Source organism: Nocardioides pyridinolyticus, from assembly GCF_054653575.1.
On the sequence record NZ_BAAIFY010000001.1, the window covers coordinates 332,535 to 386,468 of the forward strand.

Annotated in this window: 58 protein-coding genes and 2 tRNA genes (2 of these 60 running past the window's edge); 38 read left to right on the forward strand and 22 right to left on the reverse strand. The window is 71.8% G+C overall.

From position 1 onward, the window contains the following. Together ACYQ0U_RS01705 and ACYQ0U_RS01710 are read left to right on the forward strand one after the other, a co-directional pair. Positions 1 to 618, forward strand: partial view of a branched-chain amino acid aminotransferase gene (locus ACYQ0U_RS01705; protein WP_459968703.1) — the 3' portion only. The gene continues 456 nt to the left of window position 1, outside the view; the window shows 618 of its 1,074 coding nt (coding positions 457–1,074); its start codon lies off the left edge, out of view; it ends in the stop codon at positions 616 to 618. A gap of 127 nt (positions 619 to 745) precedes the next feature. Further along, positions 746 to 1,804 (forward strand): ABC transporter substrate-binding protein, encoded by a 1,059-nt coding sequence (locus ACYQ0U_RS01710; protein ID WP_459968705.1) that lies wholly within the window; start codon positions 746 to 748, stop codon positions 1,802 to 1,804. Between the two features lie 53 nt (positions 1,805 to 1,857). Here ACYQ0U_RS01710 and ACYQ0U_RS01715 read toward each other — a convergent pair whose 3' ends face one another. From ACYQ0U_RS01715 to ACYQ0U_RS01730, 4 genes are read right to left on the reverse strand one after another with little or no spacing between them, the layout of a single operon-like run. Beyond that, positions 1,858 to 2,850, reverse strand: coding sequence for an ABC transporter substrate-binding protein (locus ACYQ0U_RS01715; RefSeq protein ID WP_459968707.1), 993 nt, complete (start codon positions 2,848 to 2,850; stop codon positions 1,858 to 1,860). Further along, complete coding sequence (locus ACYQ0U_RS01720; protein WP_459968709.1) at positions 2,834 to 3,724, reverse strand: ABC transporter ATP-binding protein; 891 nt, start codon at positions 3,722 to 3,724, stop codon at positions 2,834 to 2,836. Before ACYQ0U_RS01720 ends, ACYQ0U_RS01715 begins: the two co-directional genes overlap by 17 nt. Further along, positions 3,721 to 4,827: a FecCD family ABC transporter permease gene (locus ACYQ0U_RS01725; RefSeq protein ID WP_459968711.1), complete on the reverse strand. Its 1,107-nt coding sequence runs from the start codon at positions 4,825 to 4,827 to the stop codon at positions 3,721 to 3,723. The genes ACYQ0U_RS01720 and ACYQ0U_RS01725 overlap by 4 nt, the downstream gene beginning before the upstream one ends. Next, the gene (locus ACYQ0U_RS01730; protein ID WP_459968713.1) at positions 4,824 to 5,867 is read right to left on the reverse strand and encodes a FecCD family ABC transporter permease; all 1,044 of its coding nucleotides are present in this window, start codon (positions 5,865 to 5,867) and stop codon (positions 4,824 to 4,826) included. The genes ACYQ0U_RS01725 and ACYQ0U_RS01730 overlap by 4 nt, the downstream gene beginning before the upstream one ends. 100 nt (positions 5,868 to 5,967) lie before the next feature. Between ACYQ0U_RS01730 and ACYQ0U_RS01735 the strand changes: the two genes are divergently transcribed. Both ACYQ0U_RS01735 and cimA read left to right on the forward strand, forming a co-directional pair. Next, entirely contained in the window at positions 5,968 to 7,512 is a 1,545-nt protein-coding gene (locus ACYQ0U_RS01735) for a serine/threonine-protein kinase (protein ID WP_459968715.1), read from the forward strand. A 165-nt stretch (positions 7,513 to 7,677) separates the two neighbouring features. Beyond that, a complete protein-coding gene (cimA, locus tag ACYQ0U_RS01740) occupies positions 7,678 to 9,258 on the forward strand; it encodes a citramalate synthase (RefSeq protein ID WP_459968717.1) in 1,581 nt (526 codons plus the stop codon). Positions 9,259 to 9,267: 9 nt separating this feature from the next. Here the strand turns inward: cimA and ACYQ0U_RS01745 are convergent, their stop codons facing one another. Continuing rightward, positions 9,268 to 9,867 carry a TetR/AcrR family transcriptional regulator gene (locus ACYQ0U_RS01745; protein ID WP_459968719.1) on the reverse strand — a complete coding sequence of 200 codons (600 nt, stop codon included), beginning with the start codon at positions 9,865 to 9,867 and terminating at the stop codon, positions 9,268 to 9,270. A 74-nt stretch (positions 9,868 to 9,941) separates the two neighbouring features. Between ACYQ0U_RS01745 and ACYQ0U_RS01750 the strand changes: the two genes are divergently transcribed. Genes ACYQ0U_RS01750 through ACYQ0U_RS01760 form a run of 3 tightly spaced genes read left to right on the forward strand, consistent with a single transcriptional unit; the run spans position 9,942 to position 12,619 of the window. Further along, the gene (locus ACYQ0U_RS01750; RefSeq protein WP_459968720.1) at positions 9,942 to 10,493 is read left to right on the forward strand and encodes an NAD(P)H-dependent oxidoreductase; all 552 of its coding nucleotides are present in this window, start codon (positions 9,942 to 9,944) and stop codon (positions 10,491 to 10,493) included. A gap of 32 nt (positions 10,494 to 10,525) precedes the next feature. After that, positions 10,526 to 11,938, forward strand: coding sequence for an amidase (locus ACYQ0U_RS01755; protein WP_459968722.1), 1,413 nt, complete (start codon positions 10,526 to 10,528; stop codon positions 11,936 to 11,938). 24 nt (positions 11,939 to 11,962) lie between these two features. Then, positions 11,963 to 12,619, forward strand: coding sequence for an SDR family oxidoreductase (locus ACYQ0U_RS01760; protein ID WP_459968724.1), 657 nt, complete (start codon positions 11,963 to 11,965; stop codon positions 12,617 to 12,619). A 31-nt stretch (positions 12,620 to 12,650) separates the two neighbouring features. Here ACYQ0U_RS01760 and ACYQ0U_RS01765 read toward each other — a convergent pair whose 3' ends face one another. The 3 genes from ACYQ0U_RS01765 to ACYQ0U_RS01775 are packed head-to-tail and all read right to left on the reverse strand — an operon-like array spanning position 12,651 to position 14,584. Continuing rightward, positions 12,651 to 13,265 carry an energy-coupling factor transporter transmembrane component T family protein gene (locus ACYQ0U_RS01765; RefSeq protein WP_459968725.1) on the reverse strand — a complete coding sequence of 205 codons (615 nt, stop codon included), beginning with the start codon at positions 13,263 to 13,265 and terminating at the stop codon, positions 12,651 to 12,653. Further along, on the reverse strand, positions 13,262 to 13,957 hold the full coding sequence (locus tag ACYQ0U_RS01770) for an energy-coupling factor ABC transporter ATP-binding protein (protein ID WP_459968726.1): 696 nt from the start codon (positions 13,955 to 13,957) through the stop codon (positions 13,262 to 13,264). Before ACYQ0U_RS01770 ends, ACYQ0U_RS01765 begins: the two co-directional genes overlap by 4 nt. Positions 13,958 to 13,969: 12 nt before the next feature. Continuing rightward, positions 13,970 to 14,584 carry a biotin transporter BioY gene (locus ACYQ0U_RS01775; protein ID WP_459968728.1) on the reverse strand — a complete coding sequence of 205 codons (615 nt, stop codon included), beginning with the start codon at positions 14,582 to 14,584 and terminating at the stop codon, positions 13,970 to 13,972. 114 nt (positions 14,585 to 14,698) lie between these two features. Between ACYQ0U_RS01775 and ACYQ0U_RS01780 the strand changes: the two genes are divergently transcribed. Continuing rightward, entirely contained in the window at positions 14,699 to 15,265 is a 567-nt protein-coding gene (locus ACYQ0U_RS01780) for a TetR/AcrR family transcriptional regulator C-terminal domain-containing protein (RefSeq protein ID WP_459968730.1), read from the forward strand. A 36-nt stretch (positions 15,266 to 15,301) separates the two neighbouring features. Here the strand turns inward: ACYQ0U_RS01780 and ACYQ0U_RS01785 are convergent, their stop codons facing one another. The 6 genes from ACYQ0U_RS01785 to ACYQ0U_RS01810 form a co-directional block, all read right to left on the reverse strand. Continuing rightward, positions 15,302 to 15,862, reverse strand: a complete 561-nt coding sequence (locus ACYQ0U_RS01785) for a M23 family metallopeptidase (protein WP_459968732.1) — start codon at positions 15,860 to 15,862, stop codon at positions 15,302 to 15,304. A gap of 59 nt (positions 15,863 to 15,921) precedes the next feature. After that, positions 15,922 to 16,338, reverse strand: coding sequence for a VOC family protein (locus tag ACYQ0U_RS01790; protein ID WP_459968734.1), 417 nt, complete (start codon positions 16,336 to 16,338; stop codon positions 15,922 to 15,924). After that, positions 16,335 to 18,542 (reverse strand): GNAT family N-acetyltransferase, encoded by a 2,208-nt coding sequence (locus ACYQ0U_RS01795; protein WP_459968736.1) that lies wholly within the window; start codon positions 18,540 to 18,542, stop codon positions 16,335 to 16,337. Before ACYQ0U_RS01795 ends, ACYQ0U_RS01790 begins: the two co-directional genes overlap by 4 nt. Beyond that, on the reverse strand, positions 18,539 to 19,783 hold the full coding sequence (locus ACYQ0U_RS01800; RefSeq protein WP_459968738.1) for a lysine N(6)-hydroxylase/L-ornithine N(5)-oxygenase family protein: 1,245 nt from the start codon (positions 19,781 to 19,783) through the stop codon (positions 18,539 to 18,541). The genes ACYQ0U_RS01795 and ACYQ0U_RS01800 overlap by 4 nt, the downstream gene beginning before the upstream one ends. Further along, positions 19,780 to 21,201: a pyridoxal phosphate-dependent decarboxylase family protein gene (locus ACYQ0U_RS01805; RefSeq protein WP_459968741.1), complete on the reverse strand. Its 1,422-nt coding sequence runs from the start codon at positions 21,199 to 21,201 to the stop codon at positions 19,780 to 19,782. Before ACYQ0U_RS01805 ends, ACYQ0U_RS01800 begins: the two co-directional genes overlap by 4 nt. Before the next feature lie 111 nt (positions 21,202 to 21,312). Next, the gene (locus ACYQ0U_RS01810; protein ID WP_459968743.1) at positions 21,313 to 22,077 is read right to left on the reverse strand and encodes a 3-methyladenine DNA glycosylase; all 765 of its coding nucleotides are present in this window, start codon (positions 22,075 to 22,077) and stop codon (positions 21,313 to 21,315) included. Positions 22,078 to 22,157: 80 nt separating this feature from the next. Here ACYQ0U_RS01810 and ACYQ0U_RS01815 point away from each other — a divergent pair, with 80 nt between their 5' ends. The 13 genes from ACYQ0U_RS01815 to ACYQ0U_RS01875 all read left to right on the forward strand — a co-directional run bounded on the left by ACYQ0U_RS01815 (position 22,158) and on the right by ACYQ0U_RS01875 (position 31,595). Continuing rightward, positions 22,158 to 22,967 (forward strand): fumarylacetoacetate hydrolase family protein, encoded by an 810-nt coding sequence (locus ACYQ0U_RS01815; protein WP_459968745.1) that lies wholly within the window; start codon positions 22,158 to 22,160, stop codon positions 22,965 to 22,967. Next, the gene (gene gltX, locus ACYQ0U_RS01820; RefSeq protein ID WP_459968747.1) at positions 22,964 to 24,424 is read left to right on the forward strand and encodes a glutamate--tRNA ligase; all 1,461 of its coding nucleotides are present in this window, start codon (positions 22,964 to 22,966) and stop codon (positions 24,422 to 24,424) included. The genes ACYQ0U_RS01815 and gltX overlap by 4 nt, the downstream gene beginning before the upstream one ends. A gap of 13 nt (positions 24,425 to 24,437) precedes the next feature. Beyond that, positions 24,438 to 25,394, forward strand: coding sequence for a CPBP family intramembrane glutamic endopeptidase (locus ACYQ0U_RS01825; RefSeq protein WP_459968749.1), 957 nt, complete (start codon positions 24,438 to 24,440; stop codon positions 25,392 to 25,394). 42 nt (positions 25,395 to 25,436) lie between these two features. Continuing rightward, positions 25,437 to 25,508: transfer RNA gene (locus ACYQ0U_RS01830), tRNA-Gln, on the forward strand. A gap of 128 nt (positions 25,509 to 25,636) precedes the next feature. After that, positions 25,637 to 25,709 (forward strand) — tRNA-Glu (locus ACYQ0U_RS01835). Between the two features lie 303 nt (positions 25,710 to 26,012). Further along, positions 26,013 to 27,569, forward strand: a complete 1,557-nt coding sequence (locus tag ACYQ0U_RS01840) for a YHS domain-containing protein (RefSeq protein WP_459968751.1) — start codon at positions 26,013 to 26,015, stop codon at positions 27,567 to 27,569. Positions 27,570 to 27,615: 46 nt separating this feature from the next. Further along, complete coding sequence (locus ACYQ0U_RS01845; protein ID WP_459968753.1) at positions 27,616 to 27,864, forward strand: toluene-4-monooxygenase system B family protein; 249 nt, start codon at positions 27,616 to 27,618, stop codon at positions 27,862 to 27,864. Positions 27,865 to 27,870: 6 nt separating this feature from the next. After that, a complete protein-coding gene (locus ACYQ0U_RS01850) occupies positions 27,871 to 28,233 on the forward strand; it encodes a monooxygenase system ferredoxin subunit (protein WP_459968755.1) in 363 nt (120 codons plus the stop codon). A 10-nt stretch (positions 28,234 to 28,243) separates the two neighbouring features. Beyond that, a complete protein-coding gene (locus ACYQ0U_RS01855; protein WP_459968757.1) occupies positions 28,244 to 28,564 on the forward strand; it encodes an MmoB/DmpM family protein in 321 nt (106 codons plus the stop codon). A 2-nt stretch (positions 28,565 to 28,566) separates the two neighbouring features. After that, positions 28,567 to 29,574: an aromatic/alkene monooxygenase hydroxylase subunit beta gene (locus ACYQ0U_RS01860; protein ID WP_459968759.1), complete on the forward strand. Its 1,008-nt coding sequence runs from the start codon at positions 28,567 to 28,569 to the stop codon at positions 29,572 to 29,574. Between the two features lie 2 nt (positions 29,575 to 29,576). Continuing rightward, positions 29,577 to 30,575 carry a 2Fe-2S iron-sulfur cluster-binding protein gene (locus tag ACYQ0U_RS01865; RefSeq protein ID WP_459968761.1) on the forward strand — a complete coding sequence of 333 codons (999 nt, stop codon included), beginning with the start codon at positions 29,577 to 29,579 and terminating at the stop codon, positions 30,573 to 30,575. A gap of 148 nt (positions 30,576 to 30,723) precedes the next feature. Then, positions 30,724 to 31,134 carry a hypothetical protein gene (locus ACYQ0U_RS01870; RefSeq protein WP_459968763.1) on the forward strand — a complete coding sequence of 137 codons (411 nt, stop codon included), beginning with the start codon at positions 30,724 to 30,726 and terminating at the stop codon, positions 31,132 to 31,134. Positions 31,135 to 31,142: 8 nt separating this feature from the next. Then, positions 31,143 to 31,595, forward strand: a complete 453-nt coding sequence (locus tag ACYQ0U_RS01875; RefSeq protein ID WP_459968765.1) for a hypothetical protein — start codon at positions 31,143 to 31,145, stop codon at positions 31,593 to 31,595. A 39-nt stretch (positions 31,596 to 31,634) separates the two neighbouring features. On the opposite strand, the gene ACYQ0U_RS01880 is transcribed toward ACYQ0U_RS01875, so the two are convergent. Beyond that, positions 31,635 to 32,435 (reverse strand): IclR family transcriptional regulator, encoded by an 801-nt coding sequence (locus ACYQ0U_RS01880; RefSeq protein ID WP_459968767.1) that lies wholly within the window; start codon positions 32,433 to 32,435, stop codon positions 31,635 to 31,637. Between the two features lie 245 nt (positions 32,436 to 32,680). On the opposite strand from ACYQ0U_RS01880, the gene ACYQ0U_RS01885 reads away from it, so the two are divergent. Continuing rightward, positions 32,681 to 33,736, forward strand: coding sequence for a hypothetical protein (locus tag ACYQ0U_RS01885; RefSeq protein ID WP_459968769.1), 1,056 nt, complete (start codon positions 32,681 to 32,683; stop codon positions 33,734 to 33,736). Positions 33,737 to 33,779: 43 nt separating this feature from the next. Here ACYQ0U_RS01885 and ACYQ0U_RS01890 read toward each other — a convergent pair whose 3' ends face one another. Continuing rightward, positions 33,780 to 34,865 carry an LCP family protein gene (locus ACYQ0U_RS01890; RefSeq protein ID WP_459968771.1) on the reverse strand — a complete coding sequence of 362 codons (1,086 nt, stop codon included), beginning with the start codon at positions 34,863 to 34,865 and terminating at the stop codon, positions 33,780 to 33,782. A 149-nt stretch (positions 34,866 to 35,014) separates the two neighbouring features. Between ACYQ0U_RS01890 and ACYQ0U_RS01895 the strand changes: the two genes are divergently transcribed. Together ACYQ0U_RS01895 and ACYQ0U_RS01900 are read left to right on the forward strand one after the other, a co-directional pair. Further along, entirely contained in the window at positions 35,015 to 36,487 is a 1,473-nt protein-coding gene (locus tag ACYQ0U_RS01895; protein WP_459968773.1) for an AlkA N-terminal domain-containing protein, read from the forward strand. 1 nt (position 36,488) lies between these two features. Further along, entirely contained in the window at positions 36,489 to 36,980 is a 492-nt protein-coding gene (locus ACYQ0U_RS01900) for a methylated-DNA--[protein]-cysteine S-methyltransferase (protein ID WP_459968775.1), read from the forward strand. 3 nt (positions 36,981 to 36,983) lie between these two features. On the opposite strand, the gene ACYQ0U_RS01905 is transcribed toward ACYQ0U_RS01900, so the two are convergent. Further along, complete coding sequence (locus tag ACYQ0U_RS01905) at positions 36,984 to 37,706, reverse strand: IclR family transcriptional regulator (protein WP_459968777.1); 723 nt, start codon at positions 37,704 to 37,706, stop codon at positions 36,984 to 36,986. A 103-nt stretch (positions 37,707 to 37,809) separates the two neighbouring features. Here ACYQ0U_RS01905 and leuC point away from each other — a divergent pair, with 103 nt between their 5' ends. The 3 genes from leuC (at position 37,810) to ACYQ0U_RS01920 (ending at position 40,736) form a co-directional block, all read left to right on the forward strand. Continuing rightward, the gene (leuC, locus tag ACYQ0U_RS01910; protein ID WP_459968868.1) at positions 37,810 to 39,225 is read left to right on the forward strand and encodes a 3-isopropylmalate dehydratase large subunit; all 1,416 of its coding nucleotides are present in this window, start codon (positions 37,810 to 37,812) and stop codon (positions 39,223 to 39,225) included. A gap of 1 nt (position 39,226) precedes the next feature. Further along, positions 39,227 to 39,835 (forward strand): 3-isopropylmalate dehydratase small subunit, encoded by a 609-nt coding sequence (gene leuD / locus ACYQ0U_RS01915; protein WP_459968778.1) that lies wholly within the window; start codon positions 39,227 to 39,229, stop codon positions 39,833 to 39,835. 265 nt (positions 39,836 to 40,100) lie between these two features. Beyond that, on the forward strand, positions 40,101 to 40,736 hold the full coding sequence (locus ACYQ0U_RS01920; RefSeq protein WP_459968780.1) for an HU family DNA-binding protein: 636 nt from the start codon (positions 40,101 to 40,103) through the stop codon (positions 40,734 to 40,736). A gap of 68 nt (positions 40,737 to 40,804) precedes the next feature. Here the strand turns inward: ACYQ0U_RS01920 and cofC are convergent, their stop codons facing one another. Beyond that, on the reverse strand, positions 40,805 to 41,410 hold the full coding sequence (gene cofC / locus ACYQ0U_RS01925; RefSeq protein WP_459968782.1) for a 2-phospho-L-lactate guanylyltransferase: 606 nt from the start codon (positions 41,408 to 41,410) through the stop codon (positions 40,805 to 40,807). A 43-nt stretch (positions 41,411 to 41,453) separates the two neighbouring features. Between cofC and ACYQ0U_RS01930 the strand changes: the two genes are divergently transcribed. Together ACYQ0U_RS01930 and ACYQ0U_RS01935 are read left to right on the forward strand one after the other, a co-directional pair. Beyond that, complete coding sequence (locus ACYQ0U_RS01930) at positions 41,454 to 42,212, forward strand: lysophospholipid acyltransferase family protein (RefSeq protein ID WP_459968784.1); 759 nt, start codon at positions 41,454 to 41,456, stop codon at positions 42,210 to 42,212. Then, a complete protein-coding gene (locus ACYQ0U_RS01935) occupies positions 42,209 to 43,210 on the forward strand; it encodes an NAD(P)H-dependent glycerol-3-phosphate dehydrogenase (protein WP_459968786.1) in 1,002 nt (333 codons plus the stop codon). Before ACYQ0U_RS01930 ends, ACYQ0U_RS01935 begins: the two co-directional genes overlap by 4 nt. Here the strand turns inward: ACYQ0U_RS01935 and ACYQ0U_RS01940 are convergent. Then, positions 43,207 to 44,262 (reverse strand): trans-sulfuration enzyme family protein, encoded by a 1,056-nt coding sequence (locus ACYQ0U_RS01940; RefSeq protein WP_459968788.1) that lies wholly within the window; start codon positions 44,260 to 44,262, stop codon positions 43,207 to 43,209. The genes ACYQ0U_RS01935 and ACYQ0U_RS01940 overlap by 4 nt on opposite strands. 33 nt (positions 44,263 to 44,295) lie before the next feature. Between ACYQ0U_RS01940 and ACYQ0U_RS01945 the strand changes: the two genes are divergently transcribed. Continuing rightward, entirely contained in the window at positions 44,296 to 45,411 is a 1,116-nt protein-coding gene (locus ACYQ0U_RS01945; RefSeq protein ID WP_459968790.1) for a D-alanine--D-alanine ligase family protein, read from the forward strand. A 1-nt stretch (position 45,412) separates the two neighbouring features. Here the strand turns inward: ACYQ0U_RS01945 and ACYQ0U_RS01950 are convergent, their stop codons facing one another. Together ACYQ0U_RS01950 and ACYQ0U_RS01955 are read right to left on the reverse strand one after the other, a co-directional pair. Further along, a complete protein-coding gene (locus ACYQ0U_RS01950) occupies positions 45,413 to 45,835 on the reverse strand; it encodes a DUF3515 domain-containing protein (protein ID WP_459968793.1) in 423 nt (140 codons plus the stop codon). A gap of 59 nt (positions 45,836 to 45,894) precedes the next feature. Next, positions 45,895 to 46,131 carry an Lrp/AsnC ligand binding domain-containing protein gene (locus tag ACYQ0U_RS01955; RefSeq protein ID WP_028636164.1) on the reverse strand — a complete coding sequence of 79 codons (237 nt, stop codon included), beginning with the start codon at positions 46,129 to 46,131 and terminating at the stop codon, positions 45,895 to 45,897. 85 nt (positions 46,132 to 46,216) lie between these two features. Between ACYQ0U_RS01955 and ACYQ0U_RS01960 the strand changes: the two genes are divergently transcribed. After that, entirely contained in the window at positions 46,217 to 47,167 is a 951-nt protein-coding gene (locus tag ACYQ0U_RS01960) for a thiamine-phosphate kinase (RefSeq protein ID WP_459968796.1), read from the forward strand. 100 nt (positions 47,168 to 47,267) lie between these two features. On the opposite strand, the gene rpmB is transcribed toward ACYQ0U_RS01960, so the two are convergent. Then, positions 47,268 to 47,453 (reverse strand): 50S ribosomal protein L28, encoded by a 186-nt coding sequence (gene rpmB, locus ACYQ0U_RS01965; RefSeq protein WP_011756723.1) that lies wholly within the window; start codon positions 47,451 to 47,453, stop codon positions 47,268 to 47,270. 124 nt (positions 47,454 to 47,577) lie between these two features. Here rpmB and ACYQ0U_RS01970 point away from each other — a divergent pair, with 124 nt between their 5' ends. The 7 genes from ACYQ0U_RS01970 to rnc all read left to right on the forward strand — a co-directional run. Continuing rightward, the gene (locus ACYQ0U_RS01970; RefSeq protein WP_459968800.1) at positions 47,578 to 49,221 is read left to right on the forward strand and encodes a DAK2 domain-containing protein; all 1,644 of its coding nucleotides are present in this window, start codon (positions 47,578 to 47,580) and stop codon (positions 49,219 to 49,221) included. A 10-nt stretch (positions 49,222 to 49,231) separates the two neighbouring features. Further along, positions 49,232 to 51,472, forward strand: coding sequence for an ATP-dependent DNA helicase RecG (locus ACYQ0U_RS01975; RefSeq protein ID WP_459968802.1), 2,241 nt, complete (start codon positions 49,232 to 49,234; stop codon positions 51,470 to 51,472). A 7-nt stretch (positions 51,473 to 51,479) separates the two neighbouring features. After that, positions 51,480 to 52,052 carry a 16S rRNA (guanine(966)-N(2))-methyltransferase RsmD gene (rsmD, locus tag ACYQ0U_RS01980; protein WP_459968804.1) on the forward strand — a complete coding sequence of 191 codons (573 nt, stop codon included), beginning with the start codon at positions 51,480 to 51,482 and terminating at the stop codon, positions 52,050 to 52,052. After that, positions 52,049 to 52,534, forward strand: coding sequence for a pantetheine-phosphate adenylyltransferase (coaD, locus tag ACYQ0U_RS01985; protein ID WP_459968806.1), 486 nt, complete (start codon positions 52,049 to 52,051; stop codon positions 52,532 to 52,534). Before rsmD ends, coaD begins: the two co-directional genes overlap by 4 nt. Before the next feature lie 75 nt (positions 52,535 to 52,609). Further along, a complete protein-coding gene (locus tag ACYQ0U_RS01990) occupies positions 52,610 to 53,185 on the forward strand; it encodes a YceD family protein (protein WP_459968870.1) in 576 nt (191 codons plus the stop codon). A 9-nt stretch (positions 53,186 to 53,194) separates the two neighbouring features. Continuing rightward, positions 53,195 to 53,380, forward strand: a complete 186-nt coding sequence (gene rpmF, locus ACYQ0U_RS01995) for a 50S ribosomal protein L32 (protein ID WP_181644900.1) — start codon at positions 53,195 to 53,197, stop codon at positions 53,378 to 53,380. Continuing rightward, positions 53,322 to 53,934 carry the 5' portion of a ribonuclease III gene (gene rnc / locus ACYQ0U_RS02000; protein WP_459968810.1) on the forward strand. Its footprint extends 197 nt past the window's final position, so only the first 613 of its 810 coding nucleotides appear in the window; its start codon is at positions 53,322 to 53,324; its stop codon lies beyond the right edge, outside the window. The genes rpmF and rnc overlap by 59 nt, the downstream gene beginning before the upstream one ends.

The window sequence follows — 53,934 nt, forward strand, 5'->3', positions numbered from 1 at the left end:
GTGCGCCCGTCCCAGCACGTCACGTTCATGGTGATCGCCAGCCCGGCCGGCGCCTACTTCAAGGGCGGCGTCAAGCCGGTCACGCTGTGGCTCACCGAGGAGTACACCCGCGCCGGCCGCGGCGGCATGGGCGCGGCCAAGACCGGCGGCAACTACGCCAGCTCGCTGGTCGCGCAGCAGGAGGCCATCCAGCACGGCTGCGACCAGGTCGTGTTCCTCGACGGCCAGGAGGGCAGGTACGTCGAGGAGCTCGGCGGGATGAACATGTACTTCGTCCACGACGACGGCCACATCGTCACGCCCGCGACCGGCACGATCCTCGAGGGCATCACCCGCTCGAGCATCATCGAGCTCGCCGGCAAGCTCGGCCACCAGGTCGAGGAGCGGAGGTTCTCGATCGACGAGTGGCGCGAGGGCGTCACCAGCGGCCGGATCACCGAGGTCTTCGCCTGCGGCACGGCCGCGGTCGTCACCCCGGTCGGCGAGCTCAAGTGGGACGGCGGCTCGGTGCCCGCGCCGGCCTCGACCGAGCTCACCACGAAGGTCCGCCAGGCCCTGGTCGACCTCCAGTTCGGCCGCGCCGAGGACACCTTCGGCTGGATGCACCGCATCGTCTGACGCGTCGAACCGAAGCCGTGCCCGGGTCGACGGGGTGAGCGGCTCGACATCCGGACGTCCGGTCGCGCGCCGCCGGGAGAGATCGATAAGGTTAGGCTCACCTAACCGAATTCTCTCGAGGAGCACGATGAACCCGACCCGACGCCGCTTTCTCGCCGGCCTCTCCGTGCTGGCGGTCGCGCCCGTCCTCGCCGCCTGTGGCGAGGGCGGCGACGGCTCGACCAGCGGCTCGACCTCCGGTGCCGACGCGGCCCCGGCCGAGGAGTCCGCCTTCCCCGTCACCATCTCGCACAAGTACGGCGAGACCACCGTCGAGTCGGCGCCGAAGCGCGTCGTCTGCATCGGCCTCTCCGAGCAGGACATGCTGATGGCGCTGGGCATCGTGCCGGTCGGCATCACCTACTGGTTCGGCGACGAGGAGCTCCAGGGCGTCTACCCGTGGGCCCAGGACCTGCTCGGCGACGCCGAGCTCCCCACGGTGCTCAAGGACACCAACGGCGTCGACATCGAGGCGGTCGCCGCCCTGGCGCCGGACCTGATCATCGGCCAGTACACCGGGCTCACCGAGGCCGACTACAAGAAGCTCTCCGCCATGGGCGTCCCGGTCGTCGCGCAGTCCGGCGAGTACGCCGACTACGGCACCCCGTGGGAGGAGATGGCGCTGACCATTGGCACCGCCGTCGGCCAGCCGAAGAAGGCGCAGGAGATCATCGACAGCACCAAGCAGCGGATCAGCGACGAGGCCGCCGCGCACCCGGAGTTCCAGGGGCAGACCGCCGCGGTCATCACGCCCTACGAGGGCCTGTTCATCTACGGCCCGGAGGACCCGCGCTCGCGGATGCTCGTCGACCTGGGCTTCGACCTGCACGAGGTCATCACCAGCGCCGACGACAGCGAGTTCGGCATCTCGCTGAGCGCCGAGCGGACCTCCGACCTCGGCGACATCGGCACCGCGGTGTGGCTCGACCTCGGGGCCGACAAGCAGGTCCAGCAGCTCTTCGAGGGCACCCCGGCGTACGAGCAGGGCCGCTGGTTCGACATCAGCGACGCGGCCGGCAGCTACTACGTGGCGCACTCGTTCGTGACCCCGCTGAGCATCCCCTACGTCCTCGACCGCTACGTGCCGCAGCTCGCGGCCGCCGTGGACGGCGACGTGGCGACCGTCCCGCCGGAGTCGGCGGAGTAGCGGAATGCGAAGGCCCGGCACCCTCAGGGTGCCGGGCCTTCGTGCTGCGTGGGTCAGGCGACGTCGTCGTCGGTCGAGAGCCAGCCGGCGAGCTCCTCCATGTAGGAGGTGAGCGACGGGTAGTCCATCGACTTGAACTTCCACGGGTGGACCTGGCCCGCCTGCACGGCCGCGAGCGAGCCGAACACCGGCTGCTGCTCGAGCTGCTCGGTGGAGTAGGAGCCGCGCTGGGAGTTCAGCACCAGGTCGGGCTCGTACTTGTCGGCGTTCTCCCAGCTGAGGATCTCCCAGTAGTAGTCGTCCTTGCCGCCGGTCTCCTCGAACTGCACGCCGAGGTCCTGGAAGTAGGCCATCGCCGGGTCGTCCTGCGGGATCACGACGTAGAGGCCGGAGTCCTCGGCGTACATCGGGAGCACGGTGCGCCCGCTCGCGGCCGCCGCGGTCAGCTCCGCGGAGGCCTCCTCGAACTCGGCCTGGTCCTCGGCGACGTCGCTGCCGTCGCCGGTGTCGACCCCGAGCGAGGCCACCAGCTCCTCGTTCGCCTGGATCACGTCGAGGGCCGAGCCGCTCTGCTCGATGCCGATCACCGGCGCGATGTCGTTGATCTTGTCGAGCTGGGCCTCGTCCTTGAAGCCGAACATCGACTGGGGAGTGTCGCCGTCGTACGTCGTGGTGACGATCAGGTCCGGCTGCGCCGCGGCGAGCTCCTCGAGGTTGATCTCGCCGTACTCCGTGCCGATCACCTCGGTCTCGGACAGGTCGAGGTCCTCGAACGTCGGGTCCTCGGCCGGGTCCATGTAGTGGAAGAGCGCGACCGGCGTGATGCCGAAGTTCCAGAGCGCGGCGCCCGCGTCGCCGTACGCCGCGATGCGGACCGGCGTCTCCTCGAGCTCGACGGTCTGCCCGAGGTCGTCGGTGAACGACCAGGGGCCGGCGGGCGCCTGGGCCTCGGCGTCGTCGGTGGCGCCGCCGCTGTCGCCGCCGCACGCGGCGAGCGAGGCGGTGAGGAGGGCCGCTGCGGCGAGGGGCTTAAGCAGTCGGGGCATGGGTGAGCTCTCTCGTGTCGGGGACGGGGGCGGAGCAGATCGGGACCACGATGGGCAGCCCGGTCCGGGGGTCGGTGAGCACGTCCGCGGCCAGGCCGAAGGTGTCGGCCAGGAGCTCGGGCGTGAACACCTCGCGCGGCGCACCCTGGGCGGCGATCACGCCGTCCTTCATCACGACGACGAGGTCGCTGTAGCGGGCCGCGAGGTTCAGGTCGTGCAGCACCATGACGACGGTGCGCTCCCGCTCGCGGTTGAGGCGGGTGACGAGGTCGAGGACCTCCACCTGGTGGGCGAGGTCGAGGTACGTCGTCGGCTCGTCGAGCAGCAGCAGGTCGGTGTCCTGGGCGAGCGTCATCGCGATCCAGGCGCGCTGGCGCTGGCCGCCGGAGAGCTGGTCGAGCGCACGCTCGCGCAGGTGTGCGGTGTCGGTCATCTCCAGGGCGGCCTCGACGATGCGCTCGTCCTCGGGCGACCACTGGCTGAACCACCGCTGGTGCGGGTGCCGGCCGCGGCCGACGAGGTCGCGGACCACGAGGCCCTCGGGTGCGACCGGGCTCTGCGGCAGCAGCGCCATCCGCTTCGCGACCTCCCGGGTCGCCAGCTCGTGGACGGGTTCGCCGTCGAGCACGACCGAGCCGCTGGCCGGCTTCAGCAGGCGCGCCATCGTGCGCAGCAGCGTGGACTTGCCACAGCCGTTGGGGCCGATGATCGTCGTGACCTGGCCGTCGGGGACGGTGAGGGAGAGGTCGCGGACGACCGGCTCCTCGCCGTAGCCGACGGTGACCGACTCGGTGCGCAGACGGCTCGAGATCACGCCCGGGGGGATCATGCCGGGTTGGATCATGCCGGGTTGGATCATGCCGGGCTGGATCATGCGGAGACCTTTCGGTTCGTGCGGAGCAGCAGCCAGATGAGGTACGGCGCACCGATCGCCGAGGTCACCAGGCCGGCCGGGAGGGCGAAGGGGAGCACCACGCGGGTGATCAGGTCGGCGCCGACGACGAGCACACCGCCGTACACCATCGAGGCGAGCATCGGCGGCCGCGAGCCGCCGGTGAGGAGCAGGGCGATCTGTGGCACGACGAACGCCACGAAGCCCAGCGGGCCGACCGCGGCGACCGCGACCGCGGCGAGGCCGCAGGCGGCGACCAGCGTGAGGAGCTGGGTGACCTGGAGGCGGACGCCGAGGATCCGGGCGGAGTCGTCGCCGAGCTGCATGGCGTTGAGCGTGCGGGCGAGCAGCAGGGCGATCGGGACGAGCACGAGCAACGCCAGGGCGAGCGGCCTGCCCTGCTCCCAGCCGCGCGCGTTGAGCGAGCCGTTGAGCCAGACGTGGGCGGACGCGGCGTCCTGGATCCGGGCCTTGACCAGCAGCCAGTTCGTCAGCGCGATCATGACCGCGGTCAGGCCGACGCCGACCAGGACCAGGCGCTGGCCGTCGATGCCACGGCGCCAGGAGAGCAGGTAGAGCAGCGCCGCCGCGAGCAGCGACCCGGCGAACGCCGCGAGGGGGACGCCGACCTGCTGGAGCGTGCCGGACACCAGGCCGCCGCCGTACCCGCTGGCGCCGGTCAGCACGATCACCGCGACCGCGCCGAACGCCGCGCCGTGGTTGAGGCCGAGGGTGTCCGGGCTCGCGAGGGGGTTGCGCGCGAAGGTCTGGGTGAGCGCGCCCGACAGCCCGAGCGCGGCGCCGGCGAGCAGCGCGACGGTGGTCTGCGGCAGGCGGAGCTCCATGACGATGAAGCGCTGGCCGGGGTCGCCGCCGCCGAGGAGCGTCTCGATGACCGCGGAGACCGGGACGTCGAAGTCGCCGAGCGCGAGGTCGAGCGCGACGAGCACGCCGAGGACGACCAGGCCCGCGACGGCCACCAGGCCGGCGCGCATCGGCACGAGCCACGAGGCCGGCCCGACGCGGAGCGGCCGGGTGAGGGTGCTGGTCCGGGTGCTGGTCCGGGTGCTGAGGAGGGTGCTCATATGCGGACCATCCGGAAGCGGCGGACGAGGAGGATGAAGACGGGGCCGCCCACGAGCGCCATCACGATGCCGACCTGGAGCTCGGCGGGGCGGACGACGACGCGCCCGACGACGTCGGCGAGCAGCATCAGCAGCGCGCCGATGAAGGCGGAGTAGGGGATCACCCAGCGGTAGTCGACGCCGGAGAAGAACCGGGCGACGTGCGGGACCACCAGCCCGACGAAGGCGATCGGGCCGCAGGCGGCGGTGGCGGCGCCGGTCAGCAGCATCACGCCGAGGATGCCGACGACCTTGGCGCGCATCGGGTGGAGGCCGAGCGAGGAGGCGACGTCGTCGCCGAGCTGGAGCAGGTTGAGCGTGGAGGCGCTGACTCCGGCCAGGAACAGCCCGACCACCAGGAACGGCAGCACCTGCCAGAAGACGTCCATGCCCCGGCCGGCGACCGAGCCGACGGCCCAGAACCGGTAGGCGTCGAGGGTGTCGGCGTCGCGCAGCACCAGCGCCTGGGTCAGCGACAGCAGGATCGCGCTGACCGCCATGCCGGCGAGGATCAGCGAGACCGGGTCGGGGCCGCCCCTGGTCGAGCCGATCGCGAAGACCGCCGCGGCCGCGAGACCGGCGCCGGCGAGGGAGAACCAGGCGTACTGGCTGAGCTCGCTCACGTCGAAGGCGTAGATGCCGAGCACCACCGCGAAGGTCGCGCCCGCCTGGACGCCGAGCAGGCCGGGGTCGGCGAGCGGGTTGCGGGTGTGGCCCTGCATCAGGGCGCCGGCGATGCCGAGCGCGGCGCCGACCGCGATCGCGAGCACGGTCCGCGGGATGCGCAGGCCGTGCACGATCGTCGAGGCGTCGGAGCCGTCGGGCCGGAAGAGGACGTCGACGACCGTGCCGACCGGGATCAGCCGGCTGCCGATGACGAGGCTGAGCAGGGCCGCGACCACGACGACGATCGTGAGGACGAGGAGGCCGCGCGCCGAGCCGCGCCGGGTGGGTCGCGGTCGCGGGGGAGCGCTGACCGGCGCGTCCGCCGTCGTGGTCATGCCGTGGCCTCCTAGATAGGTTAGGCTCACCTTAGTTGACGACCGGCCGGCCTGTCAGCCGATGCCCGGGAATCGGACCGGCGCCGGGTAGCCTCGCCCCGTGACGACGGTCGGCGGGTACACGCTGCTCAGCCGGCTCGGGGAGGGCGGCATGGGCGTCGTCCACCTCGCCCGGCGCGGCGAGGCCGGCCCGCGGGTGGCCCTCAAGGTGCTGCGCCCGCACATCGTCGGCGACGAGGAGGCCCGCCGCCGGCTCGAGCGCGAGGTCGGCTCGCTCCGCCGGATCCGCAGCCAATGGGTGGCCGAGATCGTCGACGCCGACCCGTGGGCCGAGATCCCCTATGTCGCCACCCGCTACGTCCCCGGCCTCTCGCTGCACGACCTCGTGGTCGACGAGGGCGCGATCGAGGGCGACGACCTCTACTGGCTGGCCGCGTGCCTCGCCGAGGGCGTGGCGTCCGTGCACTCCGTCGGCGTGCTGCACCGCGACGTGAAGCCGTCGAACGTGCTCATGGAGGGCCGCACCCCGATCCTCATCGACTTCGGGCTGGCCCGCGTCGCCGACGACCCCAAGCTCACCCACACCGGCTGGCTGCTCGGCACCCCGGGCTACCTGGCGCCCGAGATCCTGTACGGCGACGACGCGACCACCGCCTCCGACGTGCACTCGTGGGCCGCGACCGTCGCCTACGCCGGCACCGGCCACTCGCCGTTCGGCCGCGGCCCGTCGATGGCGATCATGGACCGGGTCCGGCGCGGGCAGTTCGACCTCGACGGGCTGCCCCACGACCTGCGTGAGGTGGTCGCCGCCTGCCTCGACCCCGAGCCGCAGCACCGGCCCACGCTCGACCAGGTCCTCGCCTGGCTGCGCCCGACGACGACCCGACGCGGGCACCAGCGGCCGAACGCGCCACCGACCGGACCGCCGACCGCGCCGCCGCACGACCCGTACACGGTGCCGCTCGCGCTCGCCGCCCAGGCGGCCGCCGACGACGAGACCGACGTGTGGCCCGGGCACCAGGCCGCGGAGCCGCACACGCTCGCGCTGACGTCGTACGAACCGGCGCCGGAGCCGAAGCCGCCGTTCGCCGAGCGGCTGCGCCGCTTCGCGCTGCTGGTCGGGCTCGCCCTGGCCTGCGGCGCCGGGTGCGCGGCGTTCCCGTGGCTCGCCTCGGGCCTGATGCTGCTCGTCGTGTGGCTGCTGCGCAGCGGGTCGATGGCCGGGTCGGCCCGCGACCAGCGGCGGGAGTACCGTGGCCGCCGGTGGTACGACAGCGTGCAGGTCCTGGTCGCCGCACCGTGGCACCTCGTGCAGTCGATCCCCAGCACCGTCCTGCTGTGGCTGTGGAGCCTGGGGCTCGCGGTCGCGGCAGCGCTGGTCTGCTACGCGATCGCCACCGGGCTCGAGCTCGCGCTGTTCGTGTGCGGGGTCGTGCTCGCGGTCGCGCTGTGGTCGGGGCCGGGCGGCTCGCGGGTGCGCGGGCCGGTCGCCCGTGTGGTCCACCCGCTGGCCGCCGACCCCGCGCGGTGGGTGGTCGGGATGCTCGTCGTGCTCGCGGTCGCCGGTGCGCTCGGCCTCCGCGCCGACCTGTCCGGGGCGACGTGGACGCCGGCGAGCGGCCGCCCGGATGCCGAGATCGGCTGACCGTCGTGTGGTCGCCGTGGCACGATGGGTCCGTGCAGTACCCGGAGATCATCATTTCCTAGCGCGTCGCCGCTCCCGCCAGGGACGCCCGACGCGCTGCCTCTCGTACCCCGAGAGGCTTTTTTGTTGCCCGAGCCACTAGCCAGATCAGCGAGAGAGAACCCGATGGACCTCCATGGCGCGTTCCACGTCTACGACACCACCCTGCGCGACGGCGCGCAGCAGGAGGGCCTCAACCTCTCCGTCGCCGACAAGCTGTCGATCGCGCGCCAGCTCGACGGGCTCGGCGTGGGCTACATCGAGGGTGGCTGGCCGGGCGCCAACCCCAAGGACACCGAGTTCTTCCGCCGCGCCGCGCACGAGCTCACGCTCGAGCACGCCAAGCTGGCCGCGTTCGGCGCCACCCGGCGCCCGGGCGTCAGGGCCGCGGACGACCCGCTCGTCGCGGCGCTGCGCGACAGCGGCGCCCCGGTCGTCACGCTGGTGGCGAAGTCGCACGACCGCCACGTCGAGCTCGCGCTGCGCACCACCCTCGAGGAGAACCTCGAGATGATCCGCGACACCGTGTCCCACCTGCGCGCGGAGGGCCAGGAGGTGTTCCTCGACGCCGAGCACTTCTTCAACGGCTACCGCGACAACCGCGACTACGCGCTCGAGGTGCTGCGGACGGCGTACGACGCGGGCGCCTCGGTGATCGCGCTCTGCGACACCAACGGCGGCATGCTGCCGGGCTGGGTCTCCGACACCGTGCACGACGTCATCGAGTCCACCGGTGTCCGGGTCGGCATCCACGCGCACAACGACACCGGCTGCGCGGTCGCGAACTCGCTGGCCGCCGTCGACGCCGGCGCCACGCACGTGCAGGGCTGTATCAACGGCTACGGCGAGCGGACCGGCAACGCCGACCTGGTGGCGGTGGTCGCGAACCTCGAGCTGAAGCTCGAGCAGCGGGTGCTCCCGCAGGGCCTGCTCGGCGAGGCCACCCGGATCGCCCACGCGGTCGCCGAGGTCACGAACTTCCCGCCGGCCTCGCGCCAGCCCTACGTCGGCAGCTCGGCCTTCGCCCATAAGGCCGGCCTCCACGCGAGCGCGATCAAGGTCGACCCGAACCTCTACCAGCACCTCGACCCCGAGCTGGTCGGCAACGACATGCGGCTGCTCGTCTCCGACATGGCGGGACGGGCGAGCATCGAGCTCAAGGGCCGGGAGCTGGGCTTCGACCTCTCCGGCGACCGGGAGCTCGTCACCCGGATCACCGACCGCGTCAAGGTGCTCGAGAGCAGGGGCTTCACGTTCGAGGCGGCCGACGCCTCGTTCGAGCTGCTGCTGTGCGAGGAGGTCGAGGGGCAGCGCCCGTCGTACTTCGAGGTCGAGTCGTGGCGCGTCATCACCGAGACCATGCCGTCGGCCGAGGCGGTGTCGGAGGCGACCGTGAAGTTGCGCGCCGACGGCGTCCGCTACGTCGTCACCGGCGAGGGCAACGGCCCGGTCAACGCGCTCGACCACGCGCTGCGCGAGGCGATCGAGCAGGCGTACCCGGAGGTCGCGAAGTTCGAGCTGATCGACTACAAGGTGCGCATCCTCGACCAGGGGCACGGCACCGACGCGATCACCCGGGTGCTGATCGAGACCAGCGACGGCGAGTCCTCCTGGGTGACGGTCGGCGTCGGCGCCAACGTGATCGAGGCGTCCTGGGGCGCGCTCGTCGACGGGGTCACGTTCGGGCTCCGCCGGCACGAGGTCTGAGCCCCCGGGTCAGTCGCTCCGCCCCACGATCCGGCGGGCCAGGTCGACCCAGCCGGCGTAGACCCGCTCGGTCGGGAAGTCGTCGAGCACGTGGGGCTCGGTGATCGGCAGCTCCAGCGGCGCCATCAGGGCGGTGGCGAGGAGCGCGATGTTGCCGGTCACCCCGAGGTGCCCCAGCAGGTAGCGGACGTGGGTGAGCGTGAAGGCGTACGCGCCGCCGGACCGCGCGGCGGTCCGGCCCGCCTCGCGGATCAGCTCGGCGTGGACGAGCGTCGTCTCGAGGCGGGTCCGGCCGAAGGCGAGCAGCCGGTCCCAGGGGTCGGCTCCCGGTCCCAGCGGCGGCGGTCCCGACATCACCAGCGCCTGCCACTCGGTCTCGGAGTGGTCGAGCACCTCCGCCATCAGCCCCTCGCGGGACTGGAAGCGCCGGAAGACCGTGCCCTTGCCGACGCCGGCCGCGGCGGCGACCGCGTCCATCGTCACGGCCCGGGCGCCGCAGTGCTCCACCAGGTCGGTGGCGGCGTCCAGGAGCAGTCCCCGGTTGCGCGCGGCGTCCCGGCGCTCGGCCGGGGGAGCGCCGACGAGGGGCAGCAGATAGGGCTCGGACATGTCGCGCTCACCCTAGTGAGCGGCACCACGAGACGACCAGGAATAGAAAACGGACCAGGGTCCGTTTAGTGGGCATGACCGACACCACCATCGCCGTCCTCGTCGGGAGCCTGCGCTCCGACTCCGTGAACCGCAAGCTCGCCGAGCTCCTGGCGGCGCGCGCCCCCGAGGGCGTCCGCGTCGACATCGTCGACGGCCTGGCCGACGTCCCGTTCTACAACGAGGACATCGACAACCCGAGCGACGTCCCCGCGTCCGCCGTGGCACTGCGCGACCGCGTGGCCGCCGCCGACCGCGTCCTGGCCGTCACCCCCGAGTACAACGGGACGATGCCGGCCGTGCTCAACAACGCGATCGACTGGCTCTCCCGTCCCTACGGCGCGGGTGCGATCGTCGGCAAGCCGTTCGGCGTCGTCGGCGCGACCCCCACGCCCTACGGCGGCAAGTGGGCCCACGCGGACGCCGCCCGGTCGGCCCGGGTCGCCGGCGCCGTCGTCGTCGAGGACGTGACCGTCTCGCAGTCCTCGATCGAGGTCGACGTGCTCCACGACCCCGAGGTGCTCGACCGCCTGGTGGACGCGGTGCGCACCCTCGTCGAGTACGACGCGGAGTCCGCCGCCGCCTGACCCCCGGTCCTGGCTCCGGCTACGGTCGGGTCGTGGCGGAACTCCATGACCTGACCGCGCTGGCGCAGGGCGACCTGGTGCGCCGGGGCGACGTGTCGCCCCTCGAGCTCACCGACCACTACCTCGAACGCGCCGACCGTCTCGACACGGTCGGCGCGTTCGTCACGCTCACGCCCGACCGGGCGCGCGACCGTGCGTCGGCACTCACCGAGGAGGCCTACCTCTCCGGGCCGGGCGAGTCCCCGCTGTGGGGCGTGCCCACCGCGATCAAGGACCTCAACCTGACGGCGGGCGTGCGCACCACCTTCGGCTCGGCGGCGTTCGCCGACCACGTGCCCGACGTGTCCGACGGCGTGACGCTCGCACTCGAGGACGCGGGGATGGTGAGCCTGGGGAAGACGAACACCCCGGAGTTCGGCTCGCCCTGCTACACCGAGCCGGACGTCGCGCCGCCGGCGGTCACGCCCTGGGACCGCACCCGCACGGCGGGTGGCTCCTCCGGCGGCGCGGCCGCCGCGGTCGCCGCCGGTCTGGTGCCGCTCGCCCAGGGCTCGGACGGCGGCGGCTCGATCCGGATCCCGGCCTCGTGCTGCGGGCTGGTCGGCCTCAAGCCCACGCGCGGGCGGATCAGCGGTCACCCCATGTACGGCGACCCGGTGGGTTTGGCGACGGCCGGGCCGATCGCCCGGACCGTGCGCGACGCGGCGGCGATGCTCGATGCCCTCGCCGGTCGTCGGGTGGGTGATCCTGCCTGGGCGCCACCTCCCTCCGAGACGTTCCTGTCGTCCTGCGACCGCGACCCGGGGCGGCTCCGGGTCGCTCGCTTCATCGCACCACTGATCACCGACACCCCGGTCGACCCGGCGTGCACGCGGGCCTGGGAGGACGCCTCCCGGCTGCTCGAGTCGCTCGGCCACGAGATCGTCGACGTCGCGCCGCCGCTGCCCCCGGAGGCCGTGCCGGTGTTCGAGACCTGCTGGGCGGTGCTGACCGCGATGTCCGCCGTACCTCCCGAGCAGGAGCACCTGCTCCGGCCGCTGACCCGGTGGCTCTCGGCGCGGGGGCGGGCGGTGAGCGGACCCGAGTTCGGCCTCGCGATCGGGGCGATGCGGCGGTTCGCCGCGGGCGCCCTGACCGCGCTGGCGCCCTACGACGCCGTGCTGACCCCGACGCTGGCGACCCCGCCGGTCGCGGTCGGCGCGCTGCGCGACGACGAGCACCCCGAGCGGGACTTCGAGGCCCAGAAGGCCTTCACGCCCTGGACGTCGGCGTGGAACGTCACCGGCATGCCGGCGGTCTCGCTGCCGCTGCACTGGACCGACGACGGCCTGCCCGTCGGCGTGATGCTGGCGGCGCGACCGGCGGAGGAGGGCCCGCTGCTCGCGCTCGCCGCGCAGGTCGAGGCCGCGGCGCCGTGGCACGACCGGAGGCCGCCGGGATGGTGAGCGAGCTGGCGCTACCGTGAGCGCATGAGCCGTCCCGTGATCCTGGTCGTCGGAGCCGGCCCCGGCGTGAGCGGGTCGGTCGCCCGCCGCTTCGCGCGGGAGGGGTACGACGTCGCGCTGCTCGGCACCGCCGAGGACCAGCTGCGGGCGCTGGCCGTGGAGATCGCCGCGCTCGGCGTGGACGTCGGCCACGCGGTCGCCGACGTGACCGACGCCGAGGAGACGACCGCCGCCATCCGGCGCTTCGGCGACCACACGGGCCGGATCGACGTCGTGCACTTCAACCCGAGCGCCTACCGCGAGAAGGACCCGCTCGGCCTGACCGTCCCCGAGCTGCTCGAGGACGTGACGCTCGGGGTGGGCGCCCTGCTGACCGCCGTGCAGGCGGCCCGGCCGTACCTCTCGGCCGGCGGGCGGGTGACCGCCACCGGCAGCATGGCCGCCGACCGGCCGGCGAAGGCGGCGGCCTCCCTGGGCGTGCAGAAGGCCGGGCTGCGCAACCTCGTGCAGAGCCTCGACGCGACGCTCGAGCCCGACGGCATCCGGGCCGTGTCGGTGACCGTGCGCGGGGTGCTCGGCAAGGAGGGTCCGTTCACGCCCGACCGCGTCGCCGACGCGATCTGGGACGCCGCCCACCAGGACGAGAGCGCGTGGCGGGCCGAGGTGCCGTACTCCGGCTGACCCCGGCGCAGCCGGGCACCCGCCCGCCGGGTCAGTCGTCGCCGATCCCGCGCGCGTGCAGCGCGTCGCCGGTCTCGTGGGCGCGGGCGACGACCCGGATCACGAAGGGCGTGAGGAAGGCGCGCGGGTGCCGGACGCCGCGCGCCCGGGCGGCGTCGCGGGTCTCGAGTGCCAGCGCGATGGTGCCGGGCAGCGCCTGGATGGCCAGGCCGAAGGCGAGCGCGACCCGCTCGGGCTTGACGCCGACCCGGCGCAGCGGCGAGATCCAGCGGATGAACGCGTCGAGCATCGCGTTGACCGGCGTGGTCGCCGTGACGACGACCGCGGCCAGGGACAGGGTCACCAGGTCGACGAACGTCTCGATCGCCTTGTCGCGGCCGTACCACCACCACTGCATCGCGCCGACGAACGCCGCGATGAGCAGGACGCCGCGCGCGGCGCGCGCGAGCGTGCCGAGACGGACCCGGGCGACGAGCGCGAGCAGCAGCGCGACCGCCAGGAACACCCACGACGCGGGCATGCTCCGCACGAGCACGATCGAGAGGCTCAGCGCCGCGAGGCCGGCGAGCTTCACGCCGACCGGCAGCCGGTGCAGCAGGGTCGTCCCCGGCTGGTAGACGCCGACCAGGCCGGCGGTGCTGCTCACGGGGCCACCGACGCGAGGTAGGCGTCGACGGCGGCGTCCGCGGGGCCGTCGAACCGCACCCGCGCGTCCTCGATCACCACCACCCGGTCGCAGCGACGCGCGAGGTCGAGGTCGTGGGTCACCAGCACCAGCTGCTGGTCGAGGCCCAGGAGCAGGTCGCCGACCCGGCGCGTGTTCGCCAGGTCGAGCAGCGTGGTCGGCTCGTCGGCGACGAGCACCGCCGGCTCGACGGCCAGGACGCCGGCGAGGGCGAGCAGCTGCTTCTGGCCCCCGGACAGCGCGTGCACGCTGACATCGGCGTGCTCGCCCAGCCCGTACCTCTCGAGCACGGCGAGCGCCCGCTCGTGCCGGCGGCGGGCGTCCTTCTCGTGCCGCCGCAGTGAGAGTTCGACGTCCTCGACGCAGGTCGGCATGACCAGCTGGGCCGCGGGGTCGGTGAACGCGAAGCCCACCCGGCGGCGTACCGCCGCGCCGTCGCGGGCCACGTCGACGCCGTCGACGAGGACCCGGCCGGTGGTGGGCTCGACCAGGCCGTTGACCATCCGGGCCAGCGTGGACTTGCCGGAGCCGTTGGCGCCGATGATGCCGACGCGCTGCTCGGTGAGCTCGAGCGTGGTCGGCTCCAGCACCACCCGGGTGCCGCCGGGGACCGGGACGCGGACCCCGGCGGCGTCGAAGGTGATCGTGGTCAAGGCGGTCAGGCGTCAGTCGCGGGCCAGCAGCCGCGGGAACGCCCGGTGCACCTCGGCCGCGACGAGCGCGACGAGCGTCGTCTTGAGGAGGTCGCCGATCCAGAACGGCGTGTCGTAGAGGAACGCCTGGTGCCAGCTGACGTCGAGGTAGAGCTTCATGCCGAGGATGCCCAGCGGGTGGATGACCAGGACGCTGCCGGCCAGCGAGCAGAAGAAGACCCAGATGGCGCGGGTGCGGTGCTCCTTCGCGACATACTTGACCAGGAAGCCGCCGAGGGCGGCCGCGATCGGGAACGCGAGCAGGTAGCCGGCGCTGACGCCGGTGAACACCGCGAGGCCGGAGGAGTGCTCGGCGAAGACCGGCAGGCCGATCGCGCCGAGGAGCAGGTAGAGCGAGACGGCCAGGAACCCGCGGACCGGGCCGAGCACGCAGCCGGCGAGCATCACGCCGAAGGTCTGGAGGGTGATCGGCACGCCGGCGCCGCCGGTGGGGATCGCGCCGATGTAGGCGCAGGCGGAGATCAGCGCGGCGAAGCCGGCGATCAGCGCGAGATCGGTGGTCACGGAGCGGCGCCGCTTCGGCGTCGTCCCGGTCGTCGTGGGGTCGGTGGTCTCGGCCATGGCCATGCTCAGTCCTCGCTGGTGTGGGAACCACCTGAACGGTGGTCAGGTGAACGGCGTTCAGGTTAGGGTTCGGGCTCCGAGCCGGTCAACGGTGACCATCGGGTAGGGAGATGTGACATGCGCTACCGCCGGGACGACGTGGTCGAGCAGGCGCTCGGCGTGCTCGACACCTGGGGGCTCGCCGATCTGACCATGCGCCGCCTCGGCACCGAGCTCGGCGTCCAGCCCAGCGCGCTCTACCACCACTTCGCGAACAAGCAGACGCTGTTGGCCGCCGTCGCCGACGAGATCCTCGCGCGCGGGCCGCACCACGACGCCGCGGGCCCGTGGGACGAGCGGGTCGCCGCGATCTGCACCGACCTGCGCGACGCGCTGCTGGCCTACCGCGACGGGGCCGAGCTGGTCGCGACGGCGTACTCCTTCGGGCTCGGCGCCGCCGCGCCGTACGACGCCCTGGTGGGTGCGCTCGGCGACGCCGGCCTCGACGCGGAGCTGGTGCCGACGTCGGCGCGGACGCTGCTGCACTTCGTCTTCGGCCACGTGACCGACGAGCAGACCCACCTCCAGGCCGGGAGTGCCGGCGCCATCGAGGACGGTCCCCGCACGGAGTCCGACTTCAGCGTCGGTCTGGGGATCGTCCTCGACGGCATCCGCGTCCGCGCCCGGGACCGGTCGGTCGGCTAGCAGGGACGGGTCACGGCTCCTCGCCGCGGACCTCGGTCAACGTCTCTTCTTCACCGTGAGGGCCAGCAGCTCGCGCGGCTTGACGGCGGTCGAGAGGCCGCCGCCGACGGCGCGCTTCTCGAAGTGGAGGTGGCAGCCGTCGGGTGCGGCCCGGTCGTTGGCGCGCGCGAACATCTGGCCCTTGCGGACCTTGTCGCCGCGCTCGACGTAGACCTTCTGGGTGTGGCCGATGACCAGGTCCCAGCCGAGGCGGTTGCTGCGCAGCAGGACCGGGTTGTCGCCGTACGCCGGCCCGAGTGAGGCGTTCGAGACGACCCGGGCGTGGAAGCGGGCGTAGAGCGGAGTCCCGCACGGCATCGCGATGTCGAGGCCGTGGTGGAAGCCGTTGTCGTCCGCGCAGCGCGGGTCGGGGGAGTAGTACGGCGCGGTGGTGCAGCCGAACGGGATCATGATCCGGTGCGCGCCCTTGAACCACGGGGACGTGTAGTGCCGCTTGTCCTTGGTGTAGAACACCCAGCGCGGATCGCCCGCGCCGGCCGGGCCGGCGAGGGTGAGCAGCAGGGCACAGGCGATGAGCAGCACTCCGAGACGTCGCATGCCCTCAACCTAACGGCCACGACGCGACGACCGGGGAGGCGTGCGGCCGTTACCTGCCGTCACAGGCTGAACTCGCCCGCCGCGAGGCTGCGCAGCACGCAGAACTCGTTGCCCTCCGGGTCGGCCAGGACCACCCAGCTGTCGTCCGGGGACTGGCCGACGTCGGTGTGGGTGGCCCCCAGCGCGAGCAGCCGCTCGACCTCCTCGGCCTGGGTGCCGTCGATCGGGGACAGGTCGAGGTGCAGCCGGTTCTTCACCGTCTTGCCCTCCGGCACCGCGGCGAAGAACAGCGACGGGGCGAGCGGTCCCTCGCGCACCGCGTCGAGCAGCTCGGCGTCCGACCCCCGCTCCGGCCCGATCTCGACCAGGTCGTCGGTGGAGTCGACGACGGCGTACCCGAGCGCGGCGCACCAGAACTCGGCCAGCCGCGCGGGGTCCGCGCAGTCGACGTTGATCTCGGTCAGCCGGGAGGTCACGCGATGGGATTATCCAACGCCCCGGCGTAGATGAGCGACTGACTCTGGTCGGCGAGGTCCACCATCTCCAAGGTGTTGCGGAGCTGGAGGCGGTTGAGACAGCTGTGCCGGAACTCCGCCCGCCGGAGGTCGTACGCCGCCGCGGCGCTCGCGAGCTCCGGGTGCTCGTCCGCGTGCCGCTGCACGCAGTCGCGCGCCTCGGCCCAGAAGACCCGCTCGTCGAGCACCCCGTCGGTGTGCAGGATCGCGGCGAGGTGGCGCAGGACGCCGTCGAAGACGTCGGTGTGCAGGGCCAGCGACCTGGTGTCCTGGTCGATGTCGACGCGGACCCGCTCGACCTCCTCCGGCAGCGGCCGAGAGGTGCTCATCACCGCGACCTCCTCGCCGATGTCCTTCATGATCGCCCGCACCGGCACCTGGTCGCGCAGCACCAGCACGAGGTTCTCGCCGTGCGGCATGAACGCGAGGTCGTGCGCGAGCAGGCAGTGCACGATCGGGCGGAGGTAGGCGTCGAGGTAGCGGCGTACCCACCCGGCGGCGTCGAGCCCCGACGCGCCGATCAGGGCGGCAGCGAAGGACCGGCCGGCGCCGTCGCGGTGCAGCAGCGCGGCCATCGTCATCAGCCGCTCGCCCTCCGCCAACGAGGGCACCGGGCTCTCGCGCCACAGCGCCGCGATCATCTTGGTGTAGGGCGAGCGGATCCCGAGCCGGTGGTAGGCGTCGCCGGTGTACCCGACCGACGCGATCTCGCGCAGCACCGAGAAGCCGCACGCCTGCAGCGTCGGGTCGGCCGACACGACGCCGTGCACCCAGTCGTTGATCGCCGGGGTCGCGGCCATGTAGCGCGGGGACAGCCCGCGCATGAAGCCCATGTTCTGGATCGACAGCGCGGTCTTGACGTAGGGCTGCGCGGGGTCGGTGGTGTTGAAGAAGGTGCGGATCGACTGCTGCGCCCGGTAGCCGTCCGGCCCCTCGCCGAGGTGCACGAGGTCGCGCCGCGCGAGGTCGGGGGCGAAGGTGATCGCGATCTTGTGGCGCCACTGCCAGGGATGCACCGGCACCAGGTGGTAGCCCGCGGGGTCGAGGCCGGCGGCGACCAGCACCTCGACGTCCTGCACCGCGGCATCGCCCGCGAGCAGCGTGTGCTCGCGCCGGGCGGCCAGCCAGTGCAGGCGGACCGTGCTGCCGGTCTCGGGCGCGTACGCCGCGAAGTCGTCCGCCCCGAACCCGACCCGCCCGTTGTTGGCGACGAAGCCCGGGTGGCCCTCGGTCATCGCGGCCTCGATCTCCTGGTAGCCGGCCGTCAGCAGGTCGTCGACGGTCGCCGTGGAGTGCGTCAGCTTCCAGCACGCGGAGGCCAACGTCGCCGCGAGCTCCTCGAGGTAGGTCGGCAGCAGCGCGTCGGGGATGCCGAGCACCTCCGCGAACTCCACGACGAAGTCCTGCACGTCCGGCGCCGCCGGCTCGTCCTTGACCACGCGCGTCAGCGTCGACGCGTCGATCGCCCAGTGGTCGAGCGCGAGCAGCTCCGCGGCGAAGGAGTACGTCGTGTCGCCGGCCGGCGTGGTGAGCAGCCACCGGTCGCCGTCCGCCACGGGTGCGAGCAGCCGCTCGTGCGCGAACTCCGCGATCGCCTTGGTGACCAGGTGCCGCTGCGCCACGGCGAGGTTCTCCGGGAGGAGATGGTCGCGCTCGCGGACCGAGAACATCGCCACCTTGGTCGGCAGCGTGATCGTGCGGAGCTCCCGGAAGCCGAACGCCCGGTTCAGCGCCCGGATCCGCTCGTTGCGGGCGTCGGGCTCGACCACGACCCGGCGCACCGCGGGCTCGGCGAAGCAGTGGTCGAGCACGGCACCGAAGACCGCGCGCGTGAAGCCGTGCACCGGGGTGGCCGGGTCGGCAGGCGGCGCCACCAGCACGTGCATGCCGAGGTCGCCGTCCCGCAGCTCCGGCAGGTCGGCGAGCTCGGAGTGCGCCGGGTCATAGGTCTCGGCGAGGAAGGACGGCACGCCGTCGGCGCGGCCCAACCATGCCTGGTGGTGCGGGCTCTGCTCGATCCGGCGGTACTCGCGCTCGACGTCGGCCAGGCTCGAGCCCTGCATCTGCCAGAAGACGCTGCGCGGGTGCGTCACCCACTCGTGCAGGAGCGCGGCGTCGCGGTCGAGGTCGAGCGGTTCCAGGGTGAGTCTCGGTTGCTGGGTCATCGCGGTGCTCCGAACGTCTGGACGGCGATCTGCTTGTCGATCGGGTAGACCTCGCGGCCGGTCATCGCCGCGATGATCACCGAGTTGCGGTAGGCGCCCATCCCGAGGTCGGGCGCGGCCAGGCCGTGGGTGTGCTCCTCGGCGTTCTGCACGAAGATCTCCCGGCCGGCGTGGTCGACCGTGTAGTGCCGCGCGACGTCGAACCGGCCCTGCTCGTCCCACCGGATGCGGTCGCGGACCGGGTCGAGGAACGACGGCACCTCGGCGGCGTACCCGGTCGCGAGGACGAGGCCCTCGGTGCGCAGCGTGAAGTCCTCGCCCGTCTCGTCGTGGTGGCAGGCGAGCTCGTAGGCCCCGTCGCGGGTCGCCCCCGTGACGGTCGTGTTGGTGACGAGCGTGGTGTGCGGCCCGTCGCCCTGGACGCGCAGCCGGTAGTGCAGGTCGAAGATCTCGTCGACCAGGTCGCCGCTGATCCCCTTGTAGAGCGAGCGCTGCTCGCGACCGAGCCGCTCGCGGGTGGCGGCCGGCAGGTCGTGGAAGTACGACGTGTACTCCGGCGACGTCATCTCCAGCGTCAGCTTGGTGTACTCCATCGGGAAGAACCGCGGGCTGCGCGTCAGCCACGTGAGGCGGTAGCCGTGGTCCGGGCTCTCGGCGAGCAGGTCGCGGTAGATCTCGGCCGCGCTCTGGCCGCTGCCGACGATCGCGATCGAGCCGAGTCGCTGGAGCTCGGCCTTGTGGTCCAGGTACGCCGAGGAGTGGATCCCCATGCCCTGCAGGGGTTCGGGCACCTTCGGCCTCGTGCCGACGCCGAGCACCAGGCGCCTCCCGCGGTGGACGTCACCGGTCGAGGTCGTCACCACGTACGCCGTGCCGTCGTGCTCGACGCTCGTCACCGCCTGCCCGAACCGCACGCTCGCGAGCCGCTCGGCGGCCCAGCGGCAGTAGTCGTCGTACTCGCGGCGCAGCGGGTAGAACGACTCGCGGATGTAGAACGGGTAGAGGTTGCCGGTCTCCTTGAGGTAGCTGAGGAACGACCAGCGCGAGGCGGGGTCGGCCATCGTGACGAGGTCGGCCAGGAACGGCACCTGGAGCGTGGCGTCGTCGAGCATCATCCCGGGGTGCCAGGCGAGGTGGTCGCGAGCCTCGAGGAAGACGCCGTCGAGCTCGTCGAGCGGCTCGGTCAGGCAGGCGAGGCCGAGGTTGAACGGACCGACGCCGATGCCGATGAAGTCCCTCATCGTGCGGCCCCCTGGCGCAGCTCGGCCGCCATCGCGACGACGCGGCCGACGACGGCGAGCACGTCGTCGCGCGTCGCCATCGGGTTCAGGAGCGTGAGCTTGAGCCAGCGTCGGCCGCCCACCCGCGTCGACGCCACCATCGCCTCACCACGCTCGTAGAGCGCGGCGCGGATCCGGGGGAGCACGGCGTCGTCGACTCCGGTCGGGCGGAACACGAGGGTGCTCAGCTGCGGGGCGGCCGCGAGCTCGACGTCGGGATCGGCGTCCAGCAGCAGCCCGACCTCGGCCGCGAGGTCGGCGACCGTGTCGACGTACTGCCCGATCGTGTCGGCACCCATCACCCGCAGCGTCAGCCACAGCTTGAGCGCGTCGAACCGGCGCGTGGTCTGCAGGCTCTTGTCGACCTGGTTGGGGTGGGCGGCGTCCTGGGGGTTGAGGTAGTCGGCGTGCCAGGTCACGTGGCCCAGGTGCGCGCCGTCGCGGACGAGCAGCGCGCTCGCGGAGACCGGCTGGAACCACGTCTTGTGGAAGTCGATCGTCACCGAGTCGGCCCGGTCGATGCCGTGGAGGAGGTGCCGGCGGGTGGGGGAGACGAGCAGGCCACCGCCGTACGCCGCGTCGACGTGCAGCCACGCGCCGTACCCCGCGCAGAGCGCGGCGACCTCGGGCAGCGGGTCGATCGCGCCGAAGTCGGTCGTGCCCGCGGTCGCGACGACGGCCATCGGCACCAGCCCCGCGTCGGCGACCCGGGCGAGCGTGCGGCCGAGCGCGCCGACGTCCATCCGCCGGTCGCCGTCGGTGGGCACGGTGACGACGGCGCCGTCGCCGAGGCCGAGGAGGCGCGCGGACTTCTGGACGCTGAAGTGGCTGTCCTCGCTGGCGACGATCCGCAGCGTGCGCGCGTCGTGGCCCTCGGCGAGCGCACGGTCGCGGGCGAGGTGGAGGCCCTGGAGGTTGGACTGGGTGCCGCCGCTGGTGAAGACCCCGTCCGCGGCCGGGCCGAAGCCGATCCGCCCGGCCGTCCAGTCGACGAGGTGCCGCTCGACGAACGTCCCCCCGACGCTCTGGTCGAAGGTGTCCATGCTGGAGTTCACCGCGCTCACGAACACCTCCGCGAGCAGCGCCGGGATCACCACGGGGCAGTTCAGGTGGGCGGCGTACGACGGCTCGTGGAACCACACCGCGTCGTCGAGGTAGACCCGGCTGAGTTCCTCGAGCGCGGCGCCGGCGTCGCCCAGGGGCCGGTCGAGGTCGACGTCGGCGACCGCCTTCGCGGCCGGCTCGGGGAGCACCCCGGTCGCCGGTCCGCGGACGGTGCTCAGCGTGCGGGCGAGGTGGTCGACCCCGAGCCGCATCGCCGCGACGTACTGCTCGACGTGGGCGGGGTGGAACAGGTGCTGGGCAGGGGGAGTCGCCACCGGCCATCCTTCCGAGTGCGGATTTAGGTAAGCCTCACCTAACTCGGATGTCCGGGCGCGGCGCAACCCCCGGGCCGCCATCTGGGACGTTCCTCACAGGCAGGGCCGGGGTCACCCGACGACCAGCAGCCGTTCGCACTCCTCGACGAGACGCGCGCGGATCGGGGCGGCGCGGTCGGCGAACCGGCGCTGGAGCTCGGCGTACTCCCGCTTGCCCTCGGCGGTCTCGATCCTGATCGGCGTCCACTCGACGCCGGAGGGATCGATCGTGATGCCGCTCAGGTCGTAGGGCGCCGCCCGCATGTCCATGATCCGCACGTCCCAGGCGAGCTCGAAGGCGTCGGCGACGAGGTCGGAGCCGACCGCGTCCGCCAGCCGGTAGGCGTGCTTGTAGAGATCCATGTTGCCGTGGAGACAGCCGGGCTGCTCGAAGTCCGGCCGGTCGCGCGGCCCGGGGCTCAGGCTGTTGCGGGGCAGCGCCTCCGGCGTGAAGAACCGGACGGCATCCCAGTGGCTGCACCGCACGCGATGGCGCTCGACGACCCGGTCGGTCTCCGCGGCGCCGAGGCGGAGCGGCTGCGGATGCCGGGTCGCGGGATCCCCGTAGACCATCGCCCACTCATGGAGTCCGAAGCAGCCGAAGTCGCCCTCACGTGCGGCGGTCGCCCGGAGCAGGCGGCGGGTCGCCTCGGCGACCGGCCTCGTCCTGGCGTCGAGCTGTCCCGGTGCCCGCCACCGCATCAGCTGCGCCGGCCGGAACGAGTAGTACTGGAAGAGGAAGTCGTGGATCGGGTGCTTCTCGCCGGCTCGGCGCCGGGCGAGGTGCGGCTCGACGTAGGGCGACAGACGCGCCCGGTGCGTTGCCTCCGCGCTCACGGCCACACCCTAGGTGACACGTCGCGGAGCCCCTCCACCTCGGCGACGGGTGACCGCGGGTCGCTCGCTAGGCTCGTCGGGTGCGTATCGCGAGATTCACGACCGGCGAGGACCCGATGTACGGCGTGGTCACAGGTGACCTCGACCAGTTCGGCCAGCCCGACCCCGACAGCGTCGTGGTCGCGCTCGCCGGCGACCCGCTGTACGTCGGGGTGAAGCTGCTCGACCAGGAGTTCCGGCTCGAGGACGTGCGGCTGCTCGCCCCGGTGCTGCCGCGCAGCAAGGTGGTCGGCATCGGCCGCAACTACGCCGCGCACGCCAAGGAGCTGGGCAACGACGTCCCGACCGAGCCGCTGATGTTCCTCAAGCCGAACACCAGTGTGGTCGGGCCGGGCGACCCGATCTTCTACCCGCAGGAGACGCAGAACCTCCAGTTCGAGGGCGAGCTCGCCGTGGTCATCGGGCGGATCTGCCGCGACGTGCCGCCGGAGCAGGCGACCGACGTCATCCACGGCTACACGATCGCCAACGACGTCACCGCCCGCGACCTCCAGAGGAGCGACGTGCAGTTCACGCGGGCCAAGGGCTTCGACTCCTTCTGCCCGCTCGGACCGTGGATCGAGACCGACCTCGACCCGAACGACTTCGCCGAGGGCCGCCGCGTGCAGACCTTCCTCAACGGCGAGGTGAAGCAGGACGGCAGCACCGACGACATGATCTTCGACATCCCGACGCTGATCTCCCACGTCAGCAGCGTGATGACCCTCCTGCCGGGCGACGTGATCCTCACCGGCACCCCCGAGGGCGTCGGTCCGATGAACGTCGGCGACGAGGTCGAGATCTCGATCGCCGGTCTCGGCACCCTCACGAACAAGGTGGCCTCCCGATGACCGTCCGCGTCCGGTTCTGCCCGTCCCCGACGGGCTCGCCGCACGTCGGGTTCGCCCGGACGGCGCTCTACAACTGGGCGTTCGCGCGGCACCACGGCGGCACCATGGTCTTCCGCATCGAGGACACCGACAAGGAGCGGTCGACCCAGGAGTCCTACGACGCCATGCTCGGCGCGATGCAGTGGCTCGGCCTGGACTGGGACGAGGGCCCGGTCGTGGGCGGGCCGCACGGGCCGTACCGGCAGTCCGAGCGCGGCGACCTCTACCGCGACGTGCTCGAGAGGCTCGCGGCCTCGTCCTACACCTACGACTGCTTCTGCACCACCGAGGAGGTCGAGGCGCGGCGCAAGGCCTCCGGCTCCAAGGTGATGGGCTACGACGGCTTCTGCCGCGACCTGTCCGTCGAGCAGCGCGCCGCGTTCGAGGCCGAGGGCCGCAGGCCGGTCGTCCGCTTCCGCATGCCCGACGGGTCGGTCACGTGGAACGACCTGGTGCGCGGCGAGATCACCTTCGAGACGCAGTACGTCCCCGACTTCGCGCTGTGCCGGGCCAACGGCGACCCGCTCTACACGCTGGTGAACCCCGTCGACGACGCGCTGATGGAGATCACGCACGTGCTCCGCGGCGAGGACCTGCTCTCGAGCACCCCGCGCCAGATCCCGCTCCACCGGGCGCTGGTCGACCTCGGCATCGGCAAGGTCGTCCCGGAGTTCGGTCACCTGCCGTTCGTGATGGGGGAGGGCAACAAGAAGCTCTCCAAGCGCGACCCGGAGTCGCACCTCTTCCTCTACCGCGACCAGGGCTTCCTCCCCGAGGGCCTGCTCAACTATCTGGCGCTGCTCGGCTGGGCGATCGCCGCGGACCGCGACGTCTTCACGCTGGAGGAGATGGTCGAGGCGTTCGACATCTTGGACGTGAACCCGAACCCGGCGCGGTTCGACGCCAAGAAGGCCGACGCGATCAACGCCGCGCACATGCGGATGCTGTCGGTCGAGGAGATCACCGACCGGGCACTTCCGTTCCTGAAGGACGCCGGGGTCGTGTCCGACCCGGTCAGCGACGCCGACGCCCAGCTGCTCGAGCTGGCGATGCCGCTGGTCGCCGAGCGGATCAACAAGCTCGTCGAGGCCGTCGACATGCTCGGCTTCCTCTTCGTCGACGAGGCCGAGTTCACCCGCGACCCGGCCGACGCCGAGAAGCTGCTCACCGACGACGGCAAGGCGGTCGTGCAGGCGTCGTACGACGCGCTGGCAGGCCTGTCGGAGTGGTCGACCGCCGCGATCCAGGAGGCGCTCCAGGCCAAGCTCGTCGAGGAGCTCGGCCTCAAGCCGCGCAACGCGTACGGCCCGGTCCGGGTTGCCGTGACCGGCCGCCGGGTCTCGCCGCCGCTGTTCGAGTCGATGGAGCTGCTCGGCCGCGAGCGGAGCCTCGGGCGGCTGCAGGGCGCCCTGGCCTGATGGAGCTCAGCTGATGGAGGAGGCGCCGGGCTACCCGTACCACCTCGTCCAGCGGGGTGGCCGGCCCGGCGTGTGGCGCCCGCTGGTCGGCGTCCTGGCGCTGATCGCCGGGTTCGTCGTCGCGGTGCCGGTGCTCGTGCAGATCCCGTTCGCGGTCGGGCTGGCCGTGACCGGGCACGACGTGACCGCCGGCGTCGAGCGGATGGTCGACCTCGACGACCCGACCCCGCTGGGCCTGGCCTACCTCAACGTCGCCCTGGCCTGCGCGATCCTGCTCACCTGGATGCTGACCCGGACGCTGCACGGCCTGCGGCCGCGGTGGCTCGCGTCGGTGACGCCGCGGATCCGCTGGGGCTGGCTCGTCGTCTGCTTCGGCCTGTCCTTCGTCGCGCTGTTCGCCACGCTGGTCGTGTCGGTGTTCGTGCCCGCGCAGGGCGAGAGCGTCGAGATCGGCGGCGGCCTCAACGACTTCACCTCGACCACGCGCGACTTCCTGCTCGTGGTGCTCCTCCTCACGCCGCTCCAGGCCGCGGGGGAGGAGTACGCCTTCCGCGGCTACCTCACCCAGGCCTTCGGCAACCTGTTCGGCCGCACCTGGGCGGCGATCCTCCTGCCCGCCGTGCTGTTCGCGCTCGCGCACGGGTCGCAGAGCCCGCCGGTCTTCTTCGACCGGCTGGCGTTCGGGCTGGTCGCCGGTGCCCTCGTCGTCCTGACCGGCGGCCTCGAGGCCGGCATCGCCATGCACGTGCTCAACAACTGGCTCGCCTTCGGGCTGGCCCTCACCTTCGGCGACATGGCATCGACGCTGAACCCGGTCGGCGGCAGCTGGTGGACGATCCCGGTGACGCTCACGCAGTCGCTCGTCTACCTCGGCGTGGTGCTGCTCGTCTTCCGCCGGATGAGGCTCCGGAGCACCACCAGGACGCCGCAGCGGCAGGGCGTTTTGGTGGGCTCCGAACCTCGCGTGTAAGGTTTGTCCTCGGCTCGGCAACGAGCCGGAGAGCGTCACCATTGGGATATGGTGTAATTGGCAACACGACTGATTCTGGTTCAGTTATTCTAGGTTCGAGTCCTAGTATCCCAGCTGAGATCGCGGTTCCTCCCGCAGCACGGAGGCCCGCGATTTTGTGCGAGAACCCAGCAAACGCTAGGCTTTCGCAGGTTGCTCGGGAGACCGGGCGCCACGCAATAAGCAGCAACAACTCAACACATGCCCCGTTCGTCTAGCGGCCCAGGACGCTGGCCTCTCACGCCGGAAGCACGGGTTCGAATCCCGTACGGGGTACACATCACGAAGGCCCCGAGCGCAAGCTCGGGGCCTTCGTCGTTCGGTCGTGCTCCTAGCCGCCCCCACCCGCCGAAACGGTCGGTCCGGGCGGCCGCGTCGGGCCGTCGGCCCGATTGATCGCCCGGGCCGATGAGGAATTCGTTCCTGTATGAGGAACGGGGCGGGACAGGTCGCGCGGAGTCCGGCAGATTCACCCGAACGGGAGCACGTCCTCCACTTCGCGCTCTGACAGGCCGGCGTCCATGGGGTGCTCACCCGTCCAACGGCGTACCACGCGCCTGGGAAGTTAGGGAGAAGCCCATGCCTCGCCTCGCTCGTTCAGACTGGTACGACCTGACCCGAGACATGAACTGGACGCTGTCCTACGCCACCGAGGACCAGGTGTGGCCCGACGACCTGTCCCACGCCTACGGCGTCCCTGCCGAGCAGTGGTGGACCTGGGACGAGCCGTACAAGATCACCTACCCGGAGTACGTGCACAACCAGGCCGGCAAGGACGCGAGCGTGTACTCCATCAACGCTGTCGTGAACCGGTCCCGGCTCTTCGAGCAGCTCGACCCCGGCTGGAAGTCGGCGATCCTGGCCCACTACGGGGCCATCGCCCTGCCGGAGTACGTCGCGGGGATCGCCGAGGCTCGGATGGGTCGGTTCGGCCGGGCGGCCGCGTGGCGCAACATGGCGATGTACGGCACGCTCGACGAGACCCGGCACGGTCAGATCCAGTCGTACTTCCCGTACACGCTGCTCGACAAGGAGCCGCGGATGGACTGGGCCCACAAGGCGTTCCACACGAACGAGTGGGGAGCCATCGCGGCTCGTTCGCTGTTCGACGACATGTTCACCGCGAACGATGCCGTCTCGACCGCGCTCCAGCTCACGTTCACCTTCGAGACCGGGTTCACCAACCTGCAGTTCCTCGGGATGGCCGCCGACGCCATGGGCGTGGGGGACCTGGAGTTCAGCGCGCTGATCTCCTCCATCCAGACCGATGAGGCTCGGCACTCGCAGCAGGGGGAGCCGACGATGAAGATCCTGGTGGAGAATGGGAAGGCCGATGTCGCCCAGAAGCTCATCGACCACATGTTCTGGCGCTCGTGGAAGGTCTTCTCACTCCTCACCGGCCTGTCGATGGACTACTACACGCCTCTGGAGCACCGTCGGCACTCCTTCCGGGAGTTCATGGACGAGCTCATCAACAAGCAGTTCCTGGACCAGTTCCGTGACCTGGGTCTCGAGAAGCCCTGGTACTGGGACGACCAGTACCAGAAGGAGCAGAACTGGCTGCACCACGCCTACCACCTCGGGGTCTGGTTCTGGCGCCCCACCGTGTGGTGGAACCCCGACGCCGGCGTGTCGCCGCGGGAGCGTGACTGGCTGGAGGAGAAGTACCCCGGCTGGAACGACAGCTTCGGCAAGTACTGGGACGTCATCTCCGAGAACGTGCGGGCCGACGCGACAGAGAACACGCTGCCCGAGACGCTCCCGATCGTGTGCAACATGTGCCACATCCCGGTGTGCACCCCGGCCGGCTACAACGCCGGCTTCCTCGACACTCCCGACCCCTACATCCTCGACTACCGGGGTCGTCGCTACACGTTCTGCTCCGAGCCGTGCCAGTGGATCTTCGAGCAGAGCCCGGCCCGCTTCCAGGGTCACCAGAGCATCGTCGACCGCTTCCTGAGCGGACAGATCGCGCCGAGTCTCAGCCCGGACTTCGAAGGCGGAACGATCACGACGACGCACCTCGCCGGTGTCCTCGACTACATGGGCGTGAGCATGGAGGAGGCCGGCCAGGACGCCACGGACTACGCCTGGGCCTTCGAGGAGCGCGACCCGGCGGTCGTCGAGGCCTCGTGATCGAGGAAGACCTCTCGGTCGTGGCCGACAGAAGGGAGATCCGATCATGGCGCTGATCGCGATACAGGCATGTGTGGACGGTGACTTCGTCCTCAACATGGTGCCGGTCTTCACCGAGGACACCATGGACGCGGTGGCCCAGAAGATCGCTCTCCACTCCGTGAACCGCCGGGTGGCACCGCAGGACAAGCCTCTGGGAGTGCGGTTCAAGGGCGTGACGATGCCGGCTGACGCGACGGTGGACAGCGCCGGCATCGTGGCCATGGATGTCGTCTACGCCTTCTACGAGGCTTGAGCACGCATGAGCGCGGAACTTCACTGGGTCGACGTCGTGGACGTGTCCGAGGTGTGGGAGGGCGACCTCCTCGACTTCGACGTCGATGGTGAGGAGGTGATGATCGCCCACCTCGAAGGGGGCGACCTCAAGGCCTACCAGGGGATCTGTCCCCACCAGGAGGTCGCGCTGGCGGACGGGGACTGGGACGCCGCCACCTCGGTCCTGCTGTGCAAGGGGCACCACTGGGAGTTCGACCTGCGGACCGGCCAGGGCCTCAACCCGAGCGGCTGCCGCCTGTTCGAGTATCCGGTCAGGGTGACCGACGACAAGATCCAGGTAGGGGTCCCGCAAGACGGGGAGCGCCGCTACCACGGCCTTCCCGGATGAGGAGTGCTTGATGGCAAGCGTCAGTGACGGTACCGAAGAACCCAAGAAGATGGTGGGCCCGATCCTGCGGGGCGTGGACACAGAGTTCTGCAACGCGATGATCAACGCCATCGAGACCGACAACCCGGGCACCGAGGTCGTCGTGGACGACCAGGGTGGCTACATCCGGATCAGCACCGAGCGTCGCTGCCGGCTGACGCGGACGACGCTCGAGGACGAGCTCGGCCATCCCTTCCGACTGTCCGGCATCGAACCGAACCTGGCCGGCTTCTCGGGACGGATCAACGTCGGCGACGACGAGATCATCTGGCACCTGGACCGAGAGGGATGACAGTGGCGACGAAGCTTCGCAAGGCCCCGAAGACGTGGAGCTTGTTCGGGGATGTCCAGAGGAGGCCGAGCCCCTACGAGGTGGTCACGGGCAAGTTTCACTACCACTTCCGTCGCGACCCGGTGCCCTTCGAGCTGGACCCCGATGTGCCGATCAACCGCTGGTACCTGAAGCACCGCGAGGGATCGCAGTTCCAGGTTGACGACTGGGAGCAGTTCCGAGACCCCCACAAGCTCACCTACAAGGAGTACGTCGCCCTCCAGAAGGTCCACGAGACCTACGTCGACGGCCTGGTCGACCAGTTCGAGGACTCCGGCGCCACCGAGAAGCTGGACCAGGGCTGGGTCTCGACGCTGGCCGACCTGTACGTGCCGCTCCGGTTCCCGCTCCACATCCTGCAGATGACGGGACTGTACGTGGGCCAGATGGCACCGTCCTCCTACATCACCAACTGCGCGAACTTCCAGGCGGCCGACGAGCTCCGCCGTATCCAGCGGATCGCCTACTGGACCAAGGTGCTCGGCAACGCGCACGGCGACCAGTTGGTGGAGACCCGCACGGCCCGAGAGCCTTGGGAGAACGGCCAGGCCTGGCAGCCCCTGCGGAAGGCGCTCGAGGAGATGCTCATCGCCTACGACTGGGGCGAGGCGTTCACTGCATTGAACCTCGCGGTGAAGCCGGCGGTGGACGCCCTGCTCAACTGGCAGTTCGCTGCGCTGGCGGCCAGTAACGACGACCACTTGCTCAGCCAGATGTTCACCGAGTTCCAGCACGACAGCCGACGCAGCCGAGACTGGACGCAGGCATTGACGACCTATGCCCTCGACCGCGACTCCGGCTTGGGCGAGGTGCTTGAGGGATGGCTCGACGTGTGGGAGCCCAAGGCACACGCTGCGGTGATGGCGCTGGCACCCTTGTTCGAGACCGCGCCGGTGCCGATGGCCGCTGACGACGTGGTTGCGGAGGTGGAGCGCCAACACGCCGAGCTGCGCAGCGGCTGTGGTGTCTGACCGTGGCAGCCGGGGACGTCCACGCGGTCCGAATCGCTGACTCCGACACCTGGTTTCCGGTGCTCGAAGGGGAGCGGATCCTCCGGGCGGCCCAGCGCGCGGGGGTGTGGCTTCCCTTCGAATGCGGCTGGGGAAGCTGCGGGACCTGCAAGGTGGTCCTGCTCGAGGGTGGCGTCAGCACGCTGTTCGACGAGGCCCCGGCGGTGAGCCCGCGGGATGCGCGGCGCGGACGCATACTCGCCTGCCAGACCAGCGCGACGACTGATCTGGTGATCAAGCCGGCGTGGGTGAGCGGTGAGCCGCGACCGGAGTTCGCCACCGACTCGTGCGCGGCGGTCCTCGTCGAGGAAGAGGATCTGGGACCGGACATCCGGCGGTTCCGGTTCCGGCTCGACCGCGCGATCGCCTACCGGGAGGGGCAGCACGCGATCCTCGAGCTCGGTGCCGGCCTGCGACGGTGCTACTCGATGGCGAACCTGTCCGGTTCGGCAGACGTGGACTTCATCGCCAAGCGCTACGATGGGCGACCCGGCAGTGAGCGCCTGTTCTCGCTCGGCACCGGTGCCGAGATCTCCCTCGAGCTGCCCTACGGGGAGATGTGGGTGCGTGACTCCGAACAGCCCACCTGTCTGGTGGCCGGAGGCACCGGTGTCGCGCCGATCCTGGGGATGCTTCGTGGTCTGGTGGCGAGGTCCGACCCCAGGCCCACCCACGTCTTCTTCGGCGCCAACACCCGCGAGGAGCTGGTGTGCTGGCAGGAACTGCTCGGTCTCGCCGACGAGCTCCCCGACGGCCGGGTGTCGGGTGCGCTGGCGCAGCCCGGGCCCGGGTGGGACGGAGCTCGCGGATTCGTCACCGACGCCCTGGCCCGTGCGCTGCCGGAGCTCACGGGTGCCCGCTTCTACATGGCCGGGCCACCGGCGATGACCGATGCCGTTCTGGCCCTCCTGAAGGAGTCCGGCGTCCAGCTCGACCGGATTCACTACGACAGCTTCGGGTGACGTCGGGTCGGCCGAGTTCCGGCGTCCCGCCCTGGGGAACGACGCCGGTGCGGCGGTGTGACATGCGTCACGCTGCAGGTGTCCAGGAATCGCACAGTCGGGGCCCGGATCCCCGTGCTGCACGCGACCGATCGACAAGGAGCTAGCTGTGGCCGATGAGTTGAAGTTCTTCTCGCCTGAGTGGTGTGAGGTAGCGGTACCGGTGGTGAACGCGCACGAGGCGACCATCAAGGGGTTCAAGGACGCCTCCACCTTCACCCACCGCATGGCCTTCACCTGCGCCGAGCGTGACCTGGTCACGCACATGGAGTGGAAGGAAGGAAGGGTGGCCAGCTGGTCGGGGCCCCAGTACGACGAGTCCGACCTGTGGCTGGTCATCGACGCCGGGCTCGCGACGTGGCAGGCGGCGGCCTCGGGTGCGAGCGAAGGCGGGAAGTTCCTGCTGGCCGGGAAGATCAAGTTCAAGAAGGGGCCGATGTCGGCGGCGATCGAGAACGCGGGCGCCTTCAACAACTTCCTGCTGTCGTGGGGCAAGGTGCCCACCGACTGGAATGTCTAGGACCGATGGTGACCGACGTGAGCACTCAGGGCTATCCGTTCGAGCTGCACGAAGGTGAGGACGCGAACGGTCTGGCGAGCACCCTGGCCATGCTGCTGGGGCAGAACCTGGAGAAGTATCCGGGCCGCATCGCCATCGCGCGCCGGGTGCGCAGGCCGGTCGCGGTCTACAGCACGGATACGGACACCTCGGCCACGATCGTCTTCGGCGAGCACGAGGCCACCGTCTACAACGGCATGGTGGGTCGCCCGAGCGTGACGGTGATCGCCAGCGTCGACCAGATCACCGACGTGTCTCAGCTGAAGATGAAGGGCGCCGGCCTGCTGCCCGCCGGGTTCTTCACCAGGCGGGGCCTCCACGTGCTCGGTGAGATCGCCAGGCACAGGCTGGTGGTGAAGGGACTGCTGACCCACACCCTCACGGCCCTACGGTTCATCGCGCTGGTATCGGTCGTCGAGTGAGCGTCTGCCTGCGCGGGGCCGCCGGTCCGCGCAGGTAGATCACTGGTTGCCACTCAGGCCGGAGGAGATGCGGGCGGCGGTCTCGACGAGGGGGCCGATCAGGTGGCGCAGGCCGCGATCGACGTCCTCCATGGACTCCGCCACCGACACCGCCGCCACCACGTGGTGGAGGGGATCGCGGATCGGTGCGGCGATCGAGGAGATGCCGGGCTGCGACTCGCCGCGGTTCTCGGCGTAGCCCTGGCAGCGAACCCGGGCCAGCTCGGCCAGGAGCTCCGTCCTGGAGGTGATGGACCGAGACGTCTTCGGCGTCAGGCGCATGGTCTGGACCAGACGCCGCTGGTGCTCGACCGGAAGGTAGGCCAGGAGCACCTTGCCGGTCGAGGTCACGTGCGCCGAGTTGCGACTGCCGACCGCCCGGAAGACGGAGAACGCACCCGGCCCCTCACGTCGCTCGACGTACAGCACGTCGCTTCCGTCGAGGATCGCGACGTGCAGGGTGCCGGCGGTCTTCTGGCGCAGCTGGTCGAGCGGGATGGTCGCCGCCTCGTGCAGGCGCTGGGCCGTCTCGGCGCTGGCGCCGAGCGAGCGCATCGTCGTGGTCAGCCGGAACAACCCGGTCTCCTCGACCTTCTCGAGCAGGCCTTCCTGGACGAGGGTCCAGATGATGCGGTGGGCGGTGCTCTTGCCCACGCCGACCCGCCGGGCGAGCTGACTCACGCCCAGCTGAGTGCTGTGCTTGCCGAACTCGCGCAGGATCCGGGCGGCCATGGCCACGCTGGAGAGTCGCCCGGGACTGCGGGCGACCTGGTCGGCGAGGTCGCCGGATGTGACAGTCATCACATCAGGGTGCCTCTTCCTGGTCGCTTGTGCCTATGGCGTTCGGCATGGAGGAACGCAGACGGCCGGTGCTGCTCGCGGTGGGTGGGCGCGTGGATCTCGTGTCCCGCACCCAGGAACGTCGGCCCGAGGGCGTCGACAGTTGCACCACTCTCACTGGGGGTGGGCCGAGAGGCTCGGGCCCGCGGCACCGCGCCAGTCTGGCTCTCGCTCGTCCACCGACTTCCACGATGAGGAGTTCGAACATGATCCGACGCATCGCCGCAGGCCTCGTCCTCCTGGTGGGGGCGTTCTGGCTGGTGAGCCCGTTCGCTCTCGGGTACAGCGGCAAGACCGCTGCTGTCGACGACATGACCGGGGACTTCCGCCCGGTCTTCTCCGACGCCGGTCTTGAGCAGACCAATGCCGACATCGGGACCGTCAATGCCTTCGCCGCCCAGTTCCACGACGAGGCAGTTCCCTCTCTGGCCCGGCAGCTGGGGATCAGCCCGGACGAGTTCGTCAGCGCGCTCGGGCACGAGTACCCGGAGGTGGGGGCGGGAATGCAGCAGCTTCCCGAGAGCCTGCCGTACTTCAACGCCACGGTGGACGCGCTGAACCAGCAGCAGGGCAACTTCCACGACGCCGACGCGGTCCCGACCGGGTTCCTGCCGGCGAAGACGGTCCACTGGCTGTTCGTGGTGCTCGGCATCGTGGCCCTGCTCCTCGGCGTGTTCCTGCTCCGCACCCCACCGACGCATGCGGCCCCCTCGTCCGGCAGGCGGTTGCTGATGGGAGTCGCGGCTCTCGGCGTGGCCGTCGTCGCGGTCACCTTCCTGCTCTCGGTTCCGCAGAAGACGCAGGCTGTCGACGACCTGACGGGTGCGTTCCGCCCGGTGTTCACCGATGCGGGAGCACAACAGGCGCGTGACTACCTGACGACGATCCAGAAGATGGACGATCAGCTCAACGGCGAGGCCTTGGCCGGTCTGGCGACGATGCTCGGCGTGACTCCCGACCAGCTCGCAGCGACCCTGGGGGAGCAGTTCCCCGACGTCGCGACCGGCCTCCAGGAGATGCCGGACATCCTGGCTCGCTTCGACGCACTGGTCACCACGATCGAGAACAACGTCGGCACCTTCCAGCAGGCGGACGCGATCCCGACCCGGTCCCAGCCCACAACCTGGCTGGTGGCACAGCTCCTGGTTCCGGCCGGAGTCCTCGTCATCGCCGGTGGCGCGGGATTCCTGGGGTCGCGTCGCCGCGTCGAGCGCGCCGGGGCCGTCCCCAGTCCTGGTCCAGCGGCGAGGTCGGTGGGATGACCGCTGCTCGGCCGCGCTCCCACGCGTCCACCGGGACGTGTCGTCAGGCGCACAGGCCGTTCGCGGCGGCGTTCTCCGCGGACCCCCTCGGGTTGCGGCCGCTGATCGCGCCGCGGCCGAAGGCGCCGAGCGGCCGGTCGTCGATCACCTTCTGCCAGAGCTGATCGGCCTCGGGGGTGAGCTGGAGGCGGCCCCAGTTCGGGTCGCCGATCGGGAACTCGGACGTGGGGGCGGTGACGAACCGGATGCTGTCGAGGTCCGCCTTGCGCAGCGAGGACGCCAGCTTGGCCAGCTCGCCGACGCTGGCGAGCTCGGGGTTGGTCGTGATCGAGTCCGCGAGCGCGCTGGCGAAGTTGTAGAGCTTGTCGGGCCGCGTGAGGGTGTTCGCCGACATCACCTGGCTCAGCATGGAGGCGACGAACGCCTGCTGGCGCTTCATCCGGCCGAGGTCCGAGTTCGGCGTCGAGCTGCGCTGGCGGACGTAGGCCAGGGCGTCGTCGCCGTGCAGCACCTGCGTGCCCGCGTCGAGGTGGATGTTGTGCTCGTCGTCGTCGATGTCGGACGGGATGCAGACCTGCACGCCCCCGATCGCGTCGACCATGTCCTTGAAGCCGCCGAAGTCGACCACGACGTAGTCGTCGATGAAGATCCCGGTGACGGCCTCGACCTGGGCCACCGTGCAGGAGGCGCCGCCGACGGCGTACGCCTCGTTCCACGCCACGTCGCTGGCGCCGGGGATCGTCTTCCGGCCGTCGTGGCACTCCGGGCGGGCGACCAGGGTGTCCCGGGGGATCGAGATGCCGTACGCCTCGCGGCGCCCGTCGGCCACGTGAAGCAGCATCGTGAGGTCCGACCCGCCCAGGCCGCCCTCGCGGTCGATGCCGCAGCCGTCGCAGTCGCGGGTGTCGGTCCCGATGACCAGGAGGTTGAAGGACCCGGTCGGGAGCTCGGGCTCGGGCCGCTCGACGCCGGGCGGGTGCACGATCGCGGGGCCGGCGTCGATCTTCTGGTCGACCCGGTTGTATGCGAGAACGACGCCGGCGCCCGTCAGCAGGGCGACGACCAGTTCGGCCACCACGATCACGATGATGACCGTGCGTCGATGCCGTCGCGTGGCGGGACGGGGCACGCCGGGATTCCTCTCACACAGGATTCCCGAGATCCTTCACCACCCTAGCGACGGGCGCCACGACCCAGGGGTGCTCCCGGGAGGGCTAGGCTCGTCGCCGTGTCCGATTTCCGCCAGAACTTGCCGGTGGGGTCGGTCAGGATGACGCCATGACGTCACCGACCCTCGACCCGGAGTCGTGCTACCGCGCCGTGAAGTCGCGGGACCGCCGGTTCGACGGCGTCTTCTACACCGCGGTGCGGACCACGGGCATCTACTGCCGCCCGTCCTGCCCGGCCCGGACCCCGGCGTTCCCGAACGTCACGTTCCACCCGAGCGCCGCGTCGGCGCAGGCCGCCGGCTACCGCGCCTGCAAGCGCTGCCTCCCCGACGCGACGCCGGGCAGTCCGGACTGGGACGTCGCCGCGTCGGCCGCCGGACGTGCGATGCGGCTGATCGCCGACGGCGTCGTCGACCGCGAGGGCGTGGACGGACTGGCCCGCCGGGTCGGCTACACCCCGCGCCACCTCACGCGCATCGTCACCGCCGAGCTCGGCGCCGGCCCCCTCGCCCTCGCCCGCGCCCGCCGTGCGCAGACCGCACGGGTGCTCATCGAGACGACCGAGCTGACCTACGCCGACATCGCGTTCGCCTCGGGCTTCGCCAGCGTGCGCCAGTTCAACGACACGATCCGCGAGGTCTACGCGTCCTCGCCGACCGACCTCCGCGGGCGTCGCGGGGGTCGCCCGGCCACGGGCACGGTCGCCATGCGGCTGGCCGTGCGCACGCCGTACGCCGGCAGCGCGCTGCTCCACTTCCTCGCGGTCCGCGCGATCCCGGGCGTCGAGGCCTCCGGCCCCGGCTGGTACGCCCGCACGTTGTCGCTGCCGCACGGCACCGGCACGGTCCGGCTGGAGGTGCCGGACGTCGAGACCCCGGGGGAGACGGCGTTCGCGGCCGCGACGTTCATGCTCGACGACCTGCGCGACACCGCGGCGGCGACCGAGCGCGTGCGCCGGCTGCTCGACGCCGACTGCGACCCGGTCGCCGTCGCCGACGCGTTCGCGGGCGACCCGGTGATCGGGCCGCTGGTGCGGGCCAACCCGGGCCTGCGGGTGCCCGGCCACGTCGACGGCCACGAGATCGCGGTGCGCGCGGTGCTCGGCCAGCAGGTCAGCGTGGCCGGCGCGCGGACGGTCGCCGCCCGGCTCGTCGCCGAGCACGGCCGGCCCCTCGCGCAGCCGGTCGACGGGCTCACCCACCTCTTCCCGGACGCCGCGACGCTGGCGGCGCTCGACCCCGAGGACCTGCCGATGCCGAGCTCGCGCGGCCGCGCGCTGGTCGCGCTGTGCGCGGCGCTGGCCGCGGGCGACCTCGCCCTCGACCGCGGCCCCGACCGCGACGACGTGCGCCGGGCCCTGCTCGACATCCCCGGCATCGGGCCGTGGACGGCCGACTACGTCGCCCTCCGCGCGCTGGGCCACCCCGACGTCTTCCTGCCGACCGACATCGGCATCCGCGACGCGCTCGCCGGCCTCGGCCGCGACCCGTCGACCGCGGCGGCGCTCGCCGAGGGCTGGGCGCCCTGGCGCTCGTACGCGCAGCTGCACCTCTGGCAGACCCTCATGGAGAAGGAGAACTGACATGTGGACCGTGATGGAGTCCCCGATCGGGCCGCTGCGCATCGTCGAGCGGGGCGGCGCGATCACCGCGATCGAGTTCTCGCCCTTCCCCCCGGTCGGGCAGAGCCAGGACGGCCGTGTCCGCGGCGACCGCGACGACGCCCACCCGGTGCTGGTGGAGTGCGTGCGCCAGCTCGACGCCTACTTCGCCCGCGACCTCAAGGAGTTCGACCTGCCGCTCGCGCCGCAGGGCAGCGACTTCCAGCAGCGCGTGTGGGCGCAGCTGCTCGGCGTCGGCTGGGGGGAGACGGCGTCGTACGGCGAGATCGCGCACCGCCTCGGCATGACCAACGCCGCGTCCCGCGCCGTCGGCCTGGCCAACGGCCGCAACCCGATCCCGATCGTGATCCCGTGCCACCGCGTCATCGGCGCCAACGGCACCCTCACCGGGTACGCCGGCGGCCTCGACCGCAAGCAGCTCCTGCTGTCGCTGGAGCAGGACTCGCTCTTCTGACGACTACTCAGCAGCCGCCCGCCGCAGCGACTCCGACAGCCGCTCGGCAGCGGCCAGGACCGCGGGGGCGTGCATCCGGCCGGGCTGGCGGGACAGGCGCTCGAGCGGGCCGGAGACCGAGACCGCGGCGATGACCTTGCCGCCGGGGGAGCGGACGGGCGCGGACACCGAGGCCACGCCCTGCTCGCGCTCGCCGACCGACTGGGCCCAGCCGCGGCGGCGGATGCCGGACAGCGCGGCGGCCGAGAAGGCGGCGTTCTGGAGGCCGCGGTGCATCCGCTCGGGGTCCTCCCACGCGAGCAGCACCTGGGCGGCCGAGCCGGCGCGCATGGTCAGCTGCGAGCCCACCGGGATCGTGTCCCGCAGGCCGGACGGGCGCTCGGCCGCCGCGACGCAGACGCGGTGCTCGCCCTGGCGGCGCCAGAGCTGCGCGGACTCGCCGGTGATGTCGCGCAGTCGCGCCAGCACCGGGCCGGCGGTCGCGAGCAGGCGGTCCTCGCCCGCCGCGGCGGAGAGCTCGGAGAGGCGCGGCCCGAGCACGAAGCGGCCCTGCATGTCGCGGGCGACGAGGCGGTGGTGCTCGAGCGCCACGGCGAGCCGGTGGGCCGTGGGCCGGGCGAGGCCGGTGCCGGCGACGAGGCCCGCGAGCGTGGCCGGGCCCGACTCGAGGGCAGTGAGCACGAGGGCGGCCTTGTCGAGCACGCCGACTCCGCTGGAGGTGTCCATATGGCAATACTGCCGTCTCACACAATGGGATGCAAGTAGTACGCTCTGTGAGACAGCACTACTGCGTCACAGCACGGTTCACGAAGACGTGAGGGAGAGAACCATGGGCAAGACCTTGTCAGAGAAGGTGTGGGACGAGCACGTCGTCCGCGCGGTCGACGGGGAGCCCGCGCTCCTCTTCATCGACCTGCACCTCATTCACGAGGTCACCTCGCCGCAGGCCTTCGACGGCCTGCGCCTCGCGGGCCGCCAGGTCCGCCGCCCCGACCTGACCCTGGCGACCGAGGACCACAACGTCCCGACCGTCGACTGGGACAAGCCGATCGCCGACCCCGTCTCGCGCACGCAGGTCGAGACCCTGCGCCGGAACTGCGAGGAGTTCGGCGTCCGCCTCCACCCGCTCGGCGACGTCGAGCAGGGCATCGTGCACGTCGTCGGCCCCCAGTTGGGCCTGACCCAGCCGGGCATGACGATCGTCTGCGGCGACTCGCACACCGCCACCCACGGCGCGTTCGGCGCGATCGCCTTCGGCATCGGTACGTCGGAGGTCGAGCACGTGCTCGCCACCCAGACGCTGCCGCAGGCCCGCCCGAAGACGATGGCGGTCACGGTGAACGGCGAACTGCCCGAGGGCGTCACCGCCAAGGACCTGATCCTCTACCTGATCACGCAGACCGGCACCGGCGGCGGCCAGGGCTACATCGTCGAGTACCGCGGCGCGGCGATCCGCGCGCTCTCGATGGAGGGCCGCATGACCGTCTGCAACATGAGCATCGAGTGGGGCGCCAAGGCCGGAATGATCGCGCCGGACGAGGTCACCTTCGACTACCTCAAGGACCGGCCGGAGGCGCCGAAGGGCGCCGAGTGGGACGCGGCCGTCGCGCACTGGCGGACGCTGGTCACCGACGACGACGCCGTCTTCGACAAGGAGATCGTCATCGACGCCGCGGACGTGACCCCGTGGGTCACCTGGGGTACCAACCCGGGCCAGGGCGCGCCGCTCGGCGGCACCGTCCCCGCCCCGGCCGACTTCGAGGAGGCGATCGAGCAGGTCGCGGCCGAGAACGCCCTGCGCTACATGGACCTCGAGGCCGGCACCCCGCTGCGCGAGGTCCACATCGACACGGTCTTCGTCGGCTCGTGCACCAACGGTCGGATCGAGGACCTGCGCCTCGCGGCCGAGGTGATCAAGGGACACATGGTCGCCGACGGCACCCGCATGCTCGTCGTCCCGGGCTCGGCGCGCGTGCGCCTCGAGGCCGAGGCCGAGGGCCTCGACCTGGTCTTCAAGGAGGCCGGTGCCGAGTGGCGCGGCGCGGGCTGTTCGATGTGCCTGGGCATGAACCCCGACACGCTCGCGCCGGGCGAGCGCAGCGCCTCGACCTCGAACCGCAACTTCGAGGGCCGGCAGGGCAAGGGCGGTCGCACGCACCTGGTCTCGGTCCCGGTCGCCGCGGCGACCGCCATCCGCGGCACGCTGTCCAGCCCCGCCGACCTCGTCACCGTTGGGAGCAACTGACATGGAGAAGTTCACGACCCACACCGGCGTCGGTGTCCCGCTGCGACGCAGCGACGTCGACACCGACCAGATCATCCCGGCCGAGTACCTCAAGCGCGTGGCGCGTACCGGCTTCGAGGACGGGCTGTTCGCGGCCTGGCGCAACGACCCGTCGTTCGTGCTCAACAACCCGGCGTACGCCGCCGGCTCGGTCCTCGTCGCCGGCCCCAACTTCGGCACCGGCTCGTCGCGCGAGCACGCGGTCTGGGCCCTGCAGAACTACGGGTTCAAGGCCGTGCTGTCGCCACGCTTCGCGGACATCTTCCGGGGCAACTCGGGCAAGGCGGGGCTGCTGACCGGCAAGGTCGACGAGAAGGTCGTGCAGCGGCTGTGGGACTACCTCGAGGAGAACCCCGGTGCCAGCGTGACGGTCGACCTCGAGAGCCGCACGGTCCGTGCCGGTGAGGGTCCCGACGCGATCGAGGACTCCTTCGACATCGACGACTACACGCGGTGGCGCCTGCTCGAGGGCCTCGATGACATCGGGATCACCCTCGGCCACGAGGACGACATCGCGGCCTACGAGTCGGGCCGTCCGAGTTGGAAGCCGGCGACGCTCCACGCGAGCTGATCGCGGCGTCGAGAAGGGCGAATCCCCAGCAATAGCTGGGGATTCGCCCTTCTCGCATTTTCGGAGCCGGTCGAGCCGCGCGCGCTTCCGGAGGGCGAAAACGGGAGAAAGCGGCTCTGCTGCACGGTTCTCGCACTCGACGGGTTTCAAAATCACTTCGCGAAACACGCCCGAGGTGATTGTGAGCGAGGCTCTGAATACCTAGCGTTCAAGGGAGTTAGTCGAGCACGGGCTCGACCCAAGTCGTTCATTGAAGGGGAAGACAGTGAACAAGTCAGAGTTCATCGAGGCACTCTCGGCGCGATTCGACGGCAACAAGAAGGCCGCGTCGCACGCCCTCGAGTCGGTTCTCGACACGATCACCCGCGAGGTTGCGAAGGGTGAGAAGGTCGCGATCACGGGCTTCGGCTCGTTCGAGAAGCGCGTTCGTGAGGCCCGCTGGGTCCGCAACCCGCAGACGGGTGCCCGCATCAAGGCGAAGAAGACCGCGGTGCCGAAGTTCACCGCCGGTGCGGATCTGAAGAACGTCGTGTCGGGCGCCAAGAAGCTACCGAAGGTCGCGGTCGCCGCCGCTGCCCCGGCCGCGAAGAAGGCCGCGACCGCCGCGAAGAAGGCCGCTCCGGCCAAGAAGGCCACCACCGCCAAGAAGGCCGCTCCGGCCAAGAAGGCGGCTCCGGCCAAGAAGGCGGCTCCGGCGAAGAAGGCCACCACCGCCAAGAAGGCGGCCCCGGCCAAGAAGGCGCCGGCCGCGAAGACCACCGCCAAGAAGGCTCCGGCCAAGAAGGCGGCCCCGGCCAAGAAGGCTCCGGCCAAGAAGACCACCACGGCCAAGAAGGCGCCCGCGAAGAAGGCGCCGGCCAAGAAGGCCGCCGCCAAGAAGGCGCCGGCCAAGAAGTCCTGAGCCACGCTCTCCACCAGCGACGGGCCGTCATCCTCCGGGATGGCGGCCCGTCGTCCATGTCGGGGGAATCAGGTGAGGAAGGCGGTGCGTGGCCCGATGCCGAGGCGGATCGCGTCGGCCAGGTCGTCGGCGTCGTCGACGTCGCGCCGCACCGAGGCCGGCGCGTCCGCGACCTCGCGGGCCCCGCTGTCGAGGTGGGCCCGCCGCGAGCCCGGGCCGAACCGCGGGTCGAAGGCGTCGTACGCCGCTGCGTAGAGCGTGGTTCCCACGCCGGCCGCGTCCGGAACGAACCACGGTCCCGCGGCGTCCCGGCCGAGCACGACGTCGAGGTCGGCGGCACGGAGCGCGGGCAGGTCGGCGCACAGGGCGGCCGGGGTCAGGTCCGGCCAGCGCCGCCGCGCCTCGGCGGCCGCCTGTCGCAGCGTGCCGTTGAGGTCGTCGGTGACGCCGTCCGGGATGGCGGACGCCCCGAGCGCGGACAGGCGGGTCGAGAGCTCGGCGTCGTCGGTGACCACGAGCACGCGGCCGACCAGCTCGGCGTCGAGGCACGCGGCCACCGTGTCGAGGGCGAAGGCCTCGGCCAGGGCGCGCCGGTCGGCCACGCCGAGCAGGCGTGACTTGCCGACGGCGGGCGGCTTGACGGGGACCAGGAGGACGGCGCGGGACACGGGCATCGCCGTCGATCCTGTCAGGTCACCGACCGAGTAGCCTGCGCACGTGGTCGTTCGGAGGATGCAGGAGAAGCGGAGCTGGGCGTGGCGGATCGCCGAGCCCCTCGTCCGGGGTGCGCTCATCTCGACGACCAGGCACGAGTGGATCGACGCCGAGAACATCCCCGCGAGCGGGGGCTGCATCATCGTGCTCAACCACGTCTCGCACGTGGACCCGCTCACCGCGGCCCACCTCGTCTACGACCACGGCCGGCTCCCGCACTACCTGGCCAAGTCCGGACTGTTCAAGAACAAGGCGCTGGGCGCGTTCTTCCGGGCCGCCGGCCAGATCCCGGTCGAGCGGCTGAGCAAGAACGCCGTCGGCGCCTTCGATGCGGCGGTGCAGGCGGTCCGCGACGGCAAGTGTGTCGTCGTCTACCCCGAGGGCACCATCACCCGCGATCCCGACGGCTGGCCGATGACCGGCAAGTCCGGCGCGGCCCGGATCGCGCTCGAGACCGGCTGCCCGGTCATCCCCGTCGGGCAGTGGGGCGCCCAGCAGTTGCTGGCGCCGTACGCGAAGAAGCCGGACCTCTACCCGCGCAAGCTCGTGACGATGAAGGTCGGCACCCCGATCCCGCTCGACGACCTCCGCGCGAAGGAGCGGTCGATCGCGACGATCAACGAGGCGACCGCCCGGATCATGGCCGCGATCACCGCGCTCGTCGAGGAGGTGCGCGGCGAGACCGCGCCCGCCGAGCGGTTCGACATGAGGAAGGCCGGCGTCCGGCAGACCGGCAACCCGAACAAGAAGGACCGCCCATGAGCAAGGTCGCGATCTTCGGGGCCGGGTCCTGGGGGACCGCCTTCTCGATCGTGCTCGCCGACGCCGGCAACGACGTCACGATCTGGGCGCGGCGCGAGGAGGTCGCCGAGGCGATCAACGACCAGCGCGAGAACGCCGAGTACCTCCCCGGCATCGAGCTGCCCCCGCAGGTCACCGCGACCCACGACGTCGAGAAGGCCGCGCACGGTGCCGACATCGTCGTGCTCGCCACCCCGTCGCAGTCGCTGCGCCGCAACCTGGTCGAGTGGGCGCCGTACGTCGAGCAGGACGCCGTCCTCGTCTCGCTGATGAAGGGCGTCGAGCTGGGCACGCTCGAGCGGATGAGCCAGGTGATCGGGGAGGTGACCGGCGCGGGCCCGGACCGGATCGCGGTCGTCAGCGGGCCCAACCTGGCCAAGGAGATCGCCCGCCGCGAGCCCGCCGCCTCGGTGGTCGCGTGCGCCGAGGAGGACGTCGCACGGCGGATCCAGCGGCGCATCCACTCGCCGGCGTTCCGCCCCTACACGAGCCCGGACGTGCTCGGCTGCGAGCTCGGTGGCGCCTATAAGAACGTCGTCGCGCTGTCGGTCGGCATGGCCGTCGGGCTCGGCTTCGGTGACAACACGACGGCCTCGGTGATCACCCGCGGCCTCGCCGAGACCGCCCGTCTCGCGACGGCGCTGGGCGCCAACCCGCTGACGCTGATGGGCCTCGCGGGCCTGGGCGACCTCGTGGCGACCTGCTCGTCGCCGCTGTCGCGCAACCGCACCTTCGGCGAGAAGCTCGGCCAGGGCATGACCACCGACGAGATCCTCGCCGCCACCCGGCAGGTCGCCGAGGGCGCGAAGTCCTGCTCCTCGCTGCTGGCGCTCGCCGAGCGCACCGGCGTGGACGCGCCGATCGCGGAGCACGTCGACGCCGTCGTCGCCGGGAAGATGACCGCGCCCGAGATGATGGACGCCTTCATCGCCCGCGAGACGAAGGCCGAGACGGACTAGCTCACGACGTCGTCCAGGGCGGCCGACAGGTCCTCCCAGAGGTCGTCGACGTCCTCCACGCCGACCGAGAGCCGCACCAGCCCCTCTGGGATCGTGGCGGGCTCCGCCTTCCAGCGGCGTCGCCGCTCGAACGTCGACTCGACGCCGCCCAGCGACGTGGCGTGCACCCACAGCCTGGTCTTGCGCACCAGCAGGTCGCCGGCCAGCTCGCCGCCGGCCAGCACGACCGAGACGATGCCGCCGAAGCCGGGGTAGCGGACCTCCGCGACGGCCGGGTGGCCCGCGAGCCGGCCGGCCAGCTCGGTGGCGTTCGCCTGCGAGCGCTCGACCCGCAGGTGCAGCGTGCGCAGCCCGCGCAGCGCCAGCCAGGCCTCGAACGTGCCGGGCGTCGAGCCGAGCAGGTCGCGCCGGCCCTTGAGGACGCCGTGCAGCTGCTCGTCGTTCGTGACGACCGCGCCCATGAGCACGTCGCTGTGGCCGGCCAGGAACTTGGTCACCGAGTGCACGACGATGTCGGCGCCCAGGCTCAGCGGCTGCTGGAGCAGGGGAGTGGCGAAGGTGTTGTCGACGACGACGTACGCCCCGGCTGCGTGCGCCGCCTCCGAGATCCGGGCGATGTCGGCGATCTCGAGCGCCGGGTTGGTCGGCGACTCGAACCACACGAGTGCGGCGTCCTCGCAGGCCGCGGCCACGGCGTCGGTGTCGGTGATGTCGACCAGCTCGGTGCGGATCCGCCCGCGTCCCTCGAGGTCGCCGAGCTGGAGCAGCGTGCCGGTGTAGGAGTGCGCCGGCGCGACCACGAGCCCGTCGTGGCCGACCAGGTCGAGCACGGTCGTCACCGCGGCCATGCCGGAGGAGAACGCGAGCGCGCGGCCGCCCTCCAGCGCGCCGAGGGCGTCCTCGAAGGCCGTCCAGGTCGGGTTGCCGTAGCGGCCGTACTCGAGGTTCCCGGTCGCGGCGTAGGTCGAGGCCATCGTGATCGGCACGTTGAGCGGCTGGTCCGGGTCGTGCGGCGGACGTCCGGCGGTGACGGCGACGGTGGCGGGCTTCATGGCCACGAGCGTAGGGCCGATAGGGTCGACGCGATGAACGAGCCCAAGCCCCGCGTCGCCGTCGTCTTCGGAGGCAAGTCCAGCGAGCACGCCATCTCGTGCGTGACGGCCGGGAGCGTGCTGGCGGCCATCGACCGCGACCAGTACGACGTCGTGCCGATCGGCATCGCCACCGACGGCCGCTGGGTCCTCGAGTCGGACGACCCGGAGCGGCTGCGCATCACCGGACCCGACGAGCTGCCCGCGGTCGACGGCGACCGCGCCACGATCGCGCTGGCGCCCGAGGCGGCTTCCACCGGACTGGTGGTCACCGAGCCGTCGCAGCCGCCCCGCACCCTCGGCGAGGTCGACGTGGTGTTCCCGCTGCTCCACGGGCCGTGGGGAGAGGACGGCACGATCCAGGGCATGCTCGAGATGGCGGGCGTGCGCTACGTCGGCGCCGGCGTCCTGGCGTCCGCGGTCAGCATGGACAAGGCCTACATGAAGGTGGTGCTCGCGGCCGCCGGCCTGCCGGTGCTGCCGTCGTTCACGGTCACGGCGAGCCAGTGGGGCCGCGACGCGCCCGCGTGCCGCGAGCGGGCCGCCGAGCTCGGCTATCCGCTGTTCGTGAAGCCCGCACGGGGCGGCTCCAGCATCGGCATCTCCAAGGCCCACCACGCCTCCGAGCTCGACGGGGCGATCGAGGAGGCGCTGCGGTACGACGCCAAGGTGCTCGTCGAGGCGTACGCCGCCGACGGTCGCGAGGTCGAGTGCGGCGTGCTCCAGGCGCTCGACGGGACCGCGGAGACCAGCGTCCCGGCGGAGATCCGGATCTCCGGGGAGCACGAGTTCTACGACTTCGCGGCCAAGTACCTGCCCGAGGAGCACACCGAGCTCGACATCCCCGCCGACCTGCCCGACGAGGTCGTGGCGCGGGTGCGGGACATGTCGGCGCGCGCGTTCGAGGCGGTCGGCTGCGAGGGCCTGGCGCGCGTCGACTTCTTCGTGCTGCCCGACGGGCGCGTGGTCGTCAACGAGATCAACACGATGCCGGGGTTCACGCCGACGTCGATGTACCCGCAGATGTGGGCCGCGTCCGGCGTCGACTACCCGGCGCTCGTGGACCGGCTGATCCGGCTCGCGCTCCAGCGCGACACCGGGCTCCGGTGAGCTAGAGGCACTCGTCCTCGAGCTCGGTGTGCGCCTCGACCAGGGCGGTCAGCTCGGTGAGCGCGTCCACCTCGGGCGCGTAGTCGTCCGGCACGACCACCTGCACGCGGGGGCGGTAGCCGTCGGCCACGAACGTCGTCTCGTCGGCGCCCTCCTCGGGCACGACCCAGCCGACGCCGTCGACGGTCGTGCACGGGGGCGCCTGCGTGATGTCGACCGCGCCGACCCCGCAGGTCAGCACGATCGCGGGGTCGCCCCAGGCGGCGCCGTACGCGGTGTCGCCCTCGACCTCGACCGACTCCTCGCCGAGGACGGTGTCGGGCAGGTCGGCGACGAGGGCGCGGCAGGCCTGCGCCTCGGCGTCGGTCAGGTCGCCGCTCTCGATCTCCGGCGGGCCGCACGCGGTCAGCGCGAGGAAGAGCACGCACGCGAGGACGCCCCCGGTCGCGAGCGGCCAGGGGCGTCGGGGTGCGGCGTGCGGGATCAGATGTGGACGACCGGGCAGGTCAGGGTCCGGGTGATGCCGTCGAGGTTCTGGACCTTCGAGACGACCAGCTTGCCGAGCTCGTCGACGTTGCGGGCCTCGGCCCGGACGATGACGTCGTAGGGGCCCGTGACGTCCTCGGCCAGGGTCACGCCCTTGACCTGGGCGATGGCGGCGGCGACCTCGGCGGCCTTGCCGACATCGGTCTGGATCAGGATGTACGCCTGGACGACCATCGAGTCTCTCCCTCAGCGTTCAGCGGACTTGTCGTGCGCCAACCTACCGTGCGCCCCAGACCCCGTCATCTGGTGGGATGGGGCCATGTCGCTCCCCGCAGAGGCCACCCTCGCCGACGTCGGCGAGTTCGGACTGATCAGCGAGCTCGTCGCGCTGTTCCCGCAGGGGGAGCAGGTGATCGTCGGACCGGGCGACGACGCCGCCGTGCTGCGGGTGAAGTCGGGACACGTCGTGGTCTCGACCGACCTGATCGTGGAGGGCCGGCACTTCCGCCGGGACTGGGCGACCGCCTCGGACGTCGGCCACCGGGCGGCCGCGCAGAACCTCTCCGACATCAACGCGATGGGCGGCCGGGCCACCTCGCTCACGATCGGGCTGGCGGCGCCGCCGGACCTGCCGGCGCAGTGGGCGCTCGACTTCGCCCGGGGCTTCGCCGACGAGTGCGCGCTCGTCGGCGCGTCCGTCGTGGGCGGCGATCTGACCCGGGCCGACGAGGTCGTGATCGCGGTCACCGTGCTCGGCGCCTGCACCCAGGCGCCCGTGCTGCGCTCCGGAGCCCGCCCGGGCGACGTCCTGGCCATCGCGGGGCGGCAGGGCTGGTCCGCCGGCGGCCTCGCGGTGCTGGGCCGCGGCTTCCGCTCGCCGCGGGTGCTGGTCGAGGCCTACCGCCGTCCGGAGCCGCCGTACGACGCCGGCCGGGTCGCCGCCGAGGCCGGTGCGACCGCGATGATCGACGTCTCCGACGGCCTCCTCGCCGACGCCGGCCACCTCGCCGCGGACTCGGGCGTGGCGATCGACGTCCACACCGCCGCGTTCGACATCCCCGAACCGCTCCAGGCGGTCGGCGCCGCCACCGGAGCCGACCCCATCACGTTCATCCTGGGCGGCGGCGAGGACCACGCGCTGCTGGCGACGTACGAGGCCGTCGACGCCGTTCCGGAGGGCTGGGCCGTCATCGGCACGGTCAGCGAGGGGGAGGGCGTCACCGTCGACGGTGCTCCCTACGAGGGACCCACCGGCTGGACCCACTTCTAGGCCGAGTCGGCGCTGTCTCAGCTGAGACAGCGCCGACTCGGCGGAAATGCAGAAGGCCCCGACCGGATCGGTCGGGGCCTCGTGACGAGTGCGGCTGGGGTCAGCGGGTGACCTTGCCGGCCTTGAGGCAGCCGGTGCACACGTTGAGACGCTTCGGGGTGCCGTTGACGGTGGCCCGGACGCGCTGGATGTTGGGGTCGAAGCGACGCTTCGTGATCTTGCGCGACCACGGCCGGTTGTTGCCGAAGCCGGGCTTCTTGGCGCAGATGTCGCAGACGGCAGCCACCGTGAACTCCTGGAACGAATCGATGATGTGAACTGGGGTGCCCACGGGAGCGGGCAACCGCATAAGAGTATCCGACGACCCCGCAACCCCCGAAATCGTGCCCGGGCCACTACCCTCGCACCCCATGGAGACCCCTCGGAGCGGCACGGTATCGCTCGAGGTGGTCCTCCGCTTCGTCGACGTCGCGGTGGACGCCCTCGAGGCGGCCCGCGAGGAGATCGACGCGCTCAACGTCTACCCGGTGCCCGACGGCGACACCGGCACGAACATGTACCTCACCGTCTCCGCCGCCCGCGACGCCGTCCGGGAGGCGGGGGACGACCTCGGGGCGGCGCTCGCGGCGTTCGCCCGGGGAGCGCTGCTCGGCGCGCGCGGCAACTCCGGCGTGATCCTCAGCGAGATGCTCGGCGCGCTGGTCCGCCGGATCGGGCAGGCCGACCCGGGGGAGCGCAACGCCCAGGTGATGGCCGAGGCCCTGCGGTGCGCCGCCGACGCCAGCTACGCGGCGGTCGGTACGCCGGTCGAGGGCACCATGCTCACGGTGATCCGGGCGGCGGCGGAGGCCGCGGCCGAGGCCGCGAAGAAGGGCGACGCCCGTGCCCGCGACGTGTTCGCGCAGGCGGCGGAGGCCGCCCGGAAGGCGCTGGCCCGCACGCCGGAACAGCTGCCGGTGCTCGCCGCCGCGGGCGTGGTGGACGCGGGTGGCCGCGGCGTGAGCGTGATCCTCGACGCCGCCGAGACCGTGCTGACCGGACGCCGCCCGGTGCCGGTCACCGCGCCGATCGGCAGCCACGTGATCCCGATCCCGGTCACGGAGCCGGCCGGCGACCTGACCGCGGAGGGACCGTCGTATGAGGTGATGTACCTCCTCGACGCCCCCGACGAGACGATCCCGGCGCTCCGCGAGGCACTCGCGCCCCTGGGGGACTCCCTCGTGGTGGTCGGCGGCGAGGGGCTCTGGAACGTCCACGTGCACGTCGACGACGTCGGCGCCGCCGTCGAGGCCGGCATCGCGGCCGGCCGGCCCTACCGGATCCGCGTCACCCACTTCGCCGAGCAGGTCGCCGAGGCGCGCCAGCGTACGGCTGGGGTCAGCGGGCGCCGCGTCGTCGCGGTCGCGGCCGGCCCGGGCCTGGCCGCGCTGTTCGAGGAGGCCGGCGCGGTCGTCGTACCCGGCGGCCCGGGGCAGCGCCCCTCCACCGGCCAGCTGCTCGAGGCGATCACGGCCTGCGGCGCGGCCGAGGTCGTGGTGCTGCCCAACGACCAGGACTCCGTGCGGGTCGCCCAGATCGCCGCGCGGACCGCCGAGGCCGACTCCGACGGCGCCATCCGGGTCGCGGTGATCCCCACGCACGCGCAGGTCACCGGCCTCGCTGCGGTCGCCGTGCACGAGCCCGGCCGGGCGTTCGACCAGGACGTGCTCGAGATGACCGCGACCGCCCGGCACGCCCGCCAGGGTGCGGTGACGGTCGCCGCCCGGCAGGCGATGACGATGGCGGGGCCGTGCGAGGTCGGCGACGTGCTCGGCGTGGTCGCGGGCGACTTCGTGGTCGTCGGGCAGGACCTCTTCGACGTCGCGACCGACGTGCTCGAGCGTCTGCTCGGCGGTGGCGGCGAGCTCGTCACCGTCGTGGCCGGGGCGGACGACGACGAGGGCGCCCTCGCCACCCGCTGCGCGGCCTGGGTCGAGGAGCGGCACCCGGCTGTCGACGTCGTGGTGTACGACGGTGGACAGGAGCGCTACCCGCTCCTCATGTCCGTCGAGTGAGGGGGGAGTGGTGATCGATCTCGACACGTCGGTCGTCGCCGTCCTCGGCGACCACAAGAAGAAGCGCGCGGCCATCGAGGAGAAGCTCGGGCTGCGCACGGTCGGCGACCTGCTGCACCACTTCCCACGGCGCTACGTGAAGACCGGTGAGCTCACCCGGGTCGAGGAGCCCAACGTCGGCGACCTGCTCACGGTCGTCGGGCAGATCGCCTCCAGCAGGATCGCGACGTACAAGGACCGCCGCACCGACCGCCCGGCGTACCGCGTCGACGTCGTCGTGCGCACCGACGGCCCGTCGTTCCGGGTCTCGATGTTCGCCAAGAACCAGAAGATGGCCGCCTGGCAGCAGGCGAACCGGGTGCCCGCAGGCCGCCGCGGCATCTTCGTCGGGCAGGTGAGCCGGTTCCGCGACGAGTGGCAGCTCACGCACCCGCAGATCGTGCTCTTCGGCTCCCCCGACGAGGACGCCGCGCAGCTCTCGCTCGACGCGATCGGCGATCTCTACCCGATCTACCCGCTCACCAAGGGGGTGGACTCCTGGGACCTCCAGCGGGCGGTCGCCTTCGCGCTCCAGGTGGTCGAGGACGTCCCGGACGTGCTCCCCGAGCCGCTGCGCGAGGAGTACGCCCTGCCCGACGTCCGCACGGCGCTGGAGCGGATCCACAACCCCGACGACTACGGCCAGGTCACCTCCGCGCAGCGGCGCTTCCGCTTCGAGGAGGCGCTGATCACCCAGCTCGTCCTCGCCCGCAGGCGGCGCGCCCTGCGTGAGCTCGGCGCCCGCGCCCGGACCGGCGATGCCGGCGGGCTGCTGGCCGCGTTCGACGCCCGACTGCCGTTCGAGCTCACGGCGGGCCAGCGCGAGATCGGCGCGCAGATCGAGGAGGACCTCGCCCAGCCGCACCCGATGAACCGCCTGCTCCAGGGCGAGGTCGGCTCCGGCAAGACGCTGGTCGCGCTGCGGGCGATGCTGCGCGTCGTCGACTCCGGCGGCCAGGCCGCGCTGCTGGCCCCGACCGAGGTGCTCGCCCAGCAGCACCACCGCTCGATCTGCGCGATGCTCGGGGACCTGGCCTCCGGCGGCATGCTGGGCGGCGCCGCCGAGGCCACCAACGTGGAGCTCCTCACCGGGTCGATGAGCAAGGCCCAGCGCACCGGACCGATGTCGCGGATGGCCTCCGGAGAGGCCGGGCTCGTCATCGGCACCCACGCGCTGCTGGAGGAGCGGGTCCTCTTCGCCGACCTCGGCCTGGTCGTCGTCGACGAGCAGCACCGCTTCGGCGTGGAACAGCGCGCGGCGCTGAGCGACAAGGCCGGGACGCCGCCGCACGTGCTCGTGATGACCGCGACCCCGATCCCGCGGACCGTCGCGATGACGGTCTTCGGCGACCTCGAGACCTCGACGCTCACCGAGCTGCCGGCCGGGCGGGCGCCGATCCAGACCAACGTCGTCCCGCTCGCCGAGCAGCCCGGCTGGTTCGGCCGGATCTGGGAGCGGGTCCGCGAGGAGGTCGGCAAGGGCCACCAGGCCTACGTCGTCTGCCCGCGCATCACCGGCGACGAGCAGGAGCAGGGCGAGACCGACCAGGTCGACCTCGACGAGGAGGGCGAGGTCCTGACCACCGCGAAGCCCGCCGTCGGGCTCGCCGCGGTCGAGGAGGTCGCCGCCCAGCTCGCCGAGGGTCCGCTCGCCGGCCTGCGGGTCGAGAAGCTCCACGGCAAGCTGCCGCCGGAGGAGAAGGACCGGGTGATGCGCGCCTTCGCGGCCGGCGAGATCGACGTGCTGGTCTCGACCACCGTCATCGAGGTCGGCGTCGACGTCGCGAACGCCACGGCGATGGTGCTGCTCGACGCGGACCGGTTCGGCGTCTCGCAACTCCACCAGCTGCGCGGGCGGGTCGGGAGAGGCGGGCTGCCCGGCCTGTGCCTGCTGGTCTCCCACGCCGAGCTCGGCTCGCCCGCACGCGACCGGCTGGACGCCGTGGCCGCCACCACCGACGGCTTCGAGCTCAGCCGGGTCGACCTCGAGCAGCGCCGTGAGGGTGACGTTCTCGGGAAGTCGCAGTCGGGATACCGCTCCGGGCTGCAGAATCTGCGAGTGCTCCGCGACGAGAAGACGATCGTGCAGGCCCGTGAGGCCGCGCACGCGCTGCTCGACGCCGACGCCGACCTCGCGACCGCGCCGCTCCTCGCGGCCGAGGTCACCCACCTGGAGGAGTCGGTGCAAGCCGACTTCCTGGAGAAGTCGTGACCGCGGCATGACCCGGATCATCGGGGGAACGGCGGGCGGCCGCCGGCTCAACACCCCGCGCGGCGCCGCCACCCGACCCACCAGCGACCGGGTCCGCGAGGCGCTGTTCTCCGCGATCGAGTCGTGGTGCGGCTCGCTGCACGGCCTCCGCTTCCTCGACCTGTACGCCGGGTCGGGCGCCGTCGGCCTCGAGGCCTGGTCGCGCGGGGCGGGCGTCGTCACGCTCGTCGAGCAGGACCGCCGCACCGCCGCGCTGATCGCCGAGAACGCCCGCACGCTCGGCTTCGCCAAGGCCGACGTCGTCGGCGCCGCGGTCGCCACCACGCTGCGGCGCGCGCCGGCGGCGCCGTACGACGTGGCGTTCCTCGACCCGCCGTACCCCCTCGACGACGTGGCAGTCGCCGCCGACCTGACCGCGCTCACCGAGCACGGCTGGCTGGTGCCCGGCGCGATGGTCGTGGTCGAGCGGTCGACGCGCAGCCCCGAGCCGGCGTGGCCCGACGGCCTGACCCCCGTCCGCGAGAAGCGGTACGGCGAGACCACGCTCTGGTACGCCGAGGCGGTATCTTCCACGCCATGACCCGCGCGGTGTGCCCCGGATCCTTCGACCCGGTGACGAACGGTCACCTCGACATCATCCGGAGGGCCGCCGCGATCTTCGACGAGCTCGTCGTCGCGACCGGGACCAACCCGTCCAAGTCGCGGCTGTTCGACCCCGAGGAGCGCCTGGAGATGCTGCGCGAGGTCTGCGCGGACCTGCCGAACGTGACCGTCCGCGGGTTCAGCGGCCTCATCGTCGACTTCTGCCGGGAGATCGAGGCGCCGGCGATCGTCAAGGGCCTGCGCGGCGGCAACGACTACGAGTTCGAGCTCCCGATGGCCCAGATGAACGCCCACCTGACCGGCGTCGAGACCGTGTTCCTCACCACGAACGCGTCGTGGGGCTACGTCTCGTCGAGCCTGGTCAAGGAGGTCGCGTCGCTCGGCGGCGACGTCTCCGCCCTGGTGCCCCCGACGGTCCACGCCCGGCTGCTCGACCGGCTTCCCAGCCGGCTGGCCTGACGCATTTGGTCGCGCACGACGCCGACCGGTACGCTTCTCGCTGATCTGTTTGTGCCTGAATCGGAAGTGAACACCCTGAGCAGCCTGGACCCGAGAGCGCCGCTCGTGCTCGACACCCGCGAGCTCGGCCGCCGCCCGGGGTCCCAGCACCAGGTGACACGTTCGGTCCCGGCACCGGCAGATCTGGGCATCGAAGTCCTGCATGTCCCCGAAGGTGCGCCGGTCGAGCTCGACCTGCGCCTGGAGGCGGTCGTGGAGGGTGTGCTGGTCACCGGCACCGCCTCGGCGGAGCTCGCCGGGGAGTGCGCGCGGTGCCTGGAGCCGATCGACGACGAGATCGACGTGCGGTTCCAGGAGCTGTTCGTGTACGACGACCAGGACTACTCCTCGGAGGACGACGAGGTCAGCAAGCTGGAGGACGACCTGCTCGACCTCGAGCCCCTGCTGCGGGACGCGGTGGTGCTCGCACTGCCGTTCCAGCCCTTGTGTGAGGACGACTGTCCGGGACTGTGCCCCGAGTGCGGGGCCCGGTTGAAGGACGACCCGGACCATGCGCACGAGGAGCCGGTCGACCCGCGGTGGGGAAAGTTGCAGGAACTTCAGCAGGGCGACGATTCTGGTTACGGTCGGCCGTCCGACCATAGGAAGTAGGAGAGAACAGTGGCTGTCCCGAAGCGGAAGATGTCGCGCAGCAACACGCGTCACCGTCGTTCGGCCTGGAAGGCCGTCGCGCCCCAGCTGGTGACCTGCGCGAACCCCGCCTGCGGTGCCAAGCACCTGCCGCACCGTGCGTGCGGGGAGTGCGGCCAGTACGGCGCGCGCGCCGACCGTCGTCAGGTCCTCTGACCGGTCCGGTCCGCTGACCAACTACAGCGAGCTCCGAGCAGCCCTCGGGGACCCCGTCCTGGACCCCGAGCTGCTCGAGCGCGCCCTCACCCACCGCTCGTACGCGTACGAGAACGGCGGGCTGCCGACCAACGAGCGGCTCGAGTTCCTCGGTGACTCGGTCCTCGGCGTGGTCGTCACCGAGACGCTCTACCGCACCCACCCGGACCTCTCCGAGGGCCGGCTGGCCAAGCTCCGTGCCGCGGTCGTCAACGCTCGCGCCCTGGCCCAGGTCGGCCGGGGCATCGGCGTCGGCGCGCACGTGAAGCTCGGCCGCGGCGAGGAGTCCACCGGCGGACGCAACAAGGCGTCGATCCTCTCCGACACCGTCGAGGCCGTCATCGGCGCCGTCCACCTCAGCGGCGGCTTCGAGACCTCCGCCGAGGTCGTGCACCGCCTCTTCGACCCGCTGATCGAGGCCGCCTCGGCGCTCGGCGCGGGCCTGGACTGGAAGACCTCCCTCCAGGAGCTCTCCGCCGAGCACGGCCTCGGCGTCCCGGAGTACGTCATCGAGG

What these genes read in the sequence shown, in the direction of transcription:
- ACYQ0U_RS01710 (WP_459968705.1), top strand. Translation starts at nt 746, where the DNA reads ATGAACCCGACCCGACGCCGCTTTCTCGCCGGCCTCTCCGTGCTGGCG.
- ACYQ0U_RS01715 (WP_459968707.1), bottom strand. Translation starts at nt 2,850, where the DNA reads ATGCCCCGACTGCTTAAGCCCCTCGCCGCAGCGGCCCTCCTCACCGCC.
- ACYQ0U_RS01720 (WP_459968709.1), bottom strand. Translation starts at nt 3,724, where the DNA reads ATGATCCAGCCCGGCATGATCCAACCCGGCATGATCCAACCCGGCATG.
- ACYQ0U_RS01725 (WP_459968711.1), bottom strand. Translation starts at nt 4,827, where the DNA reads ATGAGCACCCTCCTCAGCACCCGGACCAGCACCCGGACCAGCACCCTC.
- ACYQ0U_RS01730 (WP_459968713.1), bottom strand. Translation starts at nt 5,867, where the DNA reads ATGACCACGACGGCGGACGCGCCGGTCAGCGCTCCCCCGCGACCGCGA.
- cimA (WP_459968717.1), top strand. Translation starts at nt 7,678, where the DNA reads ATGGACCTCCATGGCGCGTTCCACGTCTACGACACCACCCTGCGCGAC.
- ACYQ0U_RS01745 (WP_459968719.1), bottom strand. Translation starts at nt 9,867, where the DNA reads ATGTCCGAGCCCTATCTGCTGCCCCTCGTCGGCGCTCCCCCGGCCGAG.
- ACYQ0U_RS01750 (WP_459968720.1), top strand. Translation starts at nt 9,942, where the DNA reads ATGACCGACACCACCATCGCCGTCCTCGTCGGGAGCCTGCGCTCCGAC.
- ACYQ0U_RS01760 (WP_459968724.1), top strand. Translation starts at nt 11,963, where the DNA reads ATGAGCCGTCCCGTGATCCTGGTCGTCGGAGCCGGCCCCGGCGTGAGC.
- ACYQ0U_RS01775 (WP_459968728.1), bottom strand. Translation starts at nt 14,584, where the DNA reads ATGGCCATGGCCGAGACCACCGACCCCACGACGACCGGGACGACGCCG.
- ACYQ0U_RS01780 (WP_459968730.1), top strand. Translation starts at nt 14,699, where the DNA reads ATGCGCTACCGCCGGGACGACGTGGTCGAGCAGGCGCTCGGCGTGCTC.
- ACYQ0U_RS01785 (WP_459968732.1), bottom strand. Translation starts at nt 15,862, where the DNA reads ATGCGACGTCTCGGAGTGCTGCTCATCGCCTGTGCCCTGCTGCTCACC.
- ACYQ0U_RS01795 (WP_459968736.1), bottom strand. Translation starts at nt 18,542, where the DNA reads ATGACCCAGCAACCGAGACTCACCCTGGAACCGCTCGACCTCGACCGC.
- ACYQ0U_RS01800 (WP_459968738.1), bottom strand. Translation starts at nt 19,783, where the DNA reads ATGAGGGACTTCATCGGCATCGGCGTCGGTCCGTTCAACCTCGGCCTC.
- gltX (WP_459968747.1), top strand. Translation starts at nt 22,964, where the DNA reads ATGACCGTCCGCGTCCGGTTCTGCCCGTCCCCGACGGGCTCGCCGCAC.
- ACYQ0U_RS01825 (WP_459968749.1), top strand. Translation starts at nt 24,438, where the DNA reads ATGGAGGAGGCGCCGGGCTACCCGTACCACCTCGTCCAGCGGGGTGGC.
- ACYQ0U_RS01840 (WP_459968751.1), top strand. Translation starts at nt 26,013, where the DNA reads ATGCCTCGCCTCGCTCGTTCAGACTGGTACGACCTGACCCGAGACATG.
- ACYQ0U_RS01845 (WP_459968753.1), top strand. Translation starts at nt 27,616, where the DNA reads ATGGCGCTGATCGCGATACAGGCATGTGTGGACGGTGACTTCGTCCTC.
- ACYQ0U_RS01850 (WP_459968755.1), top strand. Translation starts at nt 27,871, where the DNA reads ATGAGCGCGGAACTTCACTGGGTCGACGTCGTGGACGTGTCCGAGGTG.
- ACYQ0U_RS01855 (WP_459968757.1), top strand. Translation starts at nt 28,244, where the DNA reads ATGGCAAGCGTCAGTGACGGTACCGAAGAACCCAAGAAGATGGTGGGC.
- ACYQ0U_RS01880 (WP_459968767.1), bottom strand. Translation starts at nt 32,435, where the DNA reads ATGACTGTCACATCCGGCGACCTCGCCGACCAGGTCGCCCGCAGTCCC.
- ACYQ0U_RS01885 (WP_459968769.1), top strand. Translation starts at nt 32,681, where the DNA reads ATGATCCGACGCATCGCCGCAGGCCTCGTCCTCCTGGTGGGGGCGTTC.
- ACYQ0U_RS01895 (WP_459968773.1), top strand. Translation starts at nt 35,015, where the DNA reads ATGACGTCACCGACCCTCGACCCGGAGTCGTGCTACCGCGCCGTGAAG.
- ACYQ0U_RS01900 (WP_459968775.1), top strand. Translation starts at nt 36,489, where the DNA reads ATGTGGACCGTGATGGAGTCCCCGATCGGGCCGCTGCGCATCGTCGAG.
- ACYQ0U_RS01905 (WP_459968777.1), bottom strand. Translation starts at nt 37,706, where the DNA reads ATGGACACCTCCAGCGGAGTCGGCGTGCTCGACAAGGCCGCCCTCGTG.
- leuC (WP_459968868.1), top strand. Translation starts at nt 37,810, where the DNA reads ATGGGCAAGACCTTGTCAGAGAAGGTGTGGGACGAGCACGTCGTCCGC.
- leuD (WP_459968778.1), top strand. Translation starts at nt 39,227, where the DNA reads ATGGAGAAGTTCACGACCCACACCGGCGTCGGTGTCCCGCTGCGACGC.
- cofC (WP_459968782.1), bottom strand. Translation starts at nt 41,410, where the DNA reads ATGCCCGTGTCCCGCGCCGTCCTCCTGGTCCCCGTCAAGCCGCCCGCC.
- ACYQ0U_RS01935 (WP_459968786.1), top strand. Translation starts at nt 42,209, where the DNA reads ATGAGCAAGGTCGCGATCTTCGGGGCCGGGTCCTGGGGGACCGCCTTC.
- ACYQ0U_RS01940 (WP_459968788.1), bottom strand. Translation starts at nt 44,262, where the DNA reads ATGAAGCCCGCCACCGTCGCCGTCACCGCCGGACGTCCGCCGCACGAC.
- ACYQ0U_RS01945 (WP_459968790.1), top strand. Translation starts at nt 44,296, where the DNA reads ATGAACGAGCCCAAGCCCCGCGTCGCCGTCGTCTTCGGAGGCAAGTCC.
- ACYQ0U_RS01955 (WP_028636164.1), bottom strand. Translation starts at nt 46,131, where the DNA reads ATGGTCGTCCAGGCGTACATCCTGATCCAGACCGATGTCGGCAAGGCC.
- ACYQ0U_RS01960 (WP_459968796.1), top strand. Translation starts at nt 46,217, where the DNA reads ATGTCGCTCCCCGCAGAGGCCACCCTCGCCGACGTCGGCGAGTTCGGA.
- ACYQ0U_RS01970 (WP_459968800.1), top strand. Translation starts at nt 47,578, where the DNA reads ATGGAGACCCCTCGGAGCGGCACGGTATCGCTCGAGGTGGTCCTCCGC.
- rsmD (WP_459968804.1), top strand. Translation starts at nt 51,480, where the DNA reads ATGACCCGGATCATCGGGGGAACGGCGGGCGGCCGCCGGCTCAACACC.
- coaD (WP_459968806.1), top strand. Translation starts at nt 52,049, where the DNA reads ATGACCCGCGCGGTGTGCCCCGGATCCTTCGACCCGGTGACGAACGGT.